Raw genomic sequence first — 44,454 nt, 5'->3', positions numbered from 1 at the left:
TCAGCCTGATGGGTTTTTGAATCTCCACAGTTCACGACCTGTGTGAGCGTCAACTGCTTTGATGAAACCTTCCAGAAGTACCGTAGAACACTACGTCAGAGGCAGTTGCCAAAGCACCTGACCAGACTGAGAAGCGCTCTGGGTTAGACCAGACGATTTTACCTTCACGTGCATCCCATGCAATGAAGTTACCCAGGTGAGTTTCACCTTCTGGTGGGTACATGCTCAGAGTAGCACCAACGTATGGTTGACCAGCGACGTACTCAACTTCGAATGGCTCGTAGTCCATACATACGTTGTTGGTTGGGACATAGAACAGGCCAGTGCGTGGTGAGAATGCAGCAGGCTGTTGGTCTTTGTTACCCAGTGCAGCAGGGCAGATACCAGTGGTGTTCACGTCTTCACCGTTATAAGCGGTAGAGTAACGTTGTACACGGTTTGGCAGACCTGTTTTCAGATCAACGCTGGTTGCCCAGTTAACGTGTGGGTTGTAGTGTTCAGCAACCAACAGTTCACCAGTGACGCGGTCCAGGGTGTATGCAAAACCGTTACGGTCAAAGTTGACCAGCAGTTTACGCATTTGACCTTTGAACTCTTGGTCTACCAGGATGTTTTCGTTAACACCGTCGTAGTCCCACTCGTCAAATGGAGTTTTTTGGTAAACCCATTTCGCCATACCTGAGTCCAGGTCACGAGCGAAGATGGTCATAGTCCATTTGTTGTCGCCTGGACGTTGTACAGGGTTCCAGGTAGATGGGTTACCAGTACCGTAGTAGTACAGGTTGGTGTCTGGGTCATAAGAATACCAGCCCCAAGTAGTACCACCACCGATCTTCCATTGGTCACCTTGCCAAGATTTCAGTGAAGAATCCTTGCCAACTGGTTTCAGCATAGAAGTAGTTGTGTTGCCATCGACCAGCATTTCGCTGTCAGGACCTACGCTGTATGCTTTGTAAGCAACACTGCCGTCCATGTTGTAGGCTTGAACATAACCGCGAACACCAAACTCACCACCAGAAATACCAACGATGATTTTGTCTTTGAACACGTGAGCAGCAGCAGTGCTGGTTGCGCCGACTTTTGGATCATCACGTTTGTCAGACCAGACTGGTTCACCAGTGTTCATGTCCAGAGCGACCAGCGTGGTGTCAGCCTGGTTCAGGAAGATTTTACCTTGACCGTATGACAGACCACGGTAAACAGTGTCACAGCACATAACTGGCACAGTTTCGTCGTAGTTTTGGTTTGGCTCATATTTCCACTTGATTGCGCCGTAGTTGTTCAGGTCCAGGGCGTAAACGATGTTCGGGAAAGGAGTGTGAACATACATGGTGCCGTCGATAACCAGAGCGTTACCTTCGTGACCACGCAATACACCAGTTGAGAACGACCAAGCCATTTTCAGGTCTTTGACGTTGTCTTTTGTGACTTGAGCCAGAGTGCTGTAACGAGTGTTGGCATAGTTACCAGCAGGCATTACCCAGTTGTTTTCGTTTTGTTGCATTACCAGCAACTCGTCAGCGGCGACCATGCTTGGTACAGCCATTGACATCATTGCTAATGACAGAGTTTTCAGCTTCATTGAGTTGTCCTCTATAATTAGGTTTCTTGTCCACACGATAGTCTTCTGTTTGGGAATACTTCATGCGTTGTGTAAGGTTAGATGTAAGCTTCCTGAGCGTCATTATGCATTCATCTCATTTATGAATAAGAGAAACTCTCATATTGTTGTAGCCAAAACACACATCAGCCGGGAATAACCACCGGATTTATTCAGCAACTCATTGATTTATAAATACTAAGACATCAGTAATACACTGATCAGAGACACTCCGTCACTTCGGGAATCATTCCTTTTTTTACCAGTATTTTTCTGAATGACTCCCGGTTTTGTTCGGGAATTCAGCCTGTCAATAACGGGCTTATGGACATCACCGCTGCACCAGATTTTCTATTCGACTCCCGGCCGTTGAACCCCTGAAAGACTGTGCAACTTGTTCACCGCCAGTGAAGCCGCCGCTGTTCGAGTCTCAACGCCTAGTTTGGTGAACACATGTTCCATATGTTTATTGACGGTGCGTGGGCTGGTACCAAGAATTTCACCGATACTGCGATCCGTTTTGCCCATAATGACCCAATGCAGTACTTGAGCTTCTCGCCTGGTCAATGCAAATATCGCCTTGAGCGCTTCGATCTGGGCAACTTCAGATTCTTCTCTGACCAGAATCAGCCACTGTTCTTCGCTGCGCAAGTCGGCTGGATTAAAAATCAATCTTCCGGTTGGATGCTGAATCATCAATGGCCGTAACCGGAAAGTCTCATCCGAAGCTCCCAGTTGCTGAATCCATTGCTGCAGTCTGAGAGGTGTTCCATTAGCAGAGGCATCATGGTCGTTGAGGTATTTAGCAATCAGTTGTCTGGCAAGTGGCGTTTGCCAGACGATTCTTCCAGACTCGGGCAATACTGCAATGGCCGCCTGACCAAAGACATCCAGTGCTCCCTGCGTCTGATTCATCATCCGGGCATTTTTCAGATGAGAACTGAGTCTGGCGATCACTTCAATCGGACTCAAAGGCTTGGTCACATAATCAATGCCTCCCGCCGAAAAACCTGCCACAACGTGCTCTGACTCGGTCAGTCCGGTCATAAAGATCACTGGAATATGCCGTGTCACCAAATCCTGCTTCAATTGACGACAAACCTCAAAACCATCCATTTCAGGCATCAGTGCATCCAGCAGAATAATGTCCGGCAAGACTTCCCGGCTGATATTCAGCGCCTGCTTGCCATTATCGGCCACCAGCACAACATAGCCCGACTCCACCAGGGCATCGTGTAACAGTGCTAATGTGTCGGGCGTATCATCCACCACCAGGACCACTGCCTGTCTTGCTTTATCAGGCATGATTCAGTTTCTCTTTCAAAAATAACTTGAGGCTTTCCAGCTGAAACTTGTTAGTCATGCCTCGAACTTCGGCAACAAAATGCTCACAAGCCAACTGTTGCGCTTCAATGTCATTGATCAAACTGCGCACCCCATGGATATAGCCAATATCAAGCATCTCCAACAGTTTTTTCAGCGTTGCCTGTGAGGGCAAAACATAATCGCTGATAGGCACGATAGCTGGCATCGACTTTTCTGCTTCAATCCACTGCAAATTCAGACATTCTCCGATCCAGTTGATAAGCTCGAGCAGGTTTAGTGGCTTAAGAATAAAGTCCTGCGGTGAAATCCCCGAATTGTTTTCCAGACTACGGTCAAAAGCATTCGCAGAAATAATGCCGATAGGAATATCCGACTGATGGATATTGCGAATCAGGTGAATGGTTTCCCAGCCATCCATCTCCGGCATCGCCAGATCCATAAAGATAATGTCCGGTTTGAAATGTGGATAAGTCTGCAAACATTCCGCCCCCGAAGCAGCTTCTTTGACCTCAAAGCCCAGCGGTTCAAGCATGTTTCTCACCAGCTCACGATCAACCGGCTCATTATCGACCACCATGATTTTGCGTCTGGGGCCGAGGTATCCCGCTGGAATTTGCATGGACACCACAGACAAAGCCTCCTGTTGTCGCACGCTGGGCAGATACAGACGAATCGAAAACACCGTGCCTTTACCCATTTCACTGCGCACGTTCAAAATGCCGCCCATCAATTCGGTCAGTAACTTGCTGATGGTCAAGCCCAAGCCGGTCCCACCCACGCCCTGTGCGGCACTGCCTCTTGAAAATGGCTCAAAAATCATCTGCAACTCTTCATCCTTGATGCCCGGGCCGGTATCTTCGACCTCTACTGACAAAAATTCACGAGCATAACTGACGCTGACTTGAATGCCTCCTTCACGGGTATATTTGACTGCGTTGCCAAGTATGTTAATAAGTATCTGGCTGAGCCGCTTGTGATCAGCCCGCACCACCGCGGGCAAGTCATTGTTGATGTGATATTTGAAACTCAAGCCCTTATTAATCGCCTGCAGCTCAAACATACTGACAATTTGCTGGATGTATTCGGGGAAACGCAGTGACTTAGTTTCAAACTGAAGCTTGCCATTCTCAATACGGGCAATATCCAGCGTACCCTCGATTAATGACAATAAATGCTCACCACTGCGGAGTATGACTTTGATTGCCTGTTTGCTGCGTGGGTCAAAGCCCTTATGGTTATCGAGCAATTGCGCATAACCAAGGATGCTGTTCAACGGTGTGCGAAGTTCATGGCTGATGCCAGTGATATAGCGACTCTTGGCCTGATTGGCTTGTTCAGCCACCCGCCTTGCACGCTGCAACTCGGCATCAGTTTGTTTGTGCAATTCAATTTCCCGCTGCAACAAACGCGTTTGAGAGTTTGACTCCTGCTGTGCCACATGGCGACTTTGTGAAGTAAGCACCAGCCACCAGACAATCACCCCACTAACCAGTACCAAAGCCACATAAGCCTTCAAAAATCCGAGCTGTATCTCTGGCAGGATGTGCGCGATGTTTTCGGTAAGCGTCAACTCTATGTGTAGATAGATCAGACCAAAAATCGCGCTAAGCACAATGACCGTCAGCGTCATTAACAGCAGGTAGTGCCCCACCCCGCTGTGAATATAGCCCCACAAATTTCGAGGCAGCATGGCCATCATGGCCGTCTGCCATTGATCACTCAGTTTTGCATTGGGTTTACAGGCATCATTGCAACGAGCATCCAGACAGCAACACAACGAACAGATCGGCCCCTGATAAGCGGGGCAATGTGCTACGTCATCAATTTCATATTGTCGCTCGCAGACCACGCAGGTTGCCTTGCTCTTACCGGGATGAAACTTGAACGGCTGCCTGGCCAGATAAAATCGTCCTCGTGTCCACCAGGCAATCAAAGGAGAACAAATCAAGGCGGTGAACATAGCTATAAACGAGGAAAATGATTGTGCTTCCAGACCGAAAAAGCCAACAAACGCCATCACCGAGATTATCGAGGCAATCACCATCGAGCCCACGCCTACCGGGTTGATATCAAACAGATAGGCGCGCCGGAACTCCAGTCCTTTGGGACTCAGTCCCAAGGGTTTATTGATCACCAAATCGGCCACCACCGCGGCAATCCAGGAAATGGCGATATTCGAATACAGACCCAGTACCTGTTCCAAAGCCTGAAAGACATCCAGCAACATCAGCAAGGTGGCAATCATCACATTAAACAGCAGCCACACGACACGACCCGGATGGCTGTGGGTCAAACGTGACAAAAAAATTCGACCAGGCCAATGACCCGGCATAGGCGTTGGTAATGTTGATTTTTATTTGTGACAGCACCACAAAAAATACGGTGACCGCCAGCAACACATCGGCATTGCTGAACACATAGTCAAAGGCCAGGTGATACATATGTGTGGGATTCACCGCGGCCTCAACTGACTCACCCGCCTGCAACACCAGATAAGCCAGCAACACACCGGCAAACATTTTGATCATGCCGATGAAAATCCAGCCCGGTCCAGCCAGTATTACCCCCAAGTGCCAGCGCAAGCGATTTTCTTCCGTTTTTTCCGGCATAAACCGCAGAAAATCCACCTGCTCGCCGACTTGGGGTATCAAGGCCATGCCAATGGCAATGGCCATGCCGAACATGTAAATATTGAAATCCGCGTCAAATCCCGAAGCACCGGCAAACTGCATCACGCCTCGAACGGCATCCGGGTCTTTCATCAAGATAAAGACAAAGGGCAGCACCATCAGGAAGATCCACACGGGCTGAGTGATCATCTGAATACGACTGATTAGTGTCACGCCATGCGTCACCAGTGGAATAATGATGATGGCTGAAATCAGGTACCAGACATAGAGCGGCAGATCAATGTACATGCTCAGCGCATAGGCCATGATCACGGCTTCCAGCGCAAACAAAATAAAGGTGAAAGTCGCGTAGACAAACGAAGATATGGTTGAACCGATATAGCCAAAACCGGCACCTCGGGTCAGCAAATCCATATCCAGGCCATATTTGGCGGCGTAATAACTGATTGGCAAGCTGGTCAGGAAAATAATCAGACTGATGGTCAGAATTGCCCAAAAGGCATTCACAAAACCAAAATTCACCGCCAGCGCTGCACCAATGACCTCCAGCACCAGAAATGAAATAGCCCCTAGAGCGGTGTTAGCCACCCGGAAAATGGACCATTTACGAAAAGAATGGGGCGTAAAACGCAGGGCATAGTCTTCCAGCGTTTCATTGGCTACCCAGGTATTGTAATCACGACGGATTTTTACAATACGCTGGGGAGCATCCTGATCGGATAGCTCAATCAAAGCCTCATTCGCTGTCAACTCGAACTCCCGGATGATATCGATGGCAGGTTGGATGGTTATCAGCCAGCATTGATCCGTCATCATAATGATGACCGGCAGAATTTTATCTACGTAATTTGACGTATTGCCTGCGCTGGATCATCGCTATCCCTGCGATGTTTGAACAGGAAACCATAAGCTAGGAAGGAGCAAGAGTTATGCCGGTTTGCCGGCGATAGCTAAACAAAAGCCGAGAGCCTCTTGTATACAAGAGCTTGGCTTGATTCAAAGAAATGATCTAGTCAGTGGTCAAACAACCCGGACCGCTTTTTTTGCATCTGACGCACCAGTATAGTGCGTCAGATGCGCTATGAAAGACCGTCCGTCCTAAACGGTCAGATACTTCTTGATTTTGTCTGCATCAACCGCTTCACGCAGATCTTCGTGAATGAACTTGCCTTTCTCGATGACAATGATGCGGTCGGCAATTTCCATGGTGAAACTGAGCACCTGTTCAGACACAATGATCGTGATGTCACGCATTTTTCTGATCTCGTTCAACACCTTGGCAATATCCTTGATGATCGAAGGCTGAATACCTTCCGTGGGCTCATCCAGTAACAACACCTTGGGATTGGTCACCAGTGCTCGGGCAATCGCCAATTGCTGTTGCTGACCACCCGAGAGGTTACCGCCCTTGCGATGCCGCATATCGTGCAGTACCGGAAACAACGAGTAGATCTCGTCTGGAATCTCCTTATATTTACCAACCTTAAGCCCGGTTTCGATGTTTTCCTTCACTGTCAGGTTGGGAAAGATCATTCGACCCTGAGGCACATAGGCAACACCCTTGGCGACTCGCTGGTAACTTTCATTGCCCAGCAAATCAACACCAGCCACTTCCAGCTTGCTGGCGCTGCTAGGCAGTATACCCATCAGTGATTTAAACAAGGTTGTTTTACCCATCCCGTTACGGCCCATGATCGCCAGTGTTTCATTGGGATTGGCTTTGAAGCTGATGTCATGAATTACCTGACTCTGGCCATAACTGACTTGCAAATTTTCCACTTCAAACATGTGATTTCTCCTGGTTTAAGTCAATGACCGAGATAAACTTCGATGACCTTTTCATCAGCCTGAACCTTTTCCATCGCCCCTTCAGCCAAAATCTTGCCCTGATGCAAGACCGTCACCTTACGGGCAATCTTTTTCACAAACTCCATATCATGCTCAATCACAATGACCGAACGGTTCTTGCAAAGCCGGTTCAATAGTTCTGCCGTTTCATCACGTTCCTTGGCACTCATACCGGCCACCGGTTCATCCAGCATCAATAATTCCGGTTCCTGCATCAGCAACATGCCGATTTCCAGCCATTGCTTTTGTCCATGACTCAACACCCCCGCTTCAGTGTCAAGAAGCTCGGTCAACTGAATATCACTGGCCACCTCTTCAATCAGTGCTTCCAGTTTGGGCGTTGATTTAAAAAACAGGCTGCCTAATACACTGCGTCCTTCGGAATAGGAAACCTCAAGGTTTTGATAAACCGTAAGGTTTTCATAAATCGATGGCGTCTGGAATTTGCGACCGATCCCCACCCGGGTGATCTGATGCTCAACCAGCTTGGTGATTTCCTGATTTTTAAACTGGATGGAACCACCACTGGCCTTGGTTTTGCCACAGATCAAGTCCAGCAGCGTGGTTTTTCCGGCACCGTTGGGGCCGATAATCACTCGCAGCTCATTTTTGTCGATATACATGGTCAATGAATCAACCGCCTTGAAGCCATCGAACGAGACCGTCAAATCTTCAATCGCCAGCAAAAAGTCTGTATTGGTACTCATGATTTGGCTCCTTCAGCAGCATTATCAGAGGTCGAGGCACTGGATGAGGCATTGCTTTGTGTGTCTGCTTTTGACTTAGGCAGCTTGATGGCTGGCAGATAGCGTTGCAGGAATGCCAGCTTCGAGACGTATTTGTTGTAAATACCAGCCAGGCCGTTAGGGAAGAACATCACCACCGCAATGAACAAACCGCCCATGAAGAACAACCACAGTTCGGGGAAGGTTTCTGAAAAGCCGGTTTTGCCAAAATTAATTAACAAGGTGCCGTAGACCACACCAATCAGTGACATCCGGCCACCCACCGCTGCAAAAATAACCATCTCGATGGAAGGCACTACCCCCAGCAATGACGGGGACATGAAACCCACCTGCAGGGTAAACATGGCGCCGCCAATAGCTGAAATTACTGCAGACAGACAGAAAATGAAGATTTTGAAGTTGGATACGTCATAGCCTGAAAAACGTACCCGGTCTTCTTTGTCTTTCATCGCCAGTAACAAGCGACCGAATTTGCTGGTCAGCACAAACCGGCTGATCATGATGACCGCCAACAGCAACAGTGCATTGATGAAATAGAGAATGTACTTGGCCGAATCGGTACGGATATCCCAGCCATTTAAGGTTCGAAGATCTGTAATACCGTTGATACCGCCAGTAAAGCCCTGTTGACCAACAATCAATACCGTGAGGATGACCGCAATCACCTGCGTGATGATGGCAAAGTAAACGCCACCGACACGACGTTTGAACATGGCAACGCCGATGATGTAGGCAAACAATGCAGGCAGCACCAGAATGGCCAGTAGCGTGAAGGTAAAACTTTCAAAAGGCACCCAGAACCAAGGCAGTTCATACAACTGGTTCCAGTCCATAAAGTCAGGAATACCCGGTGTGGTCTGAATCGCGGTACTTTCTGGATCCGAAGCCTCCAGTTTAAGAAACATCGCCATCGCATAGCCGCCAAGTCCAAAAAACACCCCTTGGCCCAGGCTCAAGATACCGCCATATCCCCACAGCAACACCAATCCCACTGCCGCAAAAGCAAAGGTCAGATATTTACCCACCAGATTCAGTCGGAACAAATCCAGCGCCAGAGGAAAAATCACCAGGATAAGCAAAGCCAGTATTCCTATTGCCACTGCGCCCTGCTTGCCACCCAGAAACCGTTCAATAAAAAAGTTCATCATCAAATCTCCTGCGCTTTATTTACGGACTTTGGAAGCAAACAGACCTTCAGGACGAATCATCAGAATGATGATCAGCGTCAACAGGGTCAGTACTTTCGCCATGGAACTACTGATAAAGAACTCAAGAATTGATTGCGCCTGTGCAATGGTGAAGGCAGAAGCAATGGTGCCAAACAGACTGGCGGCACCACCAAACACCACCACCATGAAGGTATCCACAATATAAAGTGAACCTGTGGTCGGGCCGGTTGATGCAATGGTGGTAAAGGCCGCCCCTGCAATACCAGCGATGCCGCAGCCGAGCGCAAAGGTGAGCCTGTCCACTTGTTTGGTATTGATGCCGACCGCACCGCTCATCACACGGTTCTGGGTGGTAGCTCGCACATTCAAGCCCCAGGAAGATCGGTACATCAGGTAATAAACAGCAAAAGTCACAACCGTGGTCAGCCCCAATACAAACATGCCGTTGATGGGAATAAAGATGGAATCGGTAGGCATCCAGGATCCCATCAACCAGTCAGGCAACGCCGGACTGACTTCGCGTGAACCAAAAAAGGTACGAAACATCTGCTGCATGATAAGACTCAAGCCCCAGGTGGCCAGCAGCGTATCCAATGGCCGTTTGTAAAGATGTCTTATCAAGGCAAATTCTGTGAGATAGCCAACGATACCCGCCACCAGAAATGACGCGATGATGGCGAAAAAGAAGTAGTACGGCATCAATTCCGGATAATGAGTGCGCGTAAACATGGAAAGCATGTAAGTGGTGTAGGCACCGAGTGCCATAAACTCACCATGAGCCATGTTGATGACGCCCATCTGACCGAAAATGATGGCCAGCCCCAGTGCCATTAACAACAGCACACTGAACAAGCTAATCCCGACAAAGCCCTGCATTGCGAGGATTGACGTCAATTCCTGAAAAGTAAAATCACCCATGGTGGTTACTCCGAAACATTTACCGATTAATCAAAGAAACGATTCTGTTACTGGGGTCTCAAAGTGCAGGCTGGCAAAAACCAGCCTGCATTTGAGTGACTGACCAGCCTCTATTGGTAGCCTTCTGGGAATGGATTTGGTTCGATCAGCTCTGGAGATTCATAGACCACGGTTGCCTGGCCATCACGATTCCACTTACCGATACGGGTGTAACTCCACAAGTGATGATTCGGATGCAGTCGGACATAACCTTCAGGTGCTGTATCCAACTCGATTTCACCGGTTCTGGAAACTTCCACGATCTTGTCGATATCAAAGCTGCCGGCTTTTTCGACGGCCGCTTTCCACAACCAAGGGCCCAGATACGCCGCTTGAGTTACGTCACCGATAACGCTGTCTTCACCGTATTCAGCCTTGAAGGCTTCAACAAATGCTTTGTTGTTGGGGTTATCCAGGCTTTGGAAATACTTCATGACTGAGTAAAAGCCTTCCAGGTTTTCACCGCCGATACCCAGCACTTCGTCTTCTGTCACCGACAGTGTCAGCAAGGTCTGGTTGTCTGAGTTAATACCGGCAGCATTCAACTGTCTGAACCAGGCAACGTTACTGCCACCCACCACCGCTGCAAAAATCACATCCGGTTTTCTCAGACGAATACGGTTGATGATAGAACCGAACTGGGTATCCCCAAGTGGCTTGTATTCTTCACCGACCACTCGACCACCGAGTACCTGTTCAATATGGATACGAGCAATTTTCATTGAGGTTCTGGGCCAGATATAATCTGAACCAATCAGGAAATAGGTTTTGGCACCTTTTTCTTCGGCAACCCAGTCAAGCCCTGCCAGAATCTGCTGTGTCGCTTCCTGACCGGTGTAAATCACGTTTTTCGACTGTTCAAGACCTTCATAAAATGTCGGGTAATAGAGAATGCCGTTATGCTGCTCAAAGACGGGTAACACTGCTTTGCGCGATGCTGAAGTCCAGCAGCCGAATACTGCCGCCACCTTGTCATTGATCAGTAATTTGCGAGCTTTTTCGGCAAAGGTTGGCCAGTCACTGGCACCATCTTCGCGAATGACACGAATTTGCCGACCGAGAATACCGCCGGATTCGTTGATTTGTTTGATAGCAAGCCTTTCAGCTTCCTGTGCGCCGGTTTCACTGATCGCCATGGTGCCGGTGAGTGAGTGCAAAATACCCACGGTCACTGTGTCATCGGTCACCGCAAGTCCGGTCGTGTTCACCTCGGCGGTGGGAAACTCTGTAGCCATAACACTGGTACTTATCAGACCAGCAGCAAGCATGGCCCCTATTAAATTGCTGGTTTTACCCAGAAATTTCCGTCGACTGAAATATTTCATCGTCTATCTCCTGTTGGAATGAATGGTGTGAACGGCGCTGTTCAGTGTGTTGGGAAATTCAATGTCCGAGCATCCAAGGTCTCGCGGTTTTCTTGGTCTGCATTTTCAGGCCCGTGCTATTGCCTTCCTGGTGCTTGGAACTTGCAGAAGAATCAGTCTTGCAGGTGTGTGCCCCGGTGCAACCACAGCTTGAACGACGCGCCAGTCTCGGCGAGTCAGCCGACTTTTCGTTTCTGGCCATCGCAATCCGGGTTGCACCGTCCATCAGTGCCAGATGAGGCGCTGTCACCACACGTCTTGCTGGCAAGCCACAATCACATGTGATGTCATCGCCTGCCTGGTGCATTTTTCGCAACGCAGTGAATGTGCCGCACTGCTCACACCGATAGTCGTATAAGGGCATCTTGATTCCCCTGCTATGTCGCGATACTGAGATCTTTGCCCGGTGTGACAAAATTCACCGGACCGTCCACACTGGGGTGCAAATCAAAGTCAAAGATCTCAGTCGGCAACCACAAAGTGGCACAGGCGTTTGGAATATCCACCACACCGCTGATATGGCCTTGCACGGGTGCAGTACCCAGAATGGAGAGCGCCTGTTCGCCGGTGTAGCCAAATTTCTTCAGATACTCGATGGCATTCAAACAGGCCTGACGATAGGCGACATGCACATCCAGATAATGCTGCTTGTTTTGCTCATCCACCGAAATGCCTTCAAAGATCAGATAATCGTTGTAGGTAGGCGTTAATGGGCTGTTCTTGAACAGCGGATTTTTGATGCCGTATTTCTTAACGCCATCTTTGATAAGACTGACCTTGATATCCAGGTAACCCGCCATTTCAATAGCACCACAGAAGGTGATTTCGCCATCACCTTGTGAGAAGTGCAGATCGCCCATCGACAGGCCGCCATCCTTGACATAGACCGGGAAATAAATTCTCGAACCCTTGGTCAGATCCTTGATATCGCAGTTACCACCGTGTTCACGTGGCGGCACAGTACGCGCCCCTTCTTTGGCGGCTGCGGCTGCGGCATCGCCCTTGAGACGACCCATCACGGCTGCCTGCTCATTAGGTGGCAAGGCCAAAGGTGGCACTCTCTCGGAATCAGACGCAATCAGCTCGGCTTCACGCTTGTTCCAGTTTTCCAGTAGCTCGCGGGATGGCAAACAACCAATCAGGCCTGGATGCATCACCCCGGCAAACTTGACGTTGGCACATGACGTGAAGTGGTATAAATGCCATGAAAGTCCCAAATGGATTTTCGGGCTTCCGGAAAATGTTCAGTCAGAAAACCACCGCCATTTTCCTTGGCGAAGAAGGCATTGAAGCCCCACTGCGAGTCCTCGAAAGTGCCGACATCCAGGATATCCACCACCATCAGGTCGCCAGGCTCGGCACCCTCAACCCCAATCGGTCCGCTCAGGTAATGCACCTGAAGCAGATCGACATCACGAATATCGTTGGCACTGTCATTGTTACCAATCTGGCCACCGGTCCAGTCCATGCATTCCACCCGGAATTCATCGCCCGGTTTAACCATGGCAATCATCGGTAGATCAGGGTGCCAGCGATTGTGAATCTGACCATCCTGTTCCCAGGGTTTTTTGTCTAAATCAAGCTTTACTAGGGTTTTCATCTCTTCCTCCTGCTTTTGCTGGGCAAATAGCGCCGCTGCAATATCAGAACTGCAACTGCAACGTCACAAAGAAACTGTCTGTGTTCGATTGGCTGGTTTCTTTCAAATGGGAATACACACCGGAGATTTGGGCGTTGTAACCGTCGATGATGTAGGCGACGCCCAGGTCGGTCTGTCTCAGATCGATGTTGTTGTCGGCATCAAAACGCTGGTAGCGAACAAAGGGTTGAATCTGTCCCCAACCGACTTTTTCGTTGAAGATATAACCGGCACCGGCTGAGTAGGCTTTACCTTCCTCACTACGGAAGACTTTGTCGGTGTCATAACGGTAATAGGCGGCTTCGAAGGACACGGCGCCCGGGCCGACATTCTGTTTTTCGATCAGCAAGTCAGCACTGTATGAGTAGTATTGACCCTGATCAGTCGCCGAAACTGCACCATTTTTCTGACTGCGGCCAGCGATACCGATGGTGAAAATATCTTTGGTACCCAGGTAATTACCGGTGCCGTAGTAACCGGGCTCGGTATCCCAGAAGCTGTATTGCAAACGACCGGCATACATCAAGCCATCAGAACCTCTGGCACTTTCGACCTCATCTGCCACGGGTGCTATCTGAAATGCAGTATTGCCCTCAAAGGCACCAAAGGAATAGGCAAGACGCTGGTCAAAAGCCGTTGCTACCAGGGCCACACCGTCATCACGGCCGATGTAACCACCATTAAAACCATAACGTGAGGCAATACCGGCCCAGTAACCACCGCCAAGCGAGTAATAGGGGCCAGCCATATTGGCCCGATCACTTGGTGACAGAAAGCGACCTGCCCAAATGCTGATGTCCGGCGTCATCTGAAAAATACCCACCGCATCAATCACCTGAAAGCCCTGACCGGCAATGTCTTTTTCGGTATTGAGCATACCCTTGATGTACTTGTTCAAAGACCCGGACAAGTAAATACGACCGCTGTCCAGACTGAAGTCATTGGAATAGGAAGAGCCATTACCCGCTCCATCTTCAACACGGCTGTAGCTGCCTCGCATGCCAAAGCCCAGACTGATGTATCGATCTTCACCAAAAGTAATGGTGCCCGCGGCATGGGATGACATGACCGGGGTCAATGTCGCGGTCGTTGCCAAAGCCACCGACCAAGCCAGTTTGTTTAAATGTTTCATGTGCCACCTCTGTGAAAACAACGCAGAAAAAACTTGAATGAACGCAAGCATTTTTGGGTTGAATCACCACGATGTGCTCAACCGAAACTTCGAGAGTCATACTAGTCAGGGGGCACTGAGGCTTAAATACGTCAAATTGCGTAGAAGCGGTTTGGCCGGTTTACGTTACGCTGACCGGGTCAGCCAATCCGGAGACCAGTCAAGGGAGGTCAACCATGCACATTGCAAACAAGTCGATGCGCCAATTCGTCGGCATTATCAGTTTCAGCGGTCTGTTGCTGCTCACAGGCTGTGGCGGCGAACTCAGTTACAAACGCGGTGCCACTGGCGCTGATTTTCAAGATGCCAAACGGCAATGTGAAACAGGCTCAAGCTCGGCGACGGCGATTGATCAATGTCTACAAGAAAAAGGCTGGATCACAGTCAGCCCCAGTCAATCACTGATCGGCAGAAGTGCAGCGACCATCTCTCCCAAAAGCGTGGTGGATGCCCGTATTCCCGAGCCGGACAGCAGTCAGGATCCTCTGGAAATGATTGAGATAAGTTCATGGTGGAAAATGGGCGCAGGCCCTGAGGCACTGATGCAAGACGGCCAACAATGTGTCAATGAGTTAGGCGAAGGCCATGAAACGGCCGCCAATATGAGTCGTGTCACCCGTGGCGTGATGAGCTGTATGGGTCAACGTGGCTGGTATGCACTGACTCGGCAGGATTGAAGCTGACCGAGCAACACTGGTTGAACAAGCCTCGTGTTGATGAGGCCTGTGTTTTCGAGGCAAAAAAATTCCGGCCGAAGCCGGAATTTTGATGGGCAGACCTCTAGAGGTCTGTATCGCCTGTTAAAGCTCAGGCAACCGCATTAGCCGTGGTGGTCGCCGTACTGGCACCGTTACGACCGGCTTGTTCGATACTGGTTTCAACATCGGGTTCGATGTCCCAGTATTCTTTATCAAGCCCTTCGATTTGAGCCGCATCACTGACTCGCATGCCGATAGTGTGTTCAAACACAAACGACAGCACCCAGGCGGTGATCATACCCAGTCCCAGAGAAACCACTACACCGACCAACTGCATGGTGACACCGATTTGGCTGTGCTGAAATGCATACGGACCATCCTCAAAACCAAGATAGCCTGCGTGCGGTGTACCGGCATTGACGATACCGACCATGATCAGGCCATAAGAACCGGCACCGGCAAATAAAGGCAGCAACTTATGCTCATCGATATGACGTTTTTTCATGAACTCGTAAACCAGGTAGGCCACCACCGGAGCACCGAGCGCCACCAGGAACATTTGCCATGGCACATACACATCAAAGCCTGATGCACCCGCGACATAGCCCGCCAAAGGCCCAAGCAACAAATAACTGTACTTGCGGGTTGAATAGGCCAGAATTGCACCCATGATTGCACCACCGGCCCAAGCTGCACCGTAGTTGTTAAATGCGATACCCACACTGGTATCCGCCATGGTTACACTCACCGCAAGCGCCTCAGGGTCAAAGAAAAACAGACACGAGAGAATGACCATTGGCAGCCCTGCAAAAATAGTCATTACGCCTGTGGTAAGCAAACCAAGGTTAGGTGGACGATATTCAGTCACCGCACCCTGTGCGGTGTACATACCCGGACGGGCACCCAGTTTACGGATAAACACAAACGCCATTCCGGCCGGGAACAGATAAACAAAACCAACACCGAAAAAGTCATGAAAGCCCATATTGGTCAGTGGTCCCACAGAACCCCAGGTCCACCAACTCAATACCGAAGAGACCAAAGTCGCGACAAATGCCGAGATGTAATACGCAGACGGTTTCATCCGCTCTGAAACGGCAAAGTGCAACAACACACTAATGATGCCGGCAAAGCAGGCCAGGAAGAACACAAAGATCTGGAAGTTATTCAAACCAGGGAACACCGCAGGATCAACGGTATGCGCCATTGAGTTCACCATGGCTCCGCCAGCCCACCAGTCCATAATCGAGTCAGTCAGCGTATAGCCTTCCATGATGTAGTACTGCGCCGCCCAAAAAGCAAAACCAATCAGGAAGTAGGTCGCGAAGCTGATAAAAAAGCCGACCATTTTTTCGACGGTCGCATTAAAGGCATTTCGTCTCCGCACGCCGCCTACATCGATTAACAACAAGCCGATTACTACAAATATTGCCCCCACCGTACCGGAGGCATACACCAGATTTTGCACGAGCATGTTGAGCGTCACCTGCTCGGCAAATGGAGCCGCCATTTCTAAAGCCATAGAATTATTCCTTGTTAAAAACAATACGGATGCCAATTCAACCGCATGTCAGCGACTCTATTCCTGGCTTATTAATTAAGTCTATTACTCCTAATAATTACCACTTATGTGGTAATTATTGCTAACAAAAAACAAAAACGCATATTTGCGCCCGCCATTAAAAAGCTCACTTTTTAAAAATAAACCTAAAATACCACTTAAGAAGTACTTATTAGGTATTAATAAAAGCCACAACTAACACTGCAACTTCATATTTAATAAATATTATCAGTGACTGACATCTTGCAACCAAATAAAATTCCAAATCTAATTAAATATAGCCAAGCTCACATGGCTGATATTTGACACAAACTGAGTACTACTTCAGGAGGATTGTTGCTGACAGCTCAACGTTATTTAATCTGTCTGTCACTAACCAAAGGAGACAAATAATGAAATTCAAAAAACAGGCTATTAAAGATCCACAACCATCAATGAACGTTGACGGTTTGGTTGCAACCCTGGGTGACAGCATCATCTCAGACAGTAAAGACAAGACACTCTGCGCGGGTTTTTTCCATCTGAATAAGACGGATGCCCCTCTTGTTTACACCTATGACTATGAAGAAATGAAATATATCGCCGATGGCGAGTTCATTATCACTGATGGCTCAGGCCAGAAAGTGCACGCCACTGTGGGTGACGTCCTGTTTTTTGCTGATGGCGAAACCATCATCTTTGAAACACCGTCACACGGAACAGGTTTCTTTGTTGGCCAACGCAAACCGCTGTAATACAGCTCGCAACGGGTCTGCTCCGACCCGTCAGGTCAGATACCCTAATGCCGGCATCAATTGTCGGTATTAGGGTTTATTGCTTTGTTGATGCTTCCAGACCACCGCTTCCAGACGGCTGGTCAGATTGAGTTTTCGCAGGATGTTCTTGATATGCACCTTAACCGTGGTATCACGAATATCCAGCCGCCGAGCAATGGTCTTGTTATTCATGCCTTCGGCCAGGCATTCAAGAATTTCACTTTCCCGACTGGTCAAGTTGACGTCATCTGCATTGACTTTGGTCTGTGGCTCCATCAGCGCATTTTTTAGTACTTCCGTCAGGCTATCCTGAAGTACGGTGACGCCCATGGCCGCCTTAAGCAGATTTTTCCGCAAATCTTCAGGTTCCATGTCTTTCAGCAAATAACCATCCGCGCCGACCCGCAGCGCTTCCAGCAGATCGTCTTCTGCATCTGAGACAGTCAACATCACCACATGAGTATCCAGCTCTGTCGCTTTGATCCGTCGCAGGGTCTCAAGTCCATTCATGCCCTTCATATTCAGATCCAGCAAAATCAGGTTTGGCTTGAGTTGCACTGCCAACTCCAAACCTTCCATGCCAGAGGCAGCTTCTCCAACAATTTCAAAGCTGGGATCATCCGAAATGATCTGACCGACTCCTTTACGAAACAGGGGATGATCATCAATCAACAACACTTTGATTGTATCTTTCATAATTGAGTCCACTCATAATGATATAAACTTTGTTTCACACAATGAAACATAGCGTAAATTAACACACACCCGGCCTCGTACTGTCAATCAAACCTTGAACCCGCTACTGCGCTGACTTGGGGGTAAAGTTCAGTCTGACTCGAGTGCCACCATGGCGCTTAGCCATCACCTCCAGCTCCCCGCCCAGTGTGCGCGCTCGTTCCTTCATAATCACTTGTCCGTGATGATCGTAAGTATCGGCCTTGGCAGTAAAGCCAATGCCATCGTCATCAATGGTCAACACCACCTTGCCACTTTTATTCTTGTCCAAAAGTATCGTCACATGCCGCGCTTTTGAATGCCGAACGATGTTGGAAAGTGCCTCACGTACCACATGTAGCATGTGAAATTCTTCATTGACCGTCAGTCGGCAGTTAACCAGCCGATTATCAAAACTTATTGCCACGTTGGATCGCTGGGAAAACTCATCCAGCGTGGTCTGAATGGCATAGCCCAGCCCACGTAAATCCATGTGCACCCGAAATGTCGTCAGTAGCTCGCGCAGCTCACGGTAGGCCGCATCGAGGCCCTGCCGAAGCTCCGTCAGCATTGCCGAACTTTTCTCTGGATTGTCACCGGCAGATTGCAGACGTGCCAGTTGTATCTTCATAAATGACAAGGATTGTGCCAACGAATCATGTAATTCCCGGGCAATCGCCGATCGTTCTTCCAGCACTGCCAGCCGACGTCCTTCCTCATCATGATTCTGAAACTTGGTTGCCATGCTTAACAGTTTGGCGCTGATTTCCAACACTTGCAGTTCGGTATTGTCCAGCAGCCGATCCTTGCCGGTCTCAATCAGCAGTATACCCAGCCCGGAACCACTGCTTTGATAGGTCACACCGATGCATCGCACTTCCCGTTGCTCGTGATTTTGTTGCAAATAGCTGGACATACCGTTGCGATGCAATTCATCAAAACGTTCGTTAGTCATGCTGGGCGGTGGATGATGCGAATAAATCACATGCTCACCGGAAATTACAGCCGCATCTTCGGTTTGAATAATGGCCACATTGTCAAAATTCATGGCCCGCTCCAGCGAATAAATCAGCTTCAGCAAGGTTTTATCGGTGAGAATTTCGTTACTGGTAATTTCAATAAACTTGAGAATAAATTCGTGCGATCTCAACAGGATCAACAGTTTTTCATTGGTTTTTTCCGCCCAGGCCACTTGTGATCGATAGCCTTCTATCCTGGCGGTCATTTCAAATATGCGTTGTTCCAGACGGGTGAATTCGTCGCTACTTTTCTCCTGCTTTTGTGCTGGGAACTTGAGCATCAAAAACGTCTGCAACCTGTCCATGCGATCCACCAGAAGTTTCTTAGATGCCAGACTGATAGCAATGATGCAGCCATACAAAAACAACAGACTCATGATGTTGAGCAGACTGATCACTGATCGTTTGATTTCACCATCACTGGCCAATGCCTCGACCAGATCCTGATAAGAAATCAGCACCCGATCCGCCAGCCTCAATTGAGAAGCAATGCGAACATTCATCACGGCAACCTCATCAAAGCGTTGCTGAGCCTGCTCAACACGTTGTAGCGCCCTAGCCAGCTCATCGCTGTCCTGGTTGAGCATCCATCTGACTTCAGGGTCTTTGGTATCAAGGTAATGCAACCGCATATCCTTTAAAATTTTTTCAGAATCAGCCGGTCTTAAATGATTGATATAAAAAAGTTGTTTTTCCCATAAAATTCGGTGTTCATTCACCTTGGAAATAGCCGCCTGACTGGAGCGCATATAATCCAGCAAAAACAATGACCCTGCCTGCATTAATAAAGTGGTCAGGGCAATACATATAAGCAGCAACGTCAGCTTGGAAAATAAAGCTCTTTGTCGTATGCTGCTTAAAATATATTTCAGGTTAAATTTCTTTAAATAAACCATTGCAACCGACTTGGTGATTTACAGGGTCAACGAGTGGCATTAATTATTTTCTCTATGGTCATGCTAAGTACCATCACTGCGCTGATCTTCAGCGTCTGGTGGGACAGCTCGGCCTCTTTCGCCATCCATATTGCGCTGATTGCTGCTGTATTTGCAGTATTGTTATCGGTGATTTTGATCATTTCACTGTATCCCGGCTTTAGAGGCCGTTACCGGCTTGACAGTGAAAACACCACGCGCAGTGATCAAAACTGGGCCAATGATGTTTCGATGCGCCTGTCGACGCCATCTGCGGTCATTGACGGCTTTAACATTATCTTTGCCAATAAGGCCTTTTTGCGTGAGCTGGGTATGACCGGCATGCGCGATTTGGTCACTCAAATGCCACTGACCAATATCGTTCATCCCAGCAGTCATGCGGCCTTGACTAACTTTATCAGTCAGCATGACAGTCATGCCGAAAGCCGACAGACACTCACCGTCAGGCTGCTCTATGTCGATGGTACAACGGTTCCGGCGCATATCTCGTTGTCTCCGCTTGATGTTCATGGTCAGTCCAATCTCAGTTTGTTGCAATTCACCTCAACCAGCCAGGTTCAGCATGAAACAGAATTAGAACCTGAAAAATTCAATTTTCCATTATTGCTTAATAATATCAACCAAATTATTTTTCTTATTAATGTTGAACAGGAAATTATTTATCTGAATATGGCCTGGGAATCATTAACAGATTATCGAACCTCAGAAACTATCAATAAAACCCTCACTAACTTTATTCACCCCGAAGACTTCTTACTGGTTGAGTCCAGAATTAACGCACTGATTCAGGGCAAACGACAACATGTGCAAACTGAGGCCCGGCTGATCGCCAAAAATGGCAGCTCCCGTTGGGTTGAAATGCGAGCCTCACGCACCTCAGCACACAAAGGTGAACGCTCCAGTATCGTAGGCACCCTGACCGACATCAGTCATATCAAACAGATCGAAGCCGCCCAAAAACAGAATCGTCATTCGCCCCTCGATATGATCATCACCAATGTGTCCTGCCTGGTATATCGCTGTAAAAATGATCGCAACTGGACGTTTGAATACGTCAGTGACAGCTGTCTGGAAGTCACTGAATATCAATCTTACGAATTGATTAACTCCAATACCGTGACCTATATGCAGCTGGTCTATCCGGAAGACCGCGAACGGATCTGGGAACATGTGCAAGAGCAAATCGCTAAACAACGTCGCTTTCAAATGATTTACCGAATACTGACCCGCAGCAATAAAACCGCTGGGTGATGGAACAGGGCGAAGGGATTTTCTCTGCCAGTGGAGAGTTATTGGCACTGGAAGGCATAGTCTTTGACCTCAGCAATGACAACATCAGCGAAATGGCCACAGGACTTGAACAAATGCGTAAGCTGACAGAATAAAAGCACTCCGCAAAACGGAGTGCTTCGGGGTTTGACGGTATCAGCACCAATTTAGAAAGTACGCATGATGTAGCCAATCACATGGCTCTCACCACGGTTGTCTCCATCGGCGCCCGGCCACCAGGATTTTTTCGCCGTGGTGTTGGTGTAGTTCACACCCACCGTCCAGCCATCGGCACCGAACACAGCGAAGTCCTTGCTGAGTCCCACCATGTAATCGGTGTAGTTGAAATCACTGTAGTTCTTGACCCGCAGACGACCCACATGCAAATGCAGGTTGAAGTCATGTGGCAGACCATAGTCAAAGTTCAGCTCGTAGTACTGTGTACCACGTGAACTGCCGTTACCATATCCGCCATCAAGATCTGCCGACTTGGTATTCAGACCACCATAGTTGGTCAGGGTGCGACTGTATTTGGCAGTGAACCATTTCCAAGTGGCTGCAGCGTAGGCTTCAGTGGTATCAAAACGCTGTCCGTTGAACTTCTTGCGATCCGGATAGTAGAACTGCAGCAAACCGACATCCATGGCAAAATCATCGGTGAACTGATGGTAATAACCGCCATAAAAGTCCACCTCAATGCTGTTGCCTACATTTTCGTCCTGTTCCAGGTTGGTGGCCCAGACACCTGCATACCAGCCACTGTCATGGGCATAGTCGAAACCACCCTGAATGGCTGGATCTTCATTGCTGAAAGTAATGCCTCGGAATACATACTGACTGAACAGACCGACGTTGGCTGTCAGACTATGCGGTGAAGTTGACTCGGCCGCTGCCGGCAACGCCGACAGCAAACCCATGCCAGCCAGACCGGATACCACCATGCTTTTGATTTTCATGTTGAATTTCCTCTGGATTTTGGAAAGATCGAGCAAACTGCCGTTGCCAGACGCAACGGCAGCACATTTATGAACAGAAGTTCATATTCGAGAAGTGGCCGGGCTACTCGGGTTGAGTGCCCAGGCCAAGATCAGCACCATCATCCATTGGCGCCAGCCAATCGATGACGGTTTGCCGGTAGTGATCAAGTCCTTTGTATTCCGACAGATCCGGATGCAGGCCCTTGAGAATGCGATGCAGTCGTTTGCCCCAGCGCGGGTAAGTCACCAACTCATTGAGACTGATCAGATAACCACGCACACTAAAGGCAATAGCATTACTGCGTGGCAGGCGGAACAAGGCCTGCAACTCGACCCGCAAATACACCTTGTCGCCCACATTTTCAGGTGTGACCGACACATTGTCGGGTCCCCAAAATGGATAGTTTTCCGGTGAAGTATCGAGTCGCGGATTGACCGTCATGGTCCAGTTCAACCGTCGCACCGGACTGCCGTATTGCAGATGCAACAAATATTTCAGTGCACGATCAAACACACCGATTTCATTGGCTTGAGGCACTGGACCATGCCACTCTTTGAATGACATGCCCGCATCAAAGGCAATCGACCAGTCGGCTTGACTGGTGACCATACCCATATCGGCAAACAAATCATCATCCCGCTGATCCATGATGATCCAGTCGCCCTGTACCTGACGGGTAATAAACTCAAACGGCGGCATGGGGAGTGTGCTGGCATCGCCAAAGCGAAACTGTTGATCAATGCCCATCGGCGTGTTGATCCAGTGCCAGTCATCACCGTTTTTGCTCAAGCTGAACCACTGTGGATAATCAGCCGCCAATGATTCCATCACCAGCTCGACCATATCCCACTGTGCATCAATCATATGCGGCGTGATAATGCAGCGATCCGGATCTTGCTCAAGTGTCAGCCGACGATCTTCACATTCGGCCAGATAGTGCTCATCGATATCGATCAGATGCTCCAGCACCGACCCCGGTGCACCCGGCTCATGCTGCTCGATATTGACGCTGTACATATAGTCATCTTCGGGAAACGGAAAGGGAAAGCGACGAATGGCTTCAGCGGAATTGCTGAAGCTGTAGTCGTCCCTGAATGTTTCATGTTTGAAAGCAGGTGTATTCATCGGCAATTCCTCAGATATTCAAGACCAGTTTCTGGCAGCTTGCCCGTGACACACAGGGCATGATTTTGTTGCCAGCCGTTTTTTCGGCGTCGGATAGATAGTGATCGTTGTGCATCAGTGCACCATCACAGGCCAGAACTTCCAGCTCACATCGGCCACAGGCACCGCCACGACACAGGAAGGGCGGTTCCAGTCCGGCTTCTTCCATGGCTTCCAGCATGCTCATATCACCCGGAACTTCCAGATCGATGCCAGACTGCGCCAGGCTGATCACAAAGGCATCGCCTATTGGCGGCGCTGAGAACTGTTCACTGTGTAAATGGGATTCAGGCCAGCCCATATCGCGTGCCGTCAGCAATAAGGTTTTGACCATTGCGTCCGGACCACAGGTATAAACATGTGTCCCCAGTGGCTGCTGACTCAGCAACTGCTGAAAACTCATGCGCTGACCTTCGCTCTCGACATAGCAATGCAGGCGATCGCCACACATTTCCCGTAACTGCTCAACAAAAGCCCCGTGCTCCGGTGATCGGTAGGCATAGTGCAGTTCATAGTGCTGCCCCAGCCGGTTCAGATCGGCAATTTGCGACATAAACGGTGTAATACCGATACCGCCTGCCACCAGAATGTGCTTGTGAGCCAGTTTGGAAATAGCAAACAGATTGACCGGATAGGTGATCTGCAATTCTGATCCGACCGTGACCTGGTCATGCATATATACCGAGCCACCCCGTGACTGTTCCTGACGGCGAACCGAAATATGGTAGCTCTCGGTATTGTCGGGCGACCCCATCAGCGAATAGGGATTACGGTGATTACGACCATTGATATTCATCGACACCACCACATGACTGCCGCCGGAAAATCGTGGCAATGGCTGACCGTTTTGCTGAACCAGCGTGAAGTGCTTAACCAGCTCAGTGACTTGTTCAACGGCAGCCACCCGAACATTCAAAGTAGTCATGGGTACACCTCTTCAATTTTCGGGATATTGCCCGGCTGCTCGGCATCCACCATCAGCCCCATGTATGCGCCCAGCCGTCGTGAGAAGTGGTCACGAACAAACAGTTTTCTGCCACAGTGACTGCAACTGAAAATATTGTGGTGCACCGCTTCGGTAATGGTTTTGCAATGCACGCAATACACCGGACGAGCCAATGTGCCCGCCAGCTCTTTGTGAACATCAGCATCCTGAACGCCCACCTGACCCAGTGATTTCATGACCTGCCAGAGAAAAGCTTCCGGTCCGGCGACATAAAACTGAGTACCCATGTGGTAGTTGCCCAACTGTGTCTTTAGCGTCTCCAACAGCTCGGCTTCGCTATTACAAATTTGCAATCCCTCCGGGACGGTACTGCCCAGAATCTCAGCATAATCGCGCCCGGTTTTTGGCTGGCCGGCATACAACACCTGAATAGGCTCACGCGGGTACATTTGTTGAAACAGTTTGAGCACGGCAATTCCGCCCTCTCCGGCAGCGATCACCAAATGGGCCGCTGCAGGGGATTGCCAGACCAGCGAGCCATAAATCGGCTTGCTTCTAATCCAATAACCTCTTTGCATATTCAAATCCTCATCTGCTCACAACGTCAGCATGTGCTGACGCTGCCAGCACGCTTACTTCTGTTGTTCTGGATGGGTGCGCATTCGCATCGGATCGTAGAACGGTGTTTTTGCCACATAGGCCTTAACCGGTGTGGCAGCTTCAACCTGGACTTCGGTGCCCAGTTGCAGACAGTCAGGGCGCAAATGCACCAAGGCCAATGACTGCATCAAATATCGGCTGTAGCTGGCACTGGTCACTACGCCTACCACCTCGCCATTGCGGGTAATTTTGGCGCCCGCTTCAACCGCACTGTTGCTTTGGCAGATAATGCCGCTTTGCTTGAAACGCTCCTTGCCACGAGCAGCCAGCACCGCAGCCTTGCCGATGTAGTCGCCGGGCTTGTCGACATCAACACACCAGCCCATATTGACTTCCCAAGGCGTGGTGTCGCCTTCCGGCATTTCATAAGGAAAGAACAATAAACCGGCTTCAATACGGGTCAGTTCAAGTGAGTCCCAGGAAGCAGCAATGACGCCATATGCCTTGCCGTTTTCCAGAATCAAATCCCAGAGTCGAACTGCATCATTGGCCTTGCAGTAGATTTCATAGCCACGCTCACCCGAATAGCCACCACGAGCAATTTGAATCCGGGTGCCAAACAGGCGGGCATCGATATGTTTGAAATAAGGCAGTGTTGCCAAATCAATATCCAGATGAGGATTCAGCACATCCAGTGATTTAGGCCCTTGCAGCGACAGAATGTGCACATCCAGATCCGGTGTGATGTCGACATTTTTGCCTTCCGCCAGACGTGCCAGTTGTTGTGGTGTTTTGCCACTGCCATGGGAAAGACGGAACTGGTCATCGGCATCGCAGATCACCATGATGTCGTCACACAGAGCGCCTGAGTCATCTACCTCGGCAGCCAGTCTGGAACTGCCGGGCTGCAATTGGCTGACATCAATCGCCACCAGTTGATCCACCACGGCACGAGCATCCGGGCCGGTGACGTTGACAAGATTCAGTGCTGACACGTCATACAGCGCGGCGCGAGTTCTGACGGCTATCACTTCTTCATGCGGGTCGGTTTTGTAACTCCAGGGAATCGGCATATCGTTCCAGGTTTCGCCATCCAGTGTGGAACCGAGCTCTTTGTGCCGGGCGTTAAGTATTGAGTTTCGTAACATTGGGCTGCCTCTCGCAATCATCAAAATTTCGGGTTCTAAGCAACATAGCCCAGGCGTCTTGAGCGGAAAATTCCCAAGATGGAGTACTCCCTTGGAAGTAACAGGGCTGAGGCTTTGGCCTGGAACGCAGCCAATAAAAAAACCCCAAGGCAAAAGCTCGGGGTTTTTAGGATCAGATCGCCGATTCAGGCGCTGAGCTTTCGTTCGGGCGGTCGCTGTGTGGATCGGATTCGTTTCAGGCTAAGCACCATTTCCAGCACTACCTGAGCAGACTCCTTGCCTTTGATGATGGCTCTGTGCTCTGCCTGTTGCTCGTTTTCAGTGGTCAGCACTGCATTTGCCACCGGGATCTGATATTGCAGTTGCAACTCACTGATCGCTCTTGCCGATTCATTGCAGACCACCTCAAAATGATAGGTATCACCACGAATGACACAGCCCAGCGCAATCAAGCCATCAAACTGCTGGGTTGACGCCAGCTCTTGCAGCAATAACGGAATTTCCAATGCTCCGGGCACGGTAAACAGCACGATATCGTCACCCACAATGCCGGAACGGTTCAATTCTTCAATACACGCCGCCAGCAATGCGCTGACAATTTTCGGGTTAAATCGCGATTGAACAATGCCAATTTTCAAACCCGCTCCGTTCAGACCCGTGCGAGTTGCCGAGCTTTTCAAGTCATCCGCCATACAATTTCCACCATAAAAATAGGCGCGAGACAGTCAGAAGTGCTTGTCTTTTCACAAACACCGCCAGTTGTTTCCAACTGCCTCGCGACTTTGCTTAGCGACACACCGGGTTAACAGCCGGGCTATCTATTCCAGATAGCTGCGCAACTCTTCTTCAATTTCGAAAATATCGCCGACAATGCCGTATTGGGCGATGGTGAAAATTGAAGCATTCGGATCGGTATTGACCGCCACGATATTCGGCACATGTTTCATGCCTGCCATGTGCTGAATCGAACCGGAAATCCCCATCGCCACATACAATTTGCAGGAACCGACTACCTTGCCCGACTGACCGACCTGCCTTGACTTGGGTAACCAGCCGGAATCGGCAATTGGCCGCGAGCAGCACAGTGTCGCTCCGGCCATTTCAGCCAGTTCTCGGAACTGTTCCACATTGGCTTCTTCAGCAATGCCGCGACCAATCGACATAATGAAATCAACCCCGGTGATATCAACATCATCTGCACCTGCTGGCTCGATGAACTCCAGATTGCGACTGCGAGAGCCCAGATCGCTCATATCGCGAATGCTGACCGTTGGGCTGCCAGCCTCTTCCACCGCTTTGAACACACTGGAACGCAACGTTAGCAACACACAATCCTTACCGGGGAAGTCCAGTTCAACATGGACTTTTTCGTTATAGCCGGCACGGGTTGCCACCAAGGCATCGCCGTCGTATTTCATTGCAAATACATCAGTGGCAAAGCCGTAATTACCCTTTCTGGCCAGCGTGGCAACAAAGCCCAGCGAATCCACAGAATGTGGTAACAGCACCAGTGACGGATCCAGTGAGTCCATCAATGAGGTCAGCACCGCTTCGTGAATCTCAGGATCAAACTCGGCACAAGCCGTCTTGACCACAATAATTTCATCAACACCAGCCACGGAGAGATCACTGACAAAACTGTCTGCCTGCTCGCCAATCACTGCCACAATCAGTTTGTCTCCCGCCTGTTTCACATCCTGGGCGGCGGCAATCACTTCCAATGAAATCGGCCGTAATACACCTCGGCGATGTTCGGCAATCGCTAATATGCTTTTCATGGTTATTCCCCTCTGAACTCTTTAATGATTTCCGCCAGTTTTGCTGCCTGCTCTGCCGGTGTGCCGCCGATCATGGTGGCCATGCCTTTTTCCGGAATATACATGCGACGAACATGTGCCAATGCAGCCGCAGATCCCACTTCATCAGTAGTCATGCCGAGCTGATCCAGCGACCACTCTTCAATCGGTTTCGCTGCGGCCTGCTTGATGCCGCGCAGTGAGGCGTATCGAGGTGAGTTAATGCCCAACTGGATAGTCAGTACCGCCGGACAGCCCACTTCGACTTGTTGAGACAGACCACCTTCCAACTCACGGGTCGCTTTGGCAGTGCTGCTGCCTGGCTGATATTCCAGACCGGCCACCACCGCAGCGTGAGGCCAGTTGAGTTGTGCGGCTAATGAAATACCTGTGGCAGCATCGGCATTGTCGGATGACTGCACTCCGGCAAACACCATGTCCGGTTTTTCCTTTTCAACCACTGCGGCCAGCATCCGGCCAATAGTCACTGCATCAGAGCCTTCCATCGCATCATCCCAGACACGAATCGCCCGATCCGCACCTTTAGCCAGACACTTTCGCAGGCTTTCCTCGACGCGATCCGGTCCCACCGATACCACCACCACCTCAACATCAATGTCGGCCGATTCCTTAATCTGCATGGCCTCTTCCAATGAAAAGTCATCCCACTCATTGAGGTCATAGAGCAGAAAATCCTCATCGACATCGAGGCGGTCATCACGAATTTCAAAGTCTTCATCTAATGCAGCGACTTCTTTAACTGCAACCAGTATCTTCATAGCTTTCTCCTGTAGCACTGTTCCAAAAACAGCATCTGTATTGCAGTCATGACTGCAAAAATTTCCGACTGAACCAGCGGAATGCGCTGAATCGCACCGCAGCATCGGGGTCATCATGTAAGCGCCACTTGTCGGCATCGGTCAGTTTTGAATTGCTGACCAGCAACAAGCGATGCAGGTAATAGGGGTCTTCCAGCAGCGGCAATAGCGTGTCCCGCTCGGCGTTGGCGTTGAGAATTACGCCGCGACGAATATCCGGCTGCGTCGACAGACTGAGTTTTTTAAGCAGGCTCTGTGGACTGTTGGGGTTATTGGCCACACCACTGAGCACATCAACATCACGCTCGCGAGCCAGCATCAACAGTAGATCGGCACTGCTGTTCACCTGATAGGCAACCGCAGCCCTTACCCAACTGTTTGAGTCTGCCGCCAGTGTTTCCAACAGACTGACGGGGGGTTTTGCTGTTGCGCGCAACCGCCCGGCGAACTTCAGACTCTTCATCCACCGCCAGCTGACCAAGTTCTGGCACTTCAATACTGGGATTGTGTGCCAGCCATTGCCTGACCCAGTTATCCGGGTCGGTTATCAACTGTTGTCGTTGGGCGCTGCTCAAATCTTCACGTGCAGCCACTGCCCGGCGAACCGCATCCGCAGGATCCTTAATCAATTTGCCAAGCAGTGCTTTGGGGGTCGAGGCATTGGCGGCCACCGATCGGCGAACCGAAACTTCAGCATGATCGGCCAGCATTTCCAGTGTTGTGGTCTGGGTACGTGGATTGGCCGCCAGATGACGCAATACAATGCCGTCAGTTTCCTCGGCTGCGATTTCCAGCAATGCCTCTGGACAGGACTCATGGGCAAGCACCGCCGCTCGCAGGTAAACATTGCCGCGCATGAATAAGCGTTGCAGCAGCTCAGCTGGGGTTGCCGGATGTGTCGCCAGTTCAGTATCAAACTGCCCAGGAAAACGCTGTTCCAATGACAGCAACATATCTGCATCAGCATGATCATGAGCAGCCACCAGACTCAGCATATCTATGCTGTCAGTGGCTGCTGCGATGTTGGTCAATACACTGGCAGGACAGTGCTGATGCTGAACCAGCAACTCCTGTAATTGCGGATCCTGACGCTGCGCCTGATACAGATTATTGAGCGTATCGGCCTGCGTGCCCGGATTTTTGTCTATCCGTAAACGCACGGCTTTATCGTCAATATCAGCCAGCATTTTCAGCACGGCCGCCGGGGTATGCTCCCAACGAGCCAGCTTCAGCATATGTCGGCGCTGACTGCACAGAATGCTCTGCAAAGCTTGTTGCCGTGTTCCGCTCGCCAGCTCGAAGACGGCTGCAGCACTGTGGATATCAGCCATTGCCAGAGCGCAGTCAATCAGTTCGTCAGCACTATTGGGTTGACGCATGGTTTCAGGCACTGACAATTTCAGCATCGATGGTGACCGTTTCATCAAACTCGACACATTCGTTGACCAGCTCGATCAACTCTTTGACTACAAACTTGCCTTCAAAACCAGCGGTTTTCAGCGCGTCTTCAAACATGGTCAGATCTTTCGGGCAGGAGACGATAAACACATCCAGCCCTTCGATTTCGCCGGCTTCGCGCATACGGTTTTCCGACGGTTTCTCAAGGCCAACCGGATCCGGGATCCAGATACGGCCACCACCGGCACCACAGCAGAACGAGTTATCACGGTTACGATCCATTTCCACCAGCTCACAACCGAGCAGCTGAATCAATTCACGTGGCGCGTCATAGCCCTTGTTGTAACGCCCAAGATGGCAGGGATCATGGAAAGTCACCCGGTAATCGAGTTTTTGCTTGAGCTTGAGTTTGCCTTGCTCAAACAGCTGCTTGAGCAAGGTGGTGTAATGCTGAATCTCGAACTGACCGCCAAAATCCGGATATTCGTTACGAATGGTGTTGAACGAATGAGGATCAGTGGTGACAATCGAGTTGAACTCGCATTGTTCCAACGTGCTGATATTGGCGGTGGCCAGAAACTCATACAGACCTTCCTCACCGACCCGGCGTACATCATTACCGGCATTCATTTCCGCTTCATAGAGCAGGCCAAAATTTACCCCGGCCTGATGCATCAATTTGGCAAATGACTGGGTGACTACCTGATTGCGTGGGTCGAATGAAGCGTAATCGCCGACAAACCACATCACATCCACCGGCTCTTTGCGGGCATCCTTGATGGTAAACGGCAGGTCTTTGGTCCAGCGTGGTCGTTTGCGTTTCGACTCACCCATCGAGTTGCCGTTTTTATGGATCGATTGCAGGGTTTTCTGCAGTATCGGCTCCATATTGCCTTCATCGACCAACTTACGGCGCATTTGCACGATGATCGGCACATGCTCAACCGCCACCGGACAGATTTCAACACAGGCCATACAGGTACGGCAGGACCACAGGGTTTCCATAAACACCTGACCGACATCCTTGCCATGCACGTCCAGCTCAACCTCATCAGGTAATTCATTTTTCTGCAGAGCATTGTTGGCAAACTCACGCAGCGACAGGATCACATCACGAGGTGACAGTGGTGCGCCAACCGCATTGGCAGGGCAGGCTTCATGACAACGACCGCACTTGGTACAGGCATCAAGATGCAGTAATTGCTTCCAGGTGAAATCGGTAATGGTTTTGACACCGATTGTTTCCTGATCCTCAGGTACGGCGGGCAAGCGTCTGCCCGCCAGCGGATCACGAAACATCAGCGAGGCCGAAGCGGTGAAAATATGTTTGACCTTGGTATAGGGGATCAGCGCAATAAAAGTCAGTGCCAGCACACCGTGAAACCACCACATGCCGGTTCGGAAAATACCCGCCGACTCAGCGGTAAAGCCCAGCAACAGCATTGCTTCAGCCATCAATGCGCCCACCGGAGACCACCAGCGAGTCTCCCAGATAGCCGCATTGTCTATCAGCCACACCAGTCGCGCCGCTTCCAGCATAAAACCGGTAATGCCGATGATGATCAGTGTCCATAAAAAGGCCCAGTCTTCACGTCGATAGGCGCTGCGGTCGTAATCAGGATCTTCCGGCTGGCGATCTGGACGTTGGTAATCCAGCTTGGGTAATTTCAGCCATTTACGTCGGTACATCATATACAGCAGGCCGCCGACCAGGGCCGCACCTGCCAAATCCAGTACCAGCGAAAACCATAGATAGAAGTCGCCGTACCAGAAACGGATGCCAAAGATTGGCTCCAGAAAATCGTATTCGAGGGTAATCGTGGCTGTGCCGAGAAACAGCAGCACAAAACCAAAGAAAATCAGCGCATGTGCCCGCCCTGCTGACTTGTCGCGCCGCTTCAGGGTGCGATGGGTCATCATGGTTTTGAACATATCAACAAAACGAGTCCAGAAATGGCCCCAGGAAGCATCCGGTTGTCCGCGACGATATTTACGAATCTGCACATAAACGCCGTAGGCAAAGACTGCGATTGAAGTAAAGCCGAGGACATAAAACAGATATATCGCCTGTGGCTGAAAGCCTTCAAACAAAATTCGGGTAACGTCTTGAGAATGGTTCATGGGGACACCTGCTTTTATGAGAATGAGGGAGTTGCTTGAGAGGGGCTGTGCGCCATCTGACGATGACGCACAGCCAATCAGGCCTAGAGCTTGTACTCAATTTGGAAATTGCCACCCGGCATGTGAGGTGTTCCCCATGCGATGGTTTCACGCTTGTATGGCAGTGGATATTGTGGATTTTCCTCCTCAATTTCTCGTGCGATACGCTGACCGGTGAAGGTGGCATCCGCAATCAAACGAGGCGCTTCAGCATCACCAATCAGGTAAATGCCCTTGATGCCATTGGCTTCCCACTCGGCCTCACGCGCTTTGAGCTCCTTGTACAGGGCATTGTCGGATTTGCGTCCGGTGACCAGTACCAGAGAGTCAAATTCCAGCCAACGGTGAGTCTTGTTCTCATCACGAGGCGACACACCCGGACCACGATAGCTACGCTTGGAACCATCACCCCAGAGGTTGTAGATTTCCAGACGGTTCTTCTCGATACGTGAACAGAAGTGATCACCGATTTCTTCGATGTGCAGTTCATGCAGGCGACGCATCATGTTGGGATATTCCAGCGTGAAGTGCATGTAGTTACCCAGATGCACACCGGAAACGATGGTGACTTCATGACCTTCAACCGCCAGTTTTTCGGCCAGGCTTGGTGCCATGAAATAGCTGTCAGCGTTGAGAATCACCACGCGTTTGCCGATTTTCTTCTCACCTGACAATACTTGCTCGGGTGTCAGTTGCTCTGGCTGAGAGGCATCGGCACCCGGAATGGCTTCGTGGGTCAGACAGTTAACACCATCGGTATTCCAGCTGGAGCCAGTGGCGATAATGACTTTTTCGGCGCCATATTCCAGTACATCGTCTGCCGTCAGTGCCTTTTGTCCCAAAGCCAGCACATTGTGCTTGTTTTTCTTGACCAGTTTATTCAGTTGCGTTTCACGGTAGTCACGGTGATAGCCCCATTCGCCCAGCCCCGGCAGTGTCACCACCTGATTGAGATGACCACCAATTTTTTCAGCCTTGTCATACAGATGCACGGTGTAGCCGCGTTCCATCAGTACTCGCGCCGCTTCCGAACCGGATGGACCGGCACCGACCACCAGAATCGAATCTTCCGAACCGGCTTTGGCAAATTTCTCTGGATGCCAGCCGCGGCGGTATTCTTCACCGGCAGTCGCATTCTGGGTGCAAATCATCGGCGGACCACCGATTTCCCAGCGAGAGATACAGACATTACAGCCGAGGCAGACGCGAATATCGTCGTAACGACCTTCTTCGATTTTCTTAGGCAGGAACGGATCGGCAATGGAAGGTCTGGCTGCACCGATAATATCGACCACGCCTTTGGTGACGATTTCGGTCATTTTTTCCGGGTCAGTGTAACGACCTACGCCCAGCACCGGTTTTTTGGAAACACGTTTTACGTGCTCCACCCAGGGGACGGTGTGACCTTGCTGGTAAAAACGTGACGGGCCGGCATCTTCACCCCATTCAGCGATATCGCCGATGGTGATGTCCCACATGTCGACAAAATCATCAGCCATTTCGACAAACTTGATGCCGTCTTCTTCGGCTTCGATCTGGCCCGGACCATAAATGGTGTCGATTGCAAAGCGGGTGGCAATGGCGCAGTCATCACCCACTGCACGACGGACTTTTTCCAGGGTTTCCACCCAGAAACGGGCGCGGTTTTCCAGCGAGCCGCCGTAACCGTCAGTCCGTTTGTTGTAGTACGGATTCAAAAACTGCAGTGGCAGGTAAGAGTGCGCACCGTAGACATAGACAATGTCAAAACCGGCATCACGCGCCCGGTAGGCAGCATCAACGTAGTACTGCTGGACCATCTTGATATCATCAAGATCCATTTCCTTACAGTAGCTGAGTGTCTCGAATTCAGAAGCGTACTGGCTCGGACCTCTTGGCGTTGAGCGGGTTTCCAGACACGGTGCATGGGCACCGCCGTACCACATTTCGATACCGGCCAGTGCGCCGTATTTGTGAACTTCATCGGTCATCGCTCGCAGATTGCGAACATCGCCTTCATCCCAGATACGTGCCGACAAACGCATGGTGTCATCCGACTCTGGATGGATGGAACAGTATTCAGTATTCATCGCTGCCCAGCCGCCTTCGGCTTTCATTGAGCGATGTGCAGCCTGGAATCCGGGGCGGTCGGAACCAGCGCCGATGCAATGCGGCACCTGATAGAAGCGGTTTCGCAGTGTTTTGGGACCGATCTGTATCGGTTCAAACAAAATATCGTGCTTGGGATCGCGTGCCATATCGTGTTCTCCGTTGTTGAGTGTTGGCAACGCTATTTTCTGCTGCACATACAGGCCCAACAATTCTCCTGATGTGTTACCACCTAGGGAGCTGATGGCTTACCCACAAAGGGGTAGACCACAATTTATTTCTGCACGATAAAGATGAAAAACGGACTGAATGGCTCTCAGGCGACCAGCCACTGACAGGCCACCACTACCACCACGCCAGCCAGCAGCGCCAGATAGGGCCAGATGCCGGCACGAGTTTCAAGGCGACTGCCATCACCACACAAGGACATGTCTTCACACATGGCTTTGGGAAACACGCCGCGATCCATCAGATAATGACGCCAGACAAATAAGGGCACAACCAGCAAAGCCAGCAGCAAACCACCCAGCAGTGTGCCACTGCCCCAGACATTGGCACCCAGCCCCATAAAGGCCAGATTGACGTAAGCCAGCAAGGTACCCAGCACGATTAACGTAGTCGGTGCACGGAAGGGTCGGTCCCAGTTGCCGCGATCCATGCGATGAATCCAGCCGGCATTAAGATTGAGAAAGTTGAAAATGATATAGCTGACATTGGAGGCCGCCAGCAGGAACACATAATCGGACAGTGTCAGCAAAGCCAGATTGACCAGCAGATTGGTCCACATCGCCCGGGTAGGAGCGCCATGTTCGTTGACATGAGACAGATATCGAGGCAACAGGCCATCGACCGCCCCCTGATAGAGGGTGCGGGAGGAGCCGGACATGGTGGTCATGATTGATAGCAGCAGTGCCAGCACCAACATCACCACCAGAATATTCGCCATGATCGGCCAGTCACTGATAATACTGGCCAGCGCGTTGGCCACGCCCATGCCACTGTAGATATCGCTCGACAACATGCCATCGTAAACCGCTGGCTTGAGCACTGTCCCGGAACTGTCCAGAGTTTCTGGTTGCTGTAACTGCCCCAAACCCAGGTGTCCCTGAAAAGCCAGAGGCACCAGTGTGAACACTGCGATGCACAACAATCCCGAATAGAAAATGGCGCGAAAGGTATCTTTTTTCGGATTTTTGAATTCGCGGGTGTAGCACACTGCCGTTTCAAAACCATAGGTTGACCAGGCAGCAATGAACAAGCCACCCGCCATCAGTACCCAGCCATCCATATTCCACTGACCATCAACCACATTGCCCACCGTGTCATAGGCCAGTGGCGTTAACGGGAAAAAATTCGAGGCGGGCAGATCGCCAGTCATCAGTGGCACCATGCCCACAATCAACAGCGGCAGCAGGCCGGTCAAACCCAGAATCATGGTGGCGCGTGCCGAGCGCAGAATGCCGCCATTCTGAATGGCAAATACCGCTAACATCAATGCTGCACCAATCATGAAGGTGGCATTGATGCGAATAGTCAAACCCTGTTTGATATAGCCCAGATCCAGCAAGGTGATCTGCCAGGTGTTAATGACCGCATCACTGGCAAACAGCGCATTGAGAATATACCCGGCCGCCAGTCCAGAACCGATAGCCAGCACCGGCCCCCAGGCAACCCAGTTACACCAGACCGACAAGGGCGCGATGAACTTGCTGTAACGAACCCAGGCCACTGCACCATAAACCGAAGCACCGCCTGCCTTATGCGGAAACAGTCCGGCAATTTCAGCGTAGGTAAAGGCCTGAATAAAGCCAAAGCTGATGGAGATCATCCACACCAGCCAGGCAGGTTTACCTACCGTGGCAGCCACGGCGCCCATTGAGAACAACACCAGCGCGGGCACACCGCTGGCAACCCAAAAAGCACCGGTCCAGTTGATGCTGCGATGCAGGGTAGTCCGATCTGGCCTGACCTTGCCAGCAATATCGGCAGACACTGCATCTCTGATTACAGAACGGTTATGCACGCATGCTGGCCCTGGATAATTGCCATTAATTCGGCTGATCGATACGCCGCATGCCGGTAATAACTTCAGCCGTCTGCAGCTGTGACCAATTCATGGTGCCAGCCTTGACGCAACAGACAATTCCTCAAAGGATGTACTCTCAAAGGAGTAGTCAGTAATAGCGCACAAACCACCAGGCGCAGGGCAAGGCGATAAGGCTAAGTAGCAAAATCACCACAAATGCCAGAATATCGGCGCCCGCATAGCCCCAGAACTGAGATGTCATCATTCAACTCCTTCCGGCAACAAGCCGGTATCGTGCATCCGTTGCCGACCAAAACGTGACAAGCTGTATTCAAACAACAATCTTCCGCTGGCGATGGCTGTGCCGTCATCAATGCGTTCACTGATTCGATTTATCAGCCCCGCCGCCGCCAGTTCATCCAGTGCTATCGAGAAGTGATTGATCCAGTACAGACCCTGCACCTGATACTCGGTCAGTGCCAGCGGGATTAATTGATAATCCCAATAGCTGGGCACCTGACTCAGTTGCTGCAACAAAAATCCCTTGTGTGGCAATTTCATGTTTCGGCCTCGCGCAATTCAGCAACGCTTTCTGCCGGTTCACGAAACATGACAAAACTGCCAATCACCGTCAGCGTCAAACCCACCAGAAAGTACCAGGCGGGTAACTGCAAGGTAAAGGCCATGACAAACAACACAGCAAATACACCATGCAGATTGCCAATCGCCTCACCCCGGCCCACGCCAATCAGCGAGAAACTCTTGTAAAACGCGGTATAGCAATAGGCATGAGCGATGGATGCCAGCAACATCCAGATCAGAATCATTTTGTCGGTGATCATCACCCATATCAGTGAGCCCAACGGCAATTCCGTCAACAGATAAATCAACGGCAGCACCAGCAGCCCCCAAAACAGACATTCAAAACTGAAGCGGCACTGGATGCCCACATCCGGATCACTGACATCCATGGCTCTGGCCGCCACGGCACCTTCTGCACCCCAGCCAACCGCAGCCATCACCCCGCCCAGATAACCCAGCCAGGCGTAGTTATCACGAAAATCGGCTTCACCAAATAAGGCAGGTCCATAAATCACCACCCCACCCATGATGATGATGGCCATGCCAAGAGCGGCACTGGCGGAGATTTTTTCCTGATACCAGAGCCTTGCCAGCAAAGCACCCACCACCGGATAAAACAATGAGGTAATAGCAGCAAACACTGGCCCCACATACCCCATCGCCATATAGGAGCCAAAAATCGCCATCGGGCCACCACACAGCGAAGCCAGGGCATACCATTTGGAAATTCGTCGAAAACGCACGATTGTGCGGCCAAAATCAGCGATCTTGCCGAGCATGCCATTCCACAGCAGCAAAAACAGCAATACCATAATGGCGTGTATCCAGGTCATAACCGCTGTGGCTGCCAGACGCAGGCCATGATCATTCTGATCGATACTGATAAACGGCTCTTCATACCAGACAGCCGTGCCGGGAATATACCAGGCTCCCCATAACACGGCGGTGCATAAGGCCCAGAAAAAGCCCCAGCGTTGATTACGCAAATAATGTCGATGCAGTGCCGCGTTCAGTTCGGCTGATGCCATGACAACTCCCTGTTCAGACCAGCAGTGCAGCGAGATTATGTTGCTCTTCAGACTGGTGTACTTGTGGTAGCAGATAGCTGTCCACACTCAAACCAAACCCGGTCATGCTGGGGATCTTGCGTGGATGGGTCATCAAACGCATGCGCTTGACGCCAAGCTCCCGAAGAATCTGGGCACCAATGCCATAATCCTTGAGTTCATAACTGGCAGTCAGCAAGGCATCCGGTTGACTGAGCTGCCGCAAAATATCGGCCTCTGCCTCATCACGACGCAACAGAATCATCACTCCGGCGCCTTCATTGGCAATGGTTTGCAGGGCATCGTGCACACTCCAACTGTGTGAGTGAGCCTCTGTATCAAGCAACTCGATCAATGAAATCGGCTCGTGTACCCGTACCAGACAACTGCTTTGCTGCGCCGGATCACCATAGCTGAGCGCCAGATGTATTTTGTCCGTGGTGATGTCACGAAACCCCGTCAATTCAAAGGTTCCGAATGCAGTAGCGATTGGCCGGCTGGATTCGCGCACAATCAGCGTTTCCGTCTGATGACGATACTGAATCAAATCGGCAATCGTGCCGATTTTCAAACCGTGCTGTCGGGCAAAGTCCACCAGATCAGGCAGTCGAGCCATGCTGCCATCATCGTTCATGATTTCACAAATTACTGCTGCCGGTGCCCGACCTGCCATGCGGCTGACATCACAACCCGCTTCGGTATGGCCGGCGCGAGCCAACACTCCGCCCGGCTGTGCCATTAAAGGAAATATATGTCCCGGACGCACAATATCCGTCGCACGGGCATTATCGGCAACGGCAACCCGAACCGTGTGCGCCCGGTCTGCCGTGGAAATACCGGTGGTCACCCCCTTGGCCGCTTCAATCGACACGGTGAAATTGGTCGTCAACTGAGCACGGTTATGTTTGACCATCAACGGTAGATCCAGCTGTTTGCAGCGTTGTTCCGTCAAAGTCAGACAAATCAGGCCACGGGCATAACGGGCCATAAAATTGATATGTTCGGCGGTCACCGCATCTGCCGCAATGACAATATCACCCTCATTTTCCCGATCTTCATCATCAATGAGAATCACCATCTCACCCGCGGCAATGGCAGCCAGTATTTCGGTGACCGGAGCAATATCTGGATGACTGCTATGCGGTAGATGCAGGCTGTGGTTGGGTGAATTCATGAGCGTCCGCGACCTCCCTGCAACATGGCGTAGGCAGAGTGATTGTGGATGGACTCGAAGTTTTCACATTCGACCACATAGCGGTCAACCGCAGCGCACTGGTTCAGGCTGGCAGCCACATCACGCACCAGATCCTCAACAAATTTCGGATTGTCGTAGGCATATTCGGTGACATATTTCTCATCAGGTCTTTTCAACAGACCATACAGCTGGCTGGAGGCCTGTGATTCAACCAGCGTGATCAATTCCGGCAGACTCATCTGCTCAATCAGCTCAACACTGATCGTGACCAGAGACCGCTGATTGTGAGCGCCGTATTCAGCAATCTTTTTTGAACACGGGCACAGACTGGTGACCGGAATGGCAATTTTGGCAGTCAATGAGAACTCTGGATCAACATTGGCAATCAGGCTGACCTGATAATCCATCATGCTGCTGACACCGGAAATCGGTGCTGACTTGCGCATGAAATAGGCAAACTGCATTTCCAGCTGTCCGCTTTGGGCTTCCAGAAGTGCAAGCATCTGTTGCATGAAATCAGACAAGGTATCGGGAGAAATCACCAGATCCGGTGTTTCCAGCAGCTCCACAAATCGTGACATGTGGGTGCCTTTGACATCATGTGCCAGCTGCACATACATATTGAAATCAGCAACGACACGAATGGGGCTTTCTGTAGCGCTGGCCTGGAACAGCACGGGATAACGCAGGGATTTGATGCCGACTCTGTCAATCGGCAAGCATCGTTGGTCAGGCGTATTCTGAACATCTTCAAGCTGAATATGCAGGGGAAGATTCATTGGATTTATCCTCTTGTTACATGGATGTGCTCAGTAATCAACCCGCCCTTGCTCTCTGAAAAAGAAGGTGGACCAGCCCAGCGTGACAGGGGATCACACTGCTGTGACGGTCCGATCCACCCTAACGCCTCAACGAGAGAACAAATCGAGAAAAACTCTGTGAAGCTGAAGTGCAATGCATGTTCAGCCACGATTCCATTATCTGCAGGCTGGTTAGCAGCGACAATTCCAACTAAGGCTTACTCCTTTTTGGTTAGAATTTGCCGGTGTAAATCACCTGCTTCAGCCCGCGGACACTGCTTTCGCAGACAGCAGTCAAGCTTGCGTTTTCACGCAATTTTGCTGTCTTAAAGGGGGTAAACCAGTGTCATTGCAGGCTGAGTTGGCCCGAACACGGGCACAAACCTGAAAACTTGGAACAAGCAGGCGCAATCGGCCTGCTTTTCCAGACAAAATGAAAGGGCTGATGTCAGCTCAGTCTGGCACTACAGTGGGGTAAGTTTGTAAGTCCATACCTGCACTGACACCAGCCCTTTACACCGAAACTCGGTCTTACCAGTTATTAGCGCCTGGTATCCATTGAGTTCCTGCCAATGGCACCCTTGCCATGGCTGCTGACTCCACTGTCAGCGCAACCAAATCTTCTGGTTCGAGGTTTCGCAGGTCGTTCTTGCCACAGGCACGCGCCAATGTTTGTGCTTCCAGCGTCAATACCCGCAGATAGTTAGCCAGACGGCGACCACCTTCAACCGGATCAAAGCGTTTCATCAGTTCCGGATCCTGGGTTGAAATACCGGCGGGATCACGTCCCTCATGCCAGTCATCGTAGCAACCCGCTGTGGAACCCAGTTTTTGGTACTCTTCTTCCCATTTCGGATCGTTATCACCCAAGGCCACCATCGCTGCCGTACCAATCGCGACCGCATCAGCACCCAGTGCCATGCACTTGGCCACGTCGGCACCGTTACGGATACCACCGGAAACAATCAGCTGAACCTTACGGTGCATACCCATTTCCTGCAGCGCCTGAACGGCTTGTGGAATGGCCGCCAGCGTTGGAATACCCACGTGTTCGATAAACACGTCCTGGGTGGCCGCGGTACCACCTTGCATACCGTCAACCACGATAACGTCTGCACCAGCTTTAACCGCCAGCTTCACATCATAGTAAGTACGCGTGGCACCGACTTTGATGTAGATAGGCACTTGCCAGTCAGTAATTTCACGCAGTTCCTTGATTTTGATTTCCAGATCATCCGGACCGGTCCAGTCTGGATGACGGCAGGCGCTGCGCTGATCGACGCCCATCGGCAGGGTACGCATCTTGGCCACACGATCGGTGATTTTCTGACCCAGCAGCATACCGCCACCGCCCGGTTTGGCGCCTTGACCCAACACCACTTCAATGGCATCAGCTTTACGCAGATCGTCCGGGTTCATACCGTAACGTGAAGGCAGATACTGATACACCAGCTTGGTGGACTGACCACGCTCTTCCGGTGTCATACCACCGTCACCGGTGGTGGTGGAAGTCCCTACCGCAGACGCACCACGACCCAGCGCTTCTTTCGCATAAGCTGACAAAGCACCAAAACTCATACCGGCGATGGTCACCGGAATGTCCAGATGGATCGGCTTTTTGGCAAAGCGGGTACCCAGGGTCACTGAGGTATTGCATTTTTCACGGTAGCCTTCCAGCGGGTAACGCGACATGCTCGCCCCCAGGAACAGCAGGTCATCAAAATGCGGCAGTTTGCGCTTGGCGCCTGCGCCGCGGATATCGTAAATGCCGGTATCGGCAGCACGACGGATTTCCGCCAGCGTATGACGGTCAAAGGTCGCTGACTCACGCGGTTCAGTCATGTATTTTCTTTTTTCACTCATTGCTATTTCCTCGCAATATCAGCCATTAATAAGCAGCAGCGTTATCAACTTTGAAGTTGTAAAGCTGTCTGGCAGAGCCGTAACGTTTGAAGTCTTTCGGGTCTTGATCCGTCACACCGGCGCGCTCAAACAGTGCGGTCAGTTCCTCGATGTGTTCCGGACGCATTTCTTTTTCAATGCAGTCCGCACCCAGCGATTTCACTGAACCTTTGACGTAGATGTGCGCTTCATAGAGTGAATCGCCCAGCGCGTCACCGGCGTCTCCGCAGACAGCCAGAATGCCGGCCTGCCCCATAAAACAGCTCATATGGCCGACGCTGCCTTTAACAACAATATCGACGCCCTTCATTGAAATGCCGCAACGTGAACCGGCATCACCTTCGATGATCAGCAAGCCGCCATGCGCAGTCGCGCCCGCTGACGATGAAGCGTTACCTTTGACGCGAACGGTGCCGGACATCATGTTTTCCGCCACACCCTGACCGGCATGGCCATGCACGGTGATGTCAGCTTCCTTGTTCATGCCGGCACAGTAGTAGCCGGCGTGACCCTGAATATCGATGGTCAGCTTTTTATCAACACCGACCGCGATGTTGTGCTGACCTTTCGGGTTCAGCACTTTCCATTCAGTGCAGGTCAGTTGGTGACGTTGATCATGCAGCGCCTGATTCAGTTCACGCACCGATTGCACCGCCAGATCGTAAACGCCGTTTTCGGTTGCTGATTTTTCAGCAAGATTGTTGGTAGTCATAGTCTTCTCCTGATTCAGGCTGTTTAGTGAGTAGTGCCACGTTCCCAGACATAAATTCTGGCGGGTTCGGGCTCCCAGACCTTGGCGTTTTCGATGCCCGGCAGGGTGGTCAAAGCCTGATACTCTGAAGCCATTGCGACGTAATCATCGGTTTCTGCAATGACCGCCGGTTTGCAGGCGATCGGATCTCGCACCACAGCAAAGCCATCTTTGGTGCCGATAGTCAGCGTGTAAAAACCATCCAGCGTTTGCAGCGCATTTTCGAGCGCTTCATTGAGAGAATCGCCCTGCTGCAGACGATAGGTCAGATAACCTGCTGCCACTTCGGTGTCGTTTTCAGTACTGAACTCAATACCTTCACGTTTCAGTTCCTGACGCAGACGGTTGTGGTTAGAAAACGAGCCGTTATGCACCAGGCACAGATCCAGACCGGTTGAGAACGGGTGACTACCCTCCATGGTGACCGCAGACTCAGTGGCCATGCGGGTATGGCCGATAATGTGGCTGCCTTTCATCTGGCTCAGCTTGAAGCTGTCAACGATATGTTCAGGCAAACCAACTTCCTTGAGAATTTCAATCGACTTACCTGCGCTCATCACCATCACATCGTGATGATTTGATGCCAGATAGTCTTCGACGCTTTCAGCGTCGGCACCGACTTTAAAAACCGCAACCTTGCTGTTCTGGAACCAGTCCACAGTAGTATTCAGGCTGGTTTTAATCTCATCGGCCAGCGCCTGCCAATCGAAGTTTTCATCTTCATGGCGCAGCGTCAGTTTGCAACCCTCGGTCACTTCGTCACCGTAGATAGCAAAACCGGCGCTGTCAGGGCCGCGCTCCGTCATCGCAATCAGCATGGGCGTAAACAACTTGCCCAGTTCGCCCTCATACTTATCGTTTTTCAGATAAAGGCCAACGATTCCACACATAACAATTCTCCCAACAAAATGCTTTCAAAAAGAAAGGCTTAATAAAATTCTACGTACCGGTTAATTTCCCAGTCGGAGACATGACGCATGTATTCCACCCATTCCATATGTTTCAGCTCGAGGAACTCCTTGGCCAAACCTTCGCCCAGCGCGCCCATGATGACGTCATCTTTTTCCAGAGCCAGCAGGGCTTCATGCAGGTTTTGAGGCAAAATGCCGATACCGTTTTCTGCCAGTTCTGCCGGAGTCATGTCATACAGATTGCTGTCATGGCCTTTGCCCGGCTCCAGTTCACGTTCAATGCCGTCCATACCGGCAGCAATCATTGCCGCGGTGGTCAGATAGGGATTACAGGTGCCATCCGGCAGACGCAGTTCGATACGACCATAAGGAATACGCACCATGGTCGAACGATTGTTGTTGCCATAGGAAATATAAGCCGGTGCCCAGGTCGCACCGGACAGCGAACGTCCAACCACCAGACGCTTGTATGAGTTAACAGTCGGTGCAGCAATGGCGGTCAAGGCCGGAGCATGTTCGAGAATGCCAGCCATGAAGTGGCGGGCCAGCTTGGACAGGCCCAGGCCGGTAGGATCACTGTCATCCTGGAACAGACTCTTTTCACCGTCGCCAATTGACACGTGCAAGTGCATGCCATTGCCGGGACGGTTGCTGAAAGGTTTGGACATAAATGAACAGATCATGCCCATTCCGTTGGCGATCTCGCTGGCCGCCATCTTGAACATGATGTAATCGTCGGCACTC

At 50.8% G+C, this 44,454-nt stretch carries 37 protein-coding genes and 3 pseudogenes; 4 read left to right on the top strand and 36 right to left on the bottom strand.

The features are described 5' to 3' along the window. The 12 genes and pseudogenes from MPL1_RS04640 to MPL1_RS04590 form a co-directional block, all read right to left on the bottom strand. Positions 1 to 1,582 (bottom strand): annotated as a pseudogene (locus MPL1_RS04640) (PQQ-dependent dehydrogenase, methanol/ethanol family); the annotation flags it as partial. 369 nt (positions 1,583 to 1,951) lie between these two features. Next, positions 1,952 to 2,905 carry a response regulator transcription factor gene (locus tag MPL1_RS04635; RefSeq protein ID WP_009725968.1) on the bottom strand — a complete coding sequence of 318 codons (954 nt, stop codon included), beginning with the start codon at positions 2,903 to 2,905 and terminating at the stop codon, positions 1,952 to 1,954. Further along, positions 2,898 to 5,192, bottom strand: coding sequence for an ATP-binding protein (locus MPL1_RS04630; protein WP_235045535.1), 2,295 nt, complete (start codon positions 5,190 to 5,192; stop codon positions 2,898 to 2,900). Before MPL1_RS04630 ends, MPL1_RS04635 begins: the two co-directional genes overlap by 8 nt. Continuing rightward, a complete protein-coding gene (locus MPL1_RS14080) occupies positions 5,176 to 6,372 on the bottom strand; it encodes a purine-cytosine permease family protein (RefSeq protein WP_235045534.1) in 1,197 nt (398 codons plus the stop codon). The genes MPL1_RS04630 and MPL1_RS14080 overlap by 17 nt, the downstream gene beginning before the upstream one ends. A 282-nt stretch (positions 6,373 to 6,654) precedes the next feature. Further along, positions 6,655 to 7,344 (bottom strand): urea ABC transporter ATP-binding subunit UrtE, encoded by a 690-nt coding sequence (urtE, locus tag MPL1_RS04625; RefSeq protein ID WP_009725967.1) that lies wholly within the window; start codon positions 7,342 to 7,344, stop codon positions 6,655 to 6,657. Positions 7,345 to 7,364: 20 nt separating this feature from the next. Continuing rightward, positions 7,365 to 8,111 carry an urea ABC transporter ATP-binding protein UrtD gene (urtD, locus tag MPL1_RS04620; protein ID WP_009725966.1) on the bottom strand — a complete coding sequence of 249 codons (747 nt, stop codon included), beginning with the start codon at positions 8,109 to 8,111 and terminating at the stop codon, positions 7,365 to 7,367. Further along, entirely contained in the window at positions 8,108 to 9,298 is a 1,191-nt protein-coding gene (urtC, locus tag MPL1_RS04615; RefSeq protein ID WP_235045533.1) for an urea ABC transporter permease subunit UrtC, read from the bottom strand. Before urtC ends, urtD begins: the two co-directional genes overlap by 4 nt. Before the next feature lie 15 nt (positions 9,299 to 9,313). After that, positions 9,314 to 10,237, bottom strand: a complete 924-nt coding sequence (urtB, locus tag MPL1_RS04610; protein ID WP_009725964.1) for an urea ABC transporter permease subunit UrtB — start codon at positions 10,235 to 10,237, stop codon at positions 9,314 to 9,316. 110 nt (positions 10,238 to 10,347) lie between these two features. Continuing rightward, positions 10,348 to 11,601, bottom strand: coding sequence for an urea ABC transporter substrate-binding protein (gene urtA, locus MPL1_RS04605; protein WP_009725963.1), 1,254 nt, complete (start codon positions 11,599 to 11,601; stop codon positions 10,348 to 10,350). Between the two features lie 58 nt (positions 11,602 to 11,659). After that, complete coding sequence (locus MPL1_RS04600; protein WP_009725962.1) at positions 11,660 to 12,004, bottom strand: FmdB family zinc ribbon protein; 345 nt, start codon at positions 12,002 to 12,004, stop codon at positions 11,660 to 11,662. Positions 12,005 to 12,017: 13 nt separating this feature from the next. Beyond that, positions 12,018 to 13,240: pseudogene (gene fmdA, locus MPL1_RS04595) on the bottom strand (formamidase). 43 nt (positions 13,241 to 13,283) lie between these two features. Further along, the gene (locus MPL1_RS04590) at positions 13,284 to 14,411 is read right to left on the bottom strand and encodes a hypothetical protein (protein ID WP_009725961.1); all 1,128 of its coding nucleotides are present in this window, start codon (positions 14,409 to 14,411) and stop codon (positions 13,284 to 13,286) included. A 215-nt stretch (positions 14,412 to 14,626) separates the two neighbouring features. On the opposite strand from MPL1_RS04590, the gene MPL1_RS04585 reads away from it, so the two are divergent. Continuing rightward, positions 14,627 to 15,127, top strand: a complete 501-nt coding sequence (locus tag MPL1_RS04585; protein WP_009725960.1) for a hypothetical protein — start codon at positions 14,627 to 14,629, stop codon at positions 15,125 to 15,127. Positions 15,128 to 15,257: 130 nt separating this feature from the next. Here MPL1_RS04585 and MPL1_RS04580 read toward each other — a convergent pair whose 3' ends face one another. Then, on the bottom strand, positions 15,258 to 16,670 hold the full coding sequence (locus MPL1_RS04580; protein ID WP_009725959.1) for an ammonium transporter: 1,413 nt from the start codon (positions 16,668 to 16,670) through the stop codon (positions 15,258 to 15,260). Positions 16,671 to 17,101: 431 nt separating this feature from the next. Between MPL1_RS04580 and MPL1_RS04575 the strand changes: the two genes are divergently transcribed. Further along, positions 17,102 to 17,443, top strand: coding sequence for a cupin domain-containing protein (locus MPL1_RS04575; protein WP_009725958.1), 342 nt, complete (start codon positions 17,102 to 17,104; stop codon positions 17,441 to 17,443). Between the two features lie 69 nt (positions 17,444 to 17,512). Here the strand turns inward: MPL1_RS04575 and narL are convergent, their stop codons facing one another. Then, the gene (narL, locus tag MPL1_RS04570) at positions 17,513 to 18,160 is read right to left on the bottom strand and encodes a two-component system response regulator NarL (RefSeq protein ID WP_009725957.1); all 648 of its coding nucleotides are present in this window, start codon (positions 18,158 to 18,160) and stop codon (positions 17,513 to 17,515) included. A 103-nt stretch (positions 18,161 to 18,263) separates the two neighbouring features. Continuing rightward, entirely contained in the window at positions 18,264 to 19,979 is a 1,716-nt protein-coding gene (locus MPL1_RS04565) for a histidine kinase (protein ID WP_235045532.1), read from the bottom strand. 147 nt (positions 19,980 to 20,126) lie between these two features. On the opposite strand from MPL1_RS04565, the gene MPL1_RS04560 reads away from it, so the two are divergent. Further along, the gene (locus MPL1_RS04560) at positions 20,127 to 21,383 is read left to right on the top strand and encodes a PAS domain-containing protein (protein ID WP_235045531.1); all 1,257 of its coding nucleotides are present in this window, start codon (positions 20,127 to 20,129) and stop codon (positions 21,381 to 21,383) included. Next, positions 21,383 to 21,517, top strand: coding sequence for a hypothetical protein (locus MPL1_RS14270; protein ID WP_268743752.1), 135 nt, complete (start codon positions 21,383 to 21,385; stop codon positions 21,515 to 21,517). The genes MPL1_RS04560 and MPL1_RS14270 overlap by 1 nt, the downstream gene beginning before the upstream one ends. Before the next feature lie 51 nt (positions 21,518 to 21,568). On the opposite strand, the gene MPL1_RS04555 is transcribed toward MPL1_RS14270, so the two are convergent. The 21 genes and pseudogenes from MPL1_RS04555 to MPL1_RS04460 form a co-directional block, all read right to left on the bottom strand. Then, positions 21,569 to 22,357, bottom strand: a complete 789-nt coding sequence (locus MPL1_RS04555; protein WP_009725954.1) for a TorF family putative porin — start codon at positions 22,355 to 22,357, stop codon at positions 21,569 to 21,571. 103 nt (positions 22,358 to 22,460) lie between these two features. Continuing rightward, entirely contained in the window at positions 22,461 to 23,504 is a 1,044-nt protein-coding gene (locus MPL1_RS04550; protein WP_009725953.1) for a heme-dependent oxidative N-demethylase family protein, read from the bottom strand. 10 nt (positions 23,505 to 23,514) lie between these two features. Continuing rightward, positions 23,515 to 24,468, bottom strand: coding sequence for a PDR/VanB family oxidoreductase (locus MPL1_RS04545; protein ID WP_009725952.1), 954 nt, complete (start codon positions 24,466 to 24,468; stop codon positions 23,515 to 23,517). Beyond that, positions 24,465 to 25,067, bottom strand: coding sequence for a dimethylamine monooxygenase subunit DmmA family protein (locus tag MPL1_RS04540; protein WP_009725951.1), 603 nt, complete (start codon positions 25,065 to 25,067; stop codon positions 24,465 to 24,467). The genes MPL1_RS04545 and MPL1_RS04540 overlap by 4 nt, the downstream gene beginning before the upstream one ends. Before the next feature lie 54 nt (positions 25,068 to 25,121). Beyond that, positions 25,122 to 26,237, bottom strand: a complete 1,116-nt coding sequence (locus MPL1_RS04535; RefSeq protein ID WP_009725950.1) for an aminomethyltransferase family protein — start codon at positions 26,235 to 26,237, stop codon at positions 25,122 to 25,124. A gap of 185 nt (positions 26,238 to 26,422) precedes the next feature. Continuing rightward, positions 26,423 to 26,929 carry a 6,7-dimethyl-8-ribityllumazine synthase gene (gene ribH, locus MPL1_RS04530; protein WP_009725949.1) on the bottom strand — a complete coding sequence of 169 codons (507 nt, stop codon included), beginning with the start codon at positions 26,927 to 26,929 and terminating at the stop codon, positions 26,423 to 26,425. Between the two features lie 126 nt (positions 26,930 to 27,055). After that, a complete protein-coding gene (locus MPL1_RS04525; RefSeq protein WP_009725948.1) occupies positions 27,056 to 28,015 on the bottom strand; it encodes an electron transfer flavoprotein subunit alpha/FixB family protein in 960 nt (319 codons plus the stop codon). 2 nt (positions 28,016 to 28,017) lie between these two features. After that, the gene (locus MPL1_RS04520; protein ID WP_009725947.1) at positions 28,018 to 28,812 is read right to left on the bottom strand and encodes an electron transfer flavoprotein subunit beta/FixA family protein; all 795 of its coding nucleotides are present in this window, start codon (positions 28,810 to 28,812) and stop codon (positions 28,018 to 28,020) included. A gap of 46 nt (positions 28,813 to 28,858) precedes the next feature. Further along, entirely contained in the window at positions 28,859 to 29,197 is a 339-nt protein-coding gene (locus tag MPL1_RS13215; protein WP_152417581.1) for a hypothetical protein, read from the bottom strand. Then, positions 29,151 to 30,257 carry a hypothetical protein gene (locus MPL1_RS04515; protein WP_051056995.1) on the bottom strand — a complete coding sequence of 369 codons (1,107 nt, stop codon included), beginning with the start codon at positions 30,255 to 30,257 and terminating at the stop codon, positions 29,151 to 29,153. The genes MPL1_RS13215 and MPL1_RS04515 overlap by 47 nt, the downstream gene beginning before the upstream one ends. Beyond that, a complete protein-coding gene (locus MPL1_RS04510) occupies positions 30,235 to 32,370 on the bottom strand; it encodes a heterodisulfide reductase-related iron-sulfur binding cluster (RefSeq protein ID WP_009725946.1) in 2,136 nt (711 codons plus the stop codon). The genes MPL1_RS04515 and MPL1_RS04510 overlap by 23 nt, the downstream gene beginning before the upstream one ends. Positions 32,371 to 32,453: 83 nt before the next feature. Beyond that, complete coding sequence (locus MPL1_RS04505; RefSeq protein ID WP_009725945.1) at positions 32,454 to 34,646, bottom strand: oxidoreductase; 2,193 nt, start codon at positions 34,644 to 34,646, stop codon at positions 32,454 to 32,456. A gap of 167 nt (positions 34,647 to 34,813) precedes the next feature. Beyond that, positions 34,814 to 36,490 carry an APC family permease gene (locus MPL1_RS04500; protein ID WP_200858782.1) on the bottom strand — a complete coding sequence of 559 codons (1,677 nt, stop codon included), beginning with the start codon at positions 36,488 to 36,490 and terminating at the stop codon, positions 34,814 to 34,816. A gap of 294 nt (positions 36,491 to 36,784) precedes the next feature. Further along, positions 36,785 to 37,084, bottom strand: coding sequence for a hypothetical protein (locus tag MPL1_RS04495; protein WP_009725943.1), 300 nt, complete (start codon positions 37,082 to 37,084; stop codon positions 36,785 to 36,787). Beyond that, positions 37,081 to 38,133: a DMT family transporter gene (locus tag MPL1_RS04490; RefSeq protein ID WP_009725942.1), complete on the bottom strand. Its 1,053-nt coding sequence runs from the start codon at positions 38,131 to 38,133 to the stop codon at positions 37,081 to 37,083. The genes MPL1_RS04495 and MPL1_RS04490 overlap by 4 nt, the downstream gene beginning before the upstream one ends. A gap of 13 nt (positions 38,134 to 38,146) precedes the next feature. Next, a complete protein-coding gene (ribBA, locus tag MPL1_RS04485) occupies positions 38,147 to 39,325 on the bottom strand; it encodes a bifunctional 3,4-dihydroxy-2-butanone-4-phosphate synthase/GTP cyclohydrolase II (protein ID WP_009725941.1) in 1,179 nt (392 codons plus the stop codon). Beyond that, positions 39,322 to 40,125 (bottom strand): GTP cyclohydrolase FolE2, encoded by an 804-nt coding sequence (folE2, locus tag MPL1_RS04480; RefSeq protein ID WP_009725940.1) that lies wholly within the window; start codon positions 40,123 to 40,125, stop codon positions 39,322 to 39,324. Before folE2 ends, ribBA begins: the two co-directional genes overlap by 4 nt. A gap of 552 nt (positions 40,126 to 40,677) precedes the next feature. After that, the gene (locus tag MPL1_RS04475; protein ID WP_009725939.1) at positions 40,678 to 42,009 is read right to left on the bottom strand and encodes an FMN-binding glutamate synthase family protein; all 1,332 of its coding nucleotides are present in this window, start codon (positions 42,007 to 42,009) and stop codon (positions 40,678 to 40,680) included. A 25-nt stretch (positions 42,010 to 42,034) separates the two neighbouring features. Continuing rightward, positions 42,035 to 42,760, bottom strand: a complete 726-nt coding sequence (locus MPL1_RS04470; protein ID WP_009725938.1) for a GltB/FmdC/FwdC-like GXGXG domain-containing protein — start codon at positions 42,758 to 42,760, stop codon at positions 42,035 to 42,037. Between the two features lie 23 nt (positions 42,761 to 42,783). After that, positions 42,784 to 43,689, bottom strand: a complete 906-nt coding sequence (locus MPL1_RS04465; RefSeq protein ID WP_009725937.1) for a class II glutamine amidotransferase — start codon at positions 43,687 to 43,689, stop codon at positions 42,784 to 42,786. A 38-nt stretch (positions 43,690 to 43,727) separates the two neighbouring features. Next, a pseudogene (locus tag MPL1_RS04460) lies at positions 43,728 to 44,454 on the bottom strand (type III glutamate--ammonia ligase); the annotation flags it as partial.

It is taken from the genome of Methylophaga lonarensis MPL (genome assembly GCF_000349205.1).
Lineage (GTDB): Bacteria > Pseudomonadota > Gammaproteobacteria > Nitrosococcales > Methylophagaceae > Methylophaga > Methylophaga lonarensis.
Note: the sequence above shows the minus strand (reverse complement) of the source record. Positions and strands in the feature narration are given on the sequence as shown.

Coding starts and splice junctions, on each gene's coding strand:
- MPL1_RS04635 (WP_009725968.1), bottom strand. CDS start 2,905: ATGCCTGATAAAGCAAGACAGGCAGTGGTCCTGGTGGTGGATGATACG.
- MPL1_RS14080 (WP_235045534.1), bottom strand. CDS start 6,372: ATGATGACGGATCAATGCTGGCTGATAACCATCCAACCTGCCATCGAT.
- urtE (WP_009725967.1), bottom strand. CDS start 7,344: ATGTTTGAAGTGGAAAATTTGCAAGTCAGTTATGGCCAGAGTCAGGTA.
- urtD (WP_009725966.1), bottom strand. CDS start 8,111: ATGAGTACCAATACAGACTTTTTGCTGGCGATTGAAGATTTGACGGTC.
- urtC (WP_235045533.1), bottom strand. CDS start 9,298: ATGATGAACTTTTTTATTGAACGGTTTCTGGGTGGCAAGCAGGGCGCA.
- urtB (WP_009725964.1), bottom strand. CDS start 10,237: ATGGGTGATTTTACTTTTCAGGAATTGACGTCAATCCTCGCAATGCAG.
- urtA (WP_009725963.1), bottom strand. CDS start 11,601: ATGAAATATTTCAGTCGACGGAAATTTCTGGGTAAAACCAGCAATTTA.
- MPL1_RS04600 (WP_009725962.1), bottom strand. CDS start 12,004: ATGCCCTTATACGACTATCGGTGTGAGCAGTGCGGCACATTCACTGCG.
- MPL1_RS04590 (WP_009725961.1), bottom strand. CDS start 14,411: ATGAAACATTTAAACAAACTGGCTTGGTCGGTGGCTTTGGCAACGACC.
- MPL1_RS04585 (WP_009725960.1), top strand. CDS start 14,627: ATGCACATTGCAAACAAGTCGATGCGCCAATTCGTCGGCATTATCAGT.
- MPL1_RS04580 (WP_009725959.1), bottom strand. CDS start 16,670: ATGGCTTTAGAAATGGCGGCTCCATTTGCCGAGCAGGTGACGCTCAAC.
- MPL1_RS04575 (WP_009725958.1), top strand. CDS start 17,102: ATGAAATTCAAAAAACAGGCTATTAAAGATCCACAACCATCAATGAAC.
- narL (WP_009725957.1), bottom strand. CDS start 18,160: ATGAAAGATACAATCAAAGTGTTGTTGATTGATGATCATCCCCTGTTT.
- MPL1_RS04565 (WP_235045532.1), bottom strand. CDS start 19,979: ATGCAGGCAGGGTCATTGTTTTTGCTGGATTATATGCGCTCCAGTCAG.
- MPL1_RS14270 (WP_268743752.1), top strand. CDS start 21,383: ATGGAACAGGGCGAAGGGATTTTCTCTGCCAGTGGAGAGTTATTGGCA.
- MPL1_RS04555 (WP_009725954.1), bottom strand. CDS start 22,357: ATGAAAATCAAAAGCATGGTGGTATCCGGTCTGGCTGGCATGGGTTTG.
- MPL1_RS04550 (WP_009725953.1), bottom strand. CDS start 23,504: ATGAATACACCTGCTTTCAAACATGAAACATTCAGGGACGACTACAGC.
- MPL1_RS04545 (WP_009725952.1), bottom strand. CDS start 24,468: ATGACTACTTTGAATGTTCGGGTGGCTGCCGTTGAACAAGTCACTGAG.
- MPL1_RS04540 (WP_009725951.1), bottom strand. CDS start 25,067: ATGCAAAGAGGTTATTGGATTAGAAGCAAGCCGATTTATGGCTCGCTG.
- MPL1_RS04535 (WP_009725950.1), bottom strand. CDS start 26,237: ATGTTACGAAACTCAATACTTAACGCCCGGCACAAAGAGCTCGGTTCC.
- ribH (WP_009725949.1), bottom strand. CDS start 26,929: ATGGCGGATGACTTGAAAAGCTCGGCAACTCGCACGGGTCTGAACGGA.
- MPL1_RS04525 (WP_009725948.1), bottom strand. CDS start 28,015: ATGAAAAGCATATTAGCGATTGCCGAACATCGCCGAGGTGTATTACGG.
- MPL1_RS04520 (WP_009725947.1), bottom strand. CDS start 28,812: ATGAAGATACTGGTTGCAGTTAAAGAAGTCGCTGCATTAGATGAAGAC.
- MPL1_RS04515 (WP_051056995.1), bottom strand. CDS start 30,257: ATGCTGAAATTGTCAGTGCCTGAAACCATGCGTCAACCCAATAGTGCT.
- MPL1_RS04510 (WP_009725946.1), bottom strand. CDS start 32,370: ATGAACCATTCTCAAGACGTTACCCGAATTTTGTTTGAAGGCTTTCAG.
- MPL1_RS04505 (WP_009725945.1), bottom strand. CDS start 34,646: ATGGCACGCGATCCCAAGCACGATATTTTGTTTGAACCGATACAGATC.
- MPL1_RS04495 (WP_009725943.1), bottom strand. CDS start 37,084: ATGAAATTGCCACACAAGGGATTTTTGTTGCAGCAACTGAGTCAGGTG.
- MPL1_RS04490 (WP_009725942.1), bottom strand. CDS start 38,133: ATGGCATCAGCCGAACTGAACGCGGCACTGCATCGACATTATTTGCGT.
- ribBA (WP_009725941.1), bottom strand. CDS start 39,325: ATGAATTCACCCAACCACAGCCTGCATCTACCGCATAGCAGTCATCCA.
- folE2 (WP_009725940.1), bottom strand. CDS start 40,125: ATGAATCTTCCCCTGCATATTCAGCTTGAAGATGTTCAGAATACGCCT.
- MPL1_RS04475 (WP_009725939.1), bottom strand. CDS start 42,009: ATGAGTGAAAAAAGAAAATACATGACTGAACCGCGTGAGTCAGCGACC.
- MPL1_RS04470 (WP_009725938.1), bottom strand. CDS start 42,760: ATGACTACCAACAATCTTGCTGAAAAATCAGCAACCGAAAACGGCGTT.
- MPL1_RS04465 (WP_009725937.1), bottom strand. CDS start 43,689: ATGTGTGGAATCGTTGGCCTTTATCTGAAAAACGATAAGTATGAGGGC.